The organism is Citrobacter sp. Marseille-Q3906 (assembly GCF_916618775.1).
Classification (GTDB): Bacteria; Pseudomonadota; Gammaproteobacteria; order Enterobacterales; family Enterobacteriaceae; genus Citrobacter; species Citrobacter murliniae.
This window is the reverse complement of record NZ_CAKAKA010000002.1, coordinates 1899122-1955952: the sequence shown is the minus strand read 5'-3', so window position 1 is coordinate 1955952 and position 56831 is coordinate 1899122. Positions and strand designations below refer to the sequence as shown.

Here is a 56831-nt window from a genome sequence, read left to right as displayed (position 1 = left end):
TCCGAGTTGTTCGGCGCCGCGCTGCCCGAACATAGAGATGAATTCCGGATGCATAGAAACCACTTCCGGCGTGCCGGAGCAGCAAATGTGATGGTTCAGACACAGTACTTCATCTGTTTTTGCCATCACCAGATGCAGGTCATGAGAAACCATCAGTACGGCACAGTCCAGTTCACGTCGCAGTTGATCAATAAGGTCGTACAAAGCGACCTGACCATTCACATCGACTCCTTGAGTCGGCTCATCAAGCACCAGTAACTGGGGTTTGTTTAGCAATGCGCGGGCCAGCAGAACACGCTGTGTTTCTCCGCCAGACAGCTTTTGCATTGGCGCATTCATCAGGTGTCCGGCCTGAACGCGTTTGAGAGCAGGAAGAATATCTGCTTTTTGCGTGTCTGGACGTAAGCGTAGAAAACGGCTTACCGTTAGTGGCAGCGTGGTGTCGAGGTATAGTTTTTGTGGCACATAGCCAATTCGCAACTGTCCGTTGCGCGTGATAACTCCTTCATCAGCCGCTACCAGCCCCAGGACAACGCGCACCAGCGTAGACTTCCCGGCGCCATTCGGGCCGAGGAGCGTTAAAATTTTACCGGGTCGAAGCTCAAGCGATACGTCAGAAAGGACGCGGCGTTGACCATAAGAGACCGAGACATTTTCCAGTGAAACCAAAGTCGTCATATCAATTTTAGTCTTGCAGAAGTTATAGAATGTTATAATATCACATTTCTCACATTCATTACGATGATTGGTCGCATTATGTTACATAAAAATACGCTTCTTTTCGCAGCATTATCCGCTGCTCTTTGGGGTAGTGCAACACAGGCTGCAAATGCCGCTGTGGTGGCCTCTCTCAAGCCACTAGGTTTCATCGCTTCAGCGATTGCTGATGGGGTAACAGACACCCAGGTTCTCCTGCCTGATGGCGCATCCGAACATGATTATTCATTACGTCCATCAGACGTAAAACGCTTACAGGGCGCGGACTTAGTTGTCTGGATTGGCCCAGAAATGGAAGCGTTTATGGAAAAATCCGTCAAGAATATTCCTAATGGAAAACAGGTAACGATTGCGCAGCTCTCCGACGTGAAACCGTTGCTCATGAAAGGGGCTGACGATGACGATGACGATCATGGGCACGGTGATGCACATGGTGAAAAAAGTGACGAACATCACCATCATGGTGATTACAACATGCATCTTTGGCTCTCCCCAGAGATAGCGCGGGCTTCAGCGGTTGCAATCCATGAAAAATTAGTGGAACTTATGCCGCAAAGTCGAGCCAAACTTGACGCCAACCTGAAGGATTTTGAGGCACAATTAGCCGCAACCGATAAGCAGGTAGGTAACGAGCTCGCGCCGCTCAAGGGTAAAGGTTATTTCGTTTTTCATGATGCTTACGGCTACTACGAAAAACACTACGGACTAACACCGCTTGGTCACTTTACCGTGAACCCTGAGATTCAGCCTGGTGCGCAGCGTTTACATGAAATAAGAACACAGTTGGTTGAGCAAAAAGCAACCTGCGTTTTTGCTGAGCCACAGTTCAGGCCAGCGGTCGTTGAAGCCGTTGCGAGAGGGACGTCCGTTCGAATGGGAACGTTGGATCCCCTCGGAACAAATATCAAACTGGGTAAAACAAGCTATTCAGCGTTTCTGAACCAATTAGCCAACCAGTATGCGAGCTGCCTGAAAGGAGATTAATGAGGAAGTGAATACGTGCAACAGATAGCCCGCTCTGTCGCTCTGGCATTTAATAATCTGCCCCGACCCCATCGCGTTATGCTGGGGTCGCTTACCGTTCTTACACTGGCCGTCGCCGTCTGGCGGCCTTATGTTTACCACCCCGAATCTGCACCAATTGTTAAAACCATCGAGCTGGAAAAAAGCGAGATCCGTTCTCTGTTGCCCGAGGCCAGCGAACCTATCGATCAGGCCGCTCAGGAAGATGAAGCAATTCCACAGGATGAGCTGGATGATAAAACCTCTGGCGAGGTTGGCGTTCATGAATATGTTGTTTCTACCGGTGATACGCTGAGCAGCATTCTGAATCAGTATGGCATTGATATGGGTGATATCAGCCAGCTTGCCGCTGCGGATAAAGAGTTGCGAAACCTGAAAATTGGTCAGCAGCTTTCCTGGACACTGAGTTCGGAAGGTGATTTACAGCGCTTGACCTGGGAAGTTTCTCGTCGTGAAACCCGCACTTACGATCGCACCGCGACGGGTTTCAAAATGAGCAGCGAAATGCAGCAGGGCGACTGGGTTAACAGCCGTATCAAAGGAACCGTGGGCGGGAGTTTTGTCGCCAGCGCAAGAGATGCCGGATTGACCAGTTCTGAAATCAGTGCGGTGATCAAGGCCATGCAGTGGCAGATGGACTTCCGTAAACTGAAAAAAGGCGATGAGTTCTCGGTTCTGATGTCTCGCGAAATGCTGGACGGGAAGCGTGAACAAAGTCAGTTGCTGGGCGTACGCTTACGCTCTGAAGGCAAAGATTATTACGCGATCCGCGCTGAAGACGGTAAATTCTATGACCGTAATGGTACGGGGCTTGCGAAAGGTTTTATGCGCTTCCCTACGGCGAAGCAATTCCGTATCTCATCGAACTTTAACCCGCGCCGCCTGAATCCTGTAACCGGACGCGTTGCACCGCATAAAGGTGTCGATTTTGCGATGCCGCAGGGGACGCCGGTACTGTCGGTGGGTGATGGTGAAGTGGTTGTCGCGAAACGCAGTGGTGCTGCTGGTTACTATGTAGCTATCCGTCATGGCCGTACCTATACCACCCGCTATATGCACCTGCGTAAGCTGTTGGTTAAGCCGGGGCAGAAAGTGAAACGTGGCGACCGTATTGCGCTTTCAGGCAACACCGGACGTTCAACCGGTCCACATCTGCACTACGAAGTATGGGTTAACCAGCAGGCCGTGAATCCGCTGACGGCAAAACTGCCGCGTACGGAAGGGTTGACCGGCTCGGATCGTACCGATTACCTGGCACAGGTGAAAGAGGTTCTGCCTCAACTGCGCTTCGATTAATAAACATACTGATGGAGCCGGTACGCAATGCGTGCCGGCTTTTTTTATTTTGTACGGGACACACTGCGCCGCTACACTATCAGCAGATTTACTTTTCGCGGCACCAGATACTGGAAGAGCATGGAAACGAAAAAAAAGAATATTGAGTACATTCCGGAGTTTCATAAATCATTTCGTCATCCGCGCTACTGGGGCGCCTGGCTGGGAGTGGCGGCGATAGCCGGGATTGCATTAACACCTGCGTCGTTTCGCGATCCTCTTCTGGCGAAGCTGGGGCGTCTTGTTGGTCGTCTGGGGAAAAGCTCCCGCCGCAGAGCGTTAATCAATTTATCTCTCTGCTTTCCTGAACGTAGTGAAGCCGAGCGCGAAGCCATTGTCGATGAGATGTTTGCGACCGCACCTCAGGCGATGGTCATGATGGCAGAGCTGGCGCTGCGTGGTCCGGAGAAAATTCAACATCGGGTAGACTGGCAAGGTCTGGATATCATTGATGAGATGCGCCAGAACAACGAGAAGGTGATTTTTCTCGTTCCTCACGGTTGGGGCGTGGACATCCCGGCGATGCTGATGGCGTCTCAGGGGCAGAAAATGGCCGCGATGTTCCACAACCAGGGAAACCCGGTATTTGATTATGTCTGGAACACAGTACGCCGTCGTTTCGGCGGTCGTTTACATGCGCGTAATGATGGTATCAAACCCTTTATTCAGTCGGTTCGTCAGGGATACTGGGGATACTATTTGCCGGATCAGGATCATGGTCCCGAGCATAGCGAGTTTGTGGATTTCTTTGCCACCTATAAAGCAACATTGCCGGCGATTGGCCGCCTGATGAAGGTATGTCATGCTCGCGTAGTGCCGCTTTTCCCGGTGTATAACGGCAAAACGCACCGTCTGACGATTCAGGTACGTCCGCCCATGGACGACATTCTGACGGCGGATGACAACACCATTGCCAGACGGATGAATGAAGAGGTGGAGATTTTTGTCGCTCCGCACCTCGAACAGTATACCTGGATTTTAAAGTTGCTTAAGACCCGTAAACCTGGCGAAATTGAGCCGTACAAACGCAAAGATCTCTACCCTAAAAAGTAAAAAAAAGCCTCTCGTCAGAGAGGCTTTTTTACATACAACCGCGTCACTATTCTACGGTCAGAATACGCGTGGTGTTAGTGGAGCCAATGGTGCTCATGACATCGCCTTGCGTCACAATAACCAGGTCACCGGAGACCAGATAGCCTTTGTCGCGCAGCAGGTTAACTGCCTCACTGGCCGCAACTACGCCGTCAGTTTCGCTGTCAAAATGAACCGGCGTGACGCCACGGTACAGAGATGTCAGGTTCAGCGTACGCTCATGACGGGACATGGCGAAAATCGGCAGACCGGAACTGATACGCGAAGTCATCAGCGCAGTACGTCCTGATTCCGTCATGGCGATAATAGCGGTCACCCCTTTCAGGTGGTTAGCGGCATACATTGCGGACATGGCAATCGCTTCTTCAACGTTATCAAACTGTACGTCGAGGCGGTGTTTAGAGACATTAATACTTGGGATTTTTTCAGCACCCAGACATACGCGCGCCATTGCCGCGACGGTTTCAGCCGGGTACTGGCCTGCGGCTGTTTCTGCCGAAAGCATCACGGCGTCGGTGCCATCCAGCACGGCGTTAGCTACGTCCATGACTTCCGCACGGGTTGGCATCGGGTTGGTGATCATCGACTCCATCATCTGCGTAGCGGTAATGACCGCACGGTTCAACTGACGAGCACGACGAATCAACGCTTTCTGAATACCCACCAGTTCCGGGTCGCCAATCTCAACGCCCAGATCACCACGAGCAACCATGACCACGTCAGACGCAAGGATGATGTCATCCATCGCATTCTGGTCACAGACAGCTTCTGCACGTTCTACTTTTGCGACAATCTTCGCATCACAACCTGCATCGCGCGCCAGACGGCGGGCATAGTTAAGATCTTCGCCACAGCGTGGGAAGGAGACCGCCAGATAGTCGACGCTTATCTGTGCGGCAGTAATAATGTCGGCCTTGTCTTTGTCGGTCAGCGCTTCAGCAGAGAGGCCACCACCCAGTTTGTTGATGCCTTTGTTGTTGGAGAGCGGGCCGCCGACGGTGACTTCGGTAAAGACTTTCATGCCCTGAACTTCCAGTACTTTTAGCTGTACGCGACCATCGTCCAGCAGCAGGATATCGCCTGGCACGACGTCGGCTGGCAGTCCTTTATAATCAATACCAACTTTTTCTTTGTCGCCTTCACCTTTACCCAGGTTGGCGTCTAACAGGAACTTGTCGCCAACATTGAGAAATACTTTACCTTCTTTAAAGGTGGATACGCGGATTTTAGGCCCCTGCAGGTCACCCAAAATGGCTACATGGCGTCCCAGTTTTGCGGCTATTTCACGGACCTTATCCGCACGCATTTTGTGATCTTCTGGAGAGCCGTGTGAAAAGTTCATACGTACGACGTTCGCACCCGCAGCGATAATTTTTTCAAGGTTGTTATCGCGGTCAGTTGCCGGGCCTAACGTGGTAACGATTTTGGTTCTGCGAAGCCTTCTGGACATGTAATACTCCGTTGACTGAAACAACTAGGTGTTGCGTGAACATTGATCCGGCCGTTCTCAAAAATTAACGGTAAAAATGAACGACCCGGATGATAAAAGGGTAGAACATTGTTATTGCTTTTAGCGGTCATTACCCTTGATGAGTAATTCTTTATCAAAACGCGATTCCTTGAGCGCTTCCTTGACACGCTTCAAGTTATCTCTAAATTTTGCCCCTCGGCGCAAAGTAAATCCCGTAGCCAGCACATCTATCACGGTCAGTTGAGCAAGTCGAGAGACCATGGGCATATAAATGTCAGTATCTTCCGGTACGTCGAGGGTAATAGCTAACGTAGCTTCTCGCGCCAGAGGCGTTCCGGGAGAAGTCAATGCGATTACCATCGCATCGTTTTCCCGTGCCAGCTGAGCCAGCTCCACCAGGCTCTTTGTTCTTCCGGTATGGGAAATGAGCACAATGACATCATCATCGCTACAATTCATACAACTCATGCGTTGCAGAACTATGTCGTCTGAATAAATAACTGGAACGTTAAAACGGAAGAATTTATTCATGGCGTCGTGCGCCACGGCTGCTGATGAACCCAGCCCAAAAAAGGCAATTTTTTTCGCCTGGGTTAATAGATCGACTGCACGATTTACCGCCGAGTTATCCAGCGACTGACGAACATGATCCAGGCTAGCCATCGCCGATTCGAAGATTTTCCCCGTGTAGGATTCTACGCTGTCATCCTCGTCCACATTGCGATTAACATAAGGGGTACCATTTGCCAGACTTTGCGCCAGATGCAGTTTAAAATCAGGAAAACCACGCGTGTCCATACTGCGACAGAATCGATTGACGGTCGGTTCGCTGACATTGGCTTCCAGGGCCAGCGTGGCAATGCTTGAATGAATTGCCTGGTCGGGTGAAGTAAGAATAACGTCGGCGACTTTACGTTCTGACTTGCTCAGATGTTCCAGTTTTAACTGGATTTTTTCCAGCATATTCATGATGTAGGTGGACTCATGGGTCATGGGCAAAAACGATTTCAACGATACAGGAAATCGAGAGATAATTTTGGTAGATAGTACCCCTGCTAAGGAAGGAACGGGGCAAAATGGACAGAAAAGTTGTTGTTTTTTTTCATTACATGATCGGAGTCGGGTTTTCCTGGTTCTTTATGGCTACGAAAAAAAGCGACTTTTTTATCCATTTTGCTGCGGTAAACGCCAACAAAGCCGTTGTTTACGGTAACAGCACGGCTGGATAAGCGTTTACGGTTCACTGAATCACGTAAAAGCAGTACAGTGCACTGTAATAAAATTACAACCAGTGTCTGGCAAAAGCACCAGGCACTTAACTGAGGAGAATGACATGGCGGTAACGCAAACAGCCCAGGCATGTGACCTGGTCATTTTCGGTGCGAAGGGCGATCTTGCGCGACGGAAATTGCTGCCTTCCCTGTATCAACTGGAAAAGGCCGGTCAGATTAGCCCGGATACCCGCATTATAGGGGTAGGACGTGCCGACTGGGACAAAGCAGCCTATACCAAGGTTGTACGCGAAGCGCTCGAAACCTTCATGAAAGAAAAGATTGATGAAGGTTTGTGGGACACCCTCAGTGGTCGCCTGGAGTTTTGTAATCTGGACGTTAATGATACCGCGGCATTTAACCGTCTGGGCGAGATGCTGGATCAGAAAGCACGTACCACTATTAACTATTTTGCTATGCCGCCAAGCACCTTTGGCGCAATCTGCAAAGGTTTGGGCGAAGCAAAACTGAACGCTAAACCTGCTCGTGTGGTAATGGAAAAACCGTTGGGGACGTCGCTGGCGACCTCCCGCGAAATCAACGACCAGGTGGGCGAGTATTTCGAAGAGTGCCAGGTTTACCGTATCGACCACTATCTCGGCAAAGAGACGGTACTGAACCTGTTGGCCCTGCGTTTTGCCAACTCCCTGTTTGTGAACAACTGGGATAACCGCACTATCGATCACGTAGAAATTACCGTGGCGGAAGAGGTGGGTATTGAAGGTCGTTGGGGTTATTTTGACCAGGCCGGTCAAATGCGCGATATGATCCAGAACCACCTGTTGCAGATCCTGTGCATGATCGCGATGTCGCCGCCGTCCGACCTGAGCGCTGACAGCATCCGTGACGAAAAAGTGAAGGTACTGAAATCACTGCGCCGTATCGATCGCTCGAACGTACGTGAAAAAACGGTTCGTGGCCAGTACACCACCGGATTTGCTCAGGGTAAAAAAGTTCCGGGGTATCTGGAAGAAGAAGGCGCGAACAAGAGCAGCAATACGGAAACCTTTGTTGCTATCCGCGTGGATATCGACAACTGGCGCTGGGCGGGTGTTCCATTCTACCTGCGTACCGGTAAGCGCCTGCCGACGAAATGCTCTGAAGTTGTTGTCTACTTCAAAACGCCTGAGCTGAATCTGTTTAAAGAATCCTGGCAGGATCTGCCGCAGAACAAACTGACAATCCGTTTGCAGCCTGATGAGGGTGTCGATATTCAGGTGCTTAACAAAGTACCGGGCCTGGACCACAAGCATAATCTGCAGATCACCAAGCTGGATCTGAGTTACTCCGAAACCTTCAATCAAACGCATCTGGCCGATGCTTACGAACGTTTGCTGCTGGAAACCATGCGTGGTATTCAGGCGCTGTTTGTACGCCGTGATGAGGTAGAAGAAGCGTGGAAGTGGGTCGACTCCATCACCGAAGCCTGGGCGATGGATAACGACGCGCCGAAGCCATACCAGGCGGGGACCTGGGGACCGGTTGCCTCCGTGGCGATGATCACTCGTGACGGTCGTTCCTGGAATGAATTCGAATAAAATATCACCTAATCATTAGGTGTTATTTTACCGGTAACATGATCTAACACAGATTGTAGAATAATTTTTGCACTTTTAAGCCTCGCGTGGATTCACCCGCGAGGCTTTTTTTATTACACTGCCTGAAACGATTTTGCCCCTGAGCTACGGCTAGTAAGCGATTCAGCATAATTTAACTATCTTGAAACGCATTGTTAATCCGACCGCTCTGACAGATAAATTTTAGGAGCCTCTATGAATCCGAATTTGTTACGCGTAACACAACGTATCATCGAACGTTCTCGTGAGACACGTTCCGCCTACCTCTCGCGCATCGAACAGGCTAAAACGACAACTGTTCACCGTTCACAGTTGGCATGCGGAAATCTGGCGCACGGTTTTGCTGCCTGTCAGCCTGACGACAAAGCATCGCTGAAAAGCATGTTGCGTAACAATATCGCGATCATTACCTCCTATAACGACATGCTTTCCGCGCATCAGCCGTATGAACATTATCCGGCTATCATTCGCAAAGCACTGCATGAAGCCAATGCGGTAGGGCAGGTTGCCGGTGGTGTGCCTGCTATGTGTGATGGCGTGACCCAGGGGCAGGATGGGATGGAGCTTTCACTGCTAAGCCGCGAAGTGATTGCGATGTCTGCGGCGGTGGGTTTATCTCATAATATGTTCGACGGCGCATTGTTCCTCGGCGTGTGCGATAAAATTGTCCCGGGCCTGGCGATGGCGGCGTTGTCCTTTGGTCATCTGCCTTCTGTCTTTATCCCATCAGGTCCGATGGCGAGCGGTCTGGCGAACAAAGAAAAAGTGCGTATTCGTCAGCTGTATGCAGAAGGAAAAGTGGACCGTATGGCTCTGCTTGAATCCGAGGCTGCGTCTTATCACGCACCAGGAACCTGTACGTTCTACGGCACCGCTAATACCAACCAGATGGTCGTTGAGTTTATGGGGATGCAACTGCCAGGCTCCTCTTTCGTACATCCGGATGCTCCGTTACGTGAAGCGCTGACAGCCGCTGCTGCTCGTCAGGTAACGCGCCTGACCGGAAATGGCAACGAATGGATGCCGATCGGCAAAATGATCGATGAAAAAGTGGTGGTCAACGGGATCGTAGCGCTGCTGGCGACAGGGGGGTCTACCAACCATACGATGCATCTGGTAGCGATGGCGCGCGCGGCCGGAATTTTGATCAACTGGGATGACTTCTCCGATCTGTCCGATATCGTGCCGCTGATGGCACGCTTGTACCCGAATGGTCCGGCGGATATCAACCACTTCCAGGCTGCAGGTGGTGTACCGGTATTAATGCGTGAACTGCTTAATGCAGGTCTGCTGCACGAAGATGTTAACACCGTAGCCGGGTTTGGTTTATCTCGCTACACCCTTGAGCCATGGCTTAACAACGGTGAGCTGGACTGGCGTGAAGGTGCCACGAAGTCTCTCGACAGCAATGTGATCGCGACTTTCGATAAGCCGTTCTCGCATCACGGCGGTACTAAAGTGCTGAGTGGTAACCTGGGACGTGCGGTGATGAAGACATCAGCCGTGCCGGTAGAGAACCAGGTCATTGAGGCTCCGGCTATTGTCTTTGAAAGTCAGCATGATGTGTTACCTGCTTTCGATGCTGGCTTGCTGGACCGCGATTGCGTGGTGGTTGTGCGCCATCAGGGACCAAAAGCGAATGGAATGCCAGAATTACATAAACTCATGCCGCCACTTGGTGTATTATTGGACCGTTGTTTCAAAATCGCGTTAGTTACCGATGGACGACTTTCAGGTGCTTCAGGTAAAGTGCCTTCAGCAATCCATGTAACCCCGGAAGCCTATGATGGCGGGCTGCTGGCTAAAGTGCGTGATGGCGACATCATTCGTGTGAATGGACAGACAGGTGAATTGACGCTGCTGGTGGATGAAGAGGAACTTGCCTCTCGTCAGCCCCATATTCCTGACCTCAGCGCTTCGCGTGTGGGAACAGGCCGTGAGATGTTCAGCGCGTTGCGCGAAAAGCTGTCCGGTGCGGAGCAGGGCGCAACCTGTATCACTTTTTAAACGACAAATTTTGTAATCAGGCGAGAGAAAACTCTGATGAAAAACTGGAAGACAAGTGCAGAAGCAATCCTGACCACTGGCCCGGTAGTACCGGTTATCGTGGTAAATAAACTGGAACACGCGGTGCCGATGGCGAAAGCGTTGGTTGCAGGGGGCGTGCGCGTTCTGGAAGTGACCTTACGTACCCCATGTGCGATGGATGCCATTCGCGCGATTGCTAAAGAAGTCCCGGACGCGATTGTCGGCGCAGGTACCGTTCTGAATCCACAGCAACTGGCGGAAGTAACGGAAGCGGGCGCGCAGTTTGCGATTAGCCCAGGTCTGACCGAGCCCCTGTTGAAAGCCGCAACTGAAGGAACTATTCCGTTGATCCCAGGTATCAGCACCGTTTCTGAACTGATGCTGGGTATGGACTATGGTTTGAAAGAGTTTAAATTCTTCCCGGCAGAAGCTAACGGCGGTACTAAAGCGTTGCAGGCGATTGCAGGTCCGTTCTCCCAGGTACGTTTCTGCCCGACCGGTGGTATCTCCCCGGCGAATTACCGTGACTACCTGGCGCTGAAAAGCGTACTGTGCATCGGTGGATCCTGGCTGGTTCCGGCAGACGCGCTGGAGGCGGGTGATTACGATCGCATCACTAAACTGGCTCGCGAAGCCGTAGAAGGCGCGAAGCAGTAAGATCTGTTGTGCCGGGCAGTGCTGCACTGACCCGGCCTGCGAATACTTTAAAATGGGCCATCGGGCCCGTTTTTTTTATCCTGCTACATTCACCTGTGCGGCGGCGTTTTTCGCGCGTTCAACCGCCTCGTCAACGTTGTCTGCCGTCGCCAGTACGACGCCTAAGCGACGGGTTCCGTCGATTTCAGGTTTACCGAACAGACGGAGTTGCAACCCTGCACCAACGGCACTGTCAATGTTATCAAATGTGACATTCTGACTGGTAAGTTGTGGCAGGATAACGGCTGATGCAGATGGCCCATACTGGCGGATTGCGCCAACCGGAAGCCCGAGGAATGCGCGAACGTGCAGGGCAAACTCGGATAGATCCTGTGAAATCAATGTCACCATACCCGTATCATGTGGGCGAGGGGATACCTCGCTGAAAATCACCTCGTCACCGCACACAAACAGCTCTACGCCAAACAATCCGTAACCGCCCAACGCCAGTACCACTTTGCGAGCGATTTCCTGTGCACGTTCCAGCGCCAGTTCGCTCATTTTCTGGGGCTGCCAGGATTCACGATAGTCGCCATCTTCCTGACGATGGCCTACCGGCGCACAAAAGTGCACACCATCGACGGCGCTTACGGTCAACAGGGTGATTTCAAAGTCGAAATTAACCACACCTTCCACGATAACGCGTCCTGCGCCCGCTCGGCCACCCTGCTGGGCATAATCCCAGGCTCTGGCAAGCTGATCGGCTGAACGGATAAAACTCTGTCCTTTTCCGGAGGAACTCATCACCGGCTTCACGATGCAGGGGAATCCAATTTCGGCCACGGCTTCGCGAAAGCGAGTTTCGCTGTCAGCAAAGCGGAATGATGAGGTCGGTAAGGACAGTTCTTCCGCGGCGAGGCGACGGATACCTTCACGATTCATGGTCAGTTGGGTCGCGCGCGCGCAAGGCACGACGTTCAGACCTTCCTGCTCCAGCGCTACCAGCGTACTCGTGGCAATGGCTTCAATCTCAGGAACGATATAGTGTGGTTTTTCGTGCGCGACAACCTGACGCAAAGCGTCACCATCCAGCATATTGATTACGTATGAGCGATGGGCAACGTGCATAGCTGGTGCGTCAGGGTAACGATCCACGGCAATGACTTCTACACCCAGGCGTTGGCATTCAATCGCGACTTCTTTACCCAGTTCACCTGATCCTAATAACATCACTCGCGTTGCTGCCGGACGCAGCGCTGTGCCTAATAACGTCATAAATTAATCCCCTGTTTTATCTGGGCGCAGTATATACGAAAACGTTTGCGTCTGTCTTTATTACCAGGTTGATTTCAAGGGTGAAAAAGAATATACTGTACATAAATACAGGTAATTTATGAGGCTGCAAAAATGGCGGTTGAAGTTAAATACGTAGTCATTCGGGAAGGGGAGGAAAAAATGTCGTTTACCAGCAAAAAGGAAGCCGATGCCTATGACAAAATGCTTGATACAGCAGATCTGCTCGATACGTGGCTGGAGCAGTCACCGGTCGCGCTGGAAGATGAGCAGCGTGAAGCGCTTTCCCTGTGGTTGGCTGAGCAAAAAGATGTGCTGAGCGCGATCCTGAAAAACGGCAAACTGCCATCCCCACAGGTGGTTGATAACGATGCTTCTGCTGAGGATGATACACAGGCTGCCTGATCCGACTTGCGCTCCTGAGGTTTTGTACCATGCTTTTCCCTGAATCATTGTGCTGTACCCAACTGATTTCACGTTGCATTAATAGCGACTGAAAGACGAAGGGGATAAAGGAGAAAAGAATGAATAAAACAAGAGCGTTGTTGAGCCTGCTGCTGTTATCTGCCAGCGTGTCAGTTTTTGCGGCTAATACGGAGAGTAAGTCAGTCAATTTTCCAAACTGTGAAGGTTTGAAAGCTGACGGTATCGCGGCAAGTGTGAAACGCGACTACCTGCAAAACCGTATTGTACGTTGGGCCGACGATCAAAAAAGGCTCGGGCAACTTGATCCTGTTGCCTGGGTGAACCCGCAGGATATTGTTGGTAAAGACGGACAATGGACGGTACCTCTTACCGTTCGTGGGAAAAGCAGCGATATTCAATATCAGGTTAAGCTTGATTGTAAAGCCGGCACGGCGGAGTACCTGCAACGTCAGTAGCTGAATTTGCACATCTTTTGATGACCTGAACACTTCCTGACATCCCCTCGGGTACGCTTTGATGATTATTCGTCTGTACTTGAGGGGCAAAATGGCTAACTGGCTGAATCAACTTCAATCTCTTCTTGGGCAAAAAGGATCATCCGGTTCATCTTCCGGTGAACAAGGACTGAGCAAACTGCTGGTTCCCGGTGCATTAGGCGGTCTGGCAGGATTACTGGTCGCCAACAAATCCTCACGCAAATTACTCACTAAATACGGTACCAGCGCACTGTTGGTTGGTGGCGGTGCGATCGCCGGTAGCGTTTTATGGAATAAATACAAAGATAAAGTCCGCGCAGCGCACCAGGATGAACCTCAGTTTGGCACGCAGAGTACACCGCTGGATGAACGTACTGAACGTCTGATCCTGGCGCTGGTATTTGCGGCTAAAAGCGATGGTCATATTGATGCTAAAGAGCGAGCCGCTATCGAACAACAGCTGCGTGACGCGGGAGTGGAAGAGCAAGGGCGTGTTCTGATTGAGCGGGCCATTGAACAACCGCTTGATCCTCAACGCCTCGCTCAAGGGATCCGCAACGAAGAAGAGGCGCTGGAAATTTACTTCCTGAGCTGTGCAGCTATTGATATCGACCACTTTATGGAGCGCAGTTATCTGAATGCGCTGGGTGATGCACTGAAGATCCCACAGGATGTTCGTGAGGGTATCGAGCAGGATCTCAAACAGCAAAAACAGGCGTTGCCGGGTTAAATAGTTACGCTTGAGGAGCACGTTTCGCTTGCATCATTGCTGACTTTTGCCACCCTTATAGGATGTTTAAGCAGAAGAACAATGACATGCTACCAAAAGCTCCTCGTATTCCACATGCCATGACGCAGCATGGCGATACTCGTGTTGATAATTATTACTGGTTGCGAGATGACACCCGCTCGCAGCCAGAAGTGCTGGACTATCTGCAACAAGAAAATGCATATGGCCGCCAGGTTATGGCTTCCCAGCAGGCATTGCAGGATCGTGTGCTGAAAGAAATTATCGACCGTATTCCCCCTCAGGATGTTTCCGCTCCTTATGTGAAAAATGGTTATCGCTACCGGCATATTTATGAACCGGGATGTGAATATGCCATTTATCAGCGCCAGTCTGCTCTCAATGAAGAGTGGGATGAATGGGATACCTTGCTGGATGGTAACCAGCGTGCAGCCCATAGCGAATTCTATACGCTGGGAGGACTCGCAATATCACCCGATAATACCGTTATGGCTCTGGCGGAGGATTACCTGTCTCGTCGGCAATATGGCATTCGTTTTCGCAATCTACAAACCGGGAACTGGTATCCGGAAGTACTGGATAATGTTGAGCCGGAATTGGTCTGGGCGAACGATTCGCAGACCTTTTATTATGTTCGCAAACATGAAACAACATTATTACCGTATCAGGTATGGCGGCATACCGTTGGATCACCATCCATTCATGATCAACTGGTGTATGAAGAAGCTGACGATATGTTTTATGTCAGTCTGCACAAAACCACCTCGCTGCATTATGTTGTTATCCATGTCGCCAGCGCGACAACCAGCGAAGTATTGTTGCTTGATGCGGAGCTGGCCGATGCCGAGCCGCTGGTTTTTTTGCCACGGCGTAAAGACCATGAGTACAGCCTTGATCACTATCAGCACGCGTTTTATCTGCGATCTAACCGTCAGGGGAAAAACTTTGGTTTGTATCGCACCCGCGTGCGTGATGAACAGGCCTGGGAAGTGCTGATCCCGCCGCGTGATAGCGTCATGCTGGAAGGATTTACGCTGTTTACCGACTGGCTGGTGGTGGAGGAGCGTCAGCGTGGTTTAACCAGTTTACGACAAATCAACCGCAAAACGCGTGAAGTGGTCGGGATTGCTTTCGACGATCCGGCTTACGTAACGTGGCTGGCGTACAATCCCGAGCCGGAGACATCGCGCCTGCGTTATGGCTATTCATCCATGACGACTCCGGACACCCTGTTTGAACTGGATATGGACACCGGAGAGCGACGTGTACTCAAACAGACGAATGTCCCCGGATTCGACGCGGCCGATTACCGCAGTGAGCATGTGTGGATCACCGCGCGCGATGGTACGGAGGTTCCTGTCTCGCTGGTTTACCATCAAAAGCATTTTCGCAAAGGGAAAAATCCCTTACTGGTTTATGGTTATGGCTCTTATGGCGCTAGCATGGATGCAGATTTCAGCAGCAGTCGCCTGAGTCTGCTGGATCGGGGGTTTGTTTATGCCATCGCCCATGTGCGGGGCGGCGGTGAACTGGGACAGCAGTGGTACGAAGATGGTAAGTTTCTGCAAAAGAAAAATACCTTTAATGATTATCTCGATGTTTGCGAGGCACTATTAAAACTGGGTTACGGTGCACCTTCACTGTGTTATGGCATGGGGGGAAGCGCTGGTGGGATGCTAATGGGGGTTGCAATTAACGAACGCCCGCAGCTGTTTCATGGTGTTATTGCACAGGTACCGTTCGTCGATGTCGTGACCACGATGCTGGATGAGTCAATTCCACTGACCACCGGGGAATTTGAAGAGTGGGGTAATCCGCAGGACGCGGAGTACTATGCCTACATGAAAAGCTACAGCCCGTACGATAATGTCACCGCGCAAGCTTATCCACATCTGTTGGTCACCACCGGGCTACATGATTCTCAGGTGCAATACTGGGAACCGGCAAAGTGGGTAGCGAAACTGCGGGAGCTGAAAACGGATGACCACCTGCTGCTACTGTGTACGGATATGGACTCCGGGCACGGGGGCAAATCTGGTCGCTTTAAATCGTATGAAGGCGTGGCCCTCGAGTTCGCTTTTTTGATAGGACTGGCGCAAGGGACACTACCCGGGCAGGCAACAACTCAGGCGTTATCGAGATAGTGCTTAAGCGTTAGTCGTAGTTCCGGGCTCATACTGTCAAGGTTATTAAACAGCCAGCGCAAATAGCCCGGATCGCGTTCAGCCACTTCTGATACCGCTTTGCCGCGGTATTTGCCAAAGGTAAATGTGGTCAACAGTGCCGGGCGACCGGTGATGTCGGCCATTTGCTCTGCCGACCAACCCGACGTGTTTATGATGTCGATCAGCAATGCCGCAGTGATGTAGCAATCGTAAAGGGCACGGTGATGATGCAGACCGGAAGGCGTCTGTACATTCAGTTTGCGGGATTTATAGAGTGCCATATTGCTGTATTTAATTCCCGGCCACAGACGGCGGGAAAGCTTCATGGTGCAAATCCACTCTCCGGGCATGTCTGGCAATACACGACGGTCAAAACTCGCATTGTGCGCTACGTACCACTCGCTGCCGTAATAATGCGGGATGACGTCTTCAATCCAGGGTTTATCCGCCACCATGGATTCGGTAATACGGTGAATTGCCATCGCCTGAGGACTAATGGGACGGTCAGGGCGCACCAGGTGGCTCATTGGATTGACAATCTGTCCGTCTACTACATCGACAGAAGCAATCTCAACAATGCCTCCCTGCAGGCCACAGGTTTCTGTATCTATTATGCGCAACATGCCAAGCTCCTGACCAAAACGACTAGCGTAATGGAATGATATCACCTTGCCAACCCTGAGAGGTGCGTTGACCGGTTAAGAGCAGTGAACCGCGGTCGGCGCGCACAATCAAACGACCGCGCTCATCCCATAAAGCGCTGCTGCCGCGCGCATTGGCCATCAGCACTGCAATGGCGAATTTATGCGAAAAACTTTGCAGTTGCGAGGTGGAGGAGAGAAGCTCAGGTTCGCTGATACACTGGCTGGTGGTGAACAGCGAAAACTCAGGGTCAATATCAATGCCTTCCGGCTGAGTATCGACAACGCTTATGGTGTTTCGCTGTCTGGCAATACAGGCTCCATGGCTCTGATGAAATGTTAACGGTGATGCCAGTCCGGGTGAAAAAAGGGCAATGCCCTTCACAAACTGGTTGTTATGTTCAACCGGTAACCCCGCAATAATGGTCATGCGATAACTCGCAGCGGCATGGGCCAGAGGTTGCAGGAGAGCCTCATCAGGAGGTGCCGGAAGAAAATCATCCCCATCGACGCATCCCAACAGCGAAAGGGAGGGGAAAACCAGCAATTCACACTGACATTTGGCAGCTGCTCTGATGAATTGCAGGTGATGCGCGACATGTTCTGTTAACGTTGTCTGTAGAGGTTCGTACTGTGCTGCGGCAATTTTCCAGTGTGACATAATGACTTCCTTTTCATAGTGTCTACAATCATCCTTAAATTATAGATTAAGAATGTGCTTATACTTTAGCAGCCACCATGTAAGGAATTGTAACGTAATATAAGGTTTATTTAACTTTCGGCTCGTAAGGTAAACGTGAGAGGGAAACCGATGCCAAACGGTGTGCGATCAGCCGCTCGCGAAACCAGTCGCGTAGATGTTCAGGTTGCTCGCGCTCGACGACTTCTGCAACGACAGGCATGTTATAGCGCTCTTTGAATGCGACACCTGCCGCGGCCAGATCAACATTGACCTTATCCATCTCATCTTGTTCAAGTTTAGCCAGGTTGATGTTCATGGGCTTCTCCTTATCTCTATTCATTGGCGCGCAAAAGTTACTAAGAGAGTGCATTAATGGCAAGCCAGAAATGATGATTCTCGACTCGATCATTGTAGAAGGTTATTCTCTACAAATTAGACATAACAAAAAGGAATAGTTGATATGCTTTCTACTGCATCTTTACTTCGCTATGCCCTCATCGCACTGACTTCCGCTCTGGCAACTCCCGCAGCGCTGGCTCATGCGCATTTGATAACGCAAAGTCCTGAGGCGGATGCGCAGATCATAGCCTCTCCCCAGGCGTTGACTCTTAATTTTTCTGAAGGCGTTGAGCCTGCGTTCAGTGGCGCAACGCTTACAGACCCAAAACAGACACAGATCAAAACCGGCAAGCCGACGCGCAATGAACAAGATAAGACGCAACTGATCATTCCGCTCGCTCAGTCACTGGATGCCGGGAAATATACGGTTGACTGGCATGTTGTATCAGTGGATGGTCACAAGACAAAAGGGCAATATACCTTTAGTGTGAAATAAACCATGCTGGCACTTACCTGGGTCGCTCTGCGTTTTATCCATTTCACCACTTTAATGCTGGTATTTGGCTGTGCGCTTTATGGTGCATGGCTGGCTCCTGTCTCAGTCCGTCGCTTGATGATGCGCCGCTTTTTGCGTTTGCAACGGCATGCCGCGACATGGAGTTTTATTAGCGCAACGCTGATGTTGGCGATCCAGGGTGGATTAATGGGATCGGGCTGGCAGGATGTTATCTCTGTAGAAATATGGGGAGCGGTTCTGCAAACGCAGTTTGGTGGCGTGTGGTTATGGCAGATTATTCTCGCGCTGGTCACGCTGGTGGTAACTATCATTGTGCCGCACAGCATGTCACGGTTGTTGCTGATTATGACAATTGCCCAGTTTATCCTATTGGCTGGTGTCGGACATGCAACCCTACATGACGGCGTCGTGCGGGCTATACAGCAGCTTAATCATGCGTTACATCTGATATGCGCTGCAGCCTGGTTTGGCGGCCTGCTGCCAGTTATTTACTGTATGAGGATGGCTAAGGGGCGTTGGCGACAGCAGGCTATTAGCACTATGATGCGATTTTCCCGCTACGGGCATCTTTTTGTTATCGGCGTATTGCTTACCGGCATGGCGAATGTGCTGTTTATTGTCGGTTTGTCAGTCCCCTGGCACGCAGCGTATGGGCAATTGCTTTTGTTAAAATGTGCCCTGGTCGCGCTAATGGTGGCGATTGCACTCGTGAATCGGTATGTTCTCGTACCACGCATGCAGCAAGATAACCGCTGTATGACTCTCTACTTTATCTGGATGACGAAGCTTGAATGGGGAATAGGGGCTGTCGTGCTGGCGATTGTCAGCCTGTTTGCAACTCTTGAACCTTTCTGATGGACTGGCAAACGTATGAAAAAAATAGTTATCTCTTTATTACTCCTGACAAGTTCAGGAGCTGCACTGGCTGCACCACAGGTCATTACCGTCAGCCGTTTTGAGGTTGGTAAAGATAAGTGGGCGTTTAATCGTGAAGAGGTGATGTTGACCTGTCGGCCTGGCAACGCACTGTATGTCATTAATCCCAGCACGTTGGTGCAATACCCACTGAATGATATTGCCAGAGAGCAGGTTGAAAACGGTAAAACGACGGCAAAACCGATCGACATTATTCAGATTGATGATCCGGCAAAACCAGGCGAAAAAATGAGCCTTGCGCCGTTTATCGAACGTGCAGAAAAGCTCTGTTAGTTGTCAGATATACCTCTCTGATTTCCAATAAAAAACCGCAAGGATCTCTCAGGAGAACTTGCGGTTTTTGCGTTGTTGCGGGTGACAATCGTCCTTTTTTTCAGGCCACTTTAGTCACGGACTGGAAAACCTGGCGCTGTCATCTATTCTTAAATGGCAGGGTAACTTAGCCTGCATTAATGCCAACTTTTAGCGCACGGCTCTCTCCCAAGAGCCATTTCCCTGGACCGAATACAGGAATCGTATTCGGTCTCTTTTTATGAGCTTATTTTCGTTGGGTTTTCTCGGTGCTTTCACGAAACCACACGAAAATTACTCGAAATTTCCATATCCTGTCTAAACCATAACATATTCTGCACCGCGTGCGTCCAGGTATTTTTTGGTCATTGTTAAATTTTTATGCCCCAGCAGTCTCTGTGCGAAATCCTCTCCACGCTCCCTTTCACACAGTCTGCTCGCCAAGCTCCTGATCTCATGGAAAGGAGGAGGGTTGGGGCCAAACTTTAACTCTGTAGAATCCCTGATATCGCTGAATCTGAACAACGATACGTCCTCTCTTCTTTGCCCGGTGACAAGTGCCAGACCACATGCATTTGCAGCCCATTCGGAATGGGCGGTTGCGGCATCCCTTATTATCTCGAACTGCTCAAGCAAAAGACGCTCACGCTTCACTTTGGGCGTCGGCGTTCTTGTCGGCTCTGCCGGATTCCTTTCAATGTAGTTATTGGCCACGATGGCCTGAGAAATAGCGTCTTTCCTGTAGAGCTTTTGGGACGAAGATTCGTTTTGCTCGGATCCACATAGATGGCATCAGGCTGAACCTTATATTCTTTACCGTGAAGTTCCGGAGTGTGATGAATGGCCAGCTTGATGTCGCATGCCTGACGCGCTAACGGGGATTGCTGAATGCCTCGGTTAATCAGTCGCATTACATCTCCTCAAGGGGAGGGCGAACCAGTTAGCCCACGTATTACCGGTTTCATATCTGCCAGGAGGATGCTGAACTGATCGTTCAGTTCGCCACCCTGTGACTTTTCGCCGTTACAAGAACTCGCTCAACTTCCCCAAACCGTTCTGCTGCATCCGGTTCGTTCGGAGTAGGCAGGGAGTTGATCTCGGCTTCTACCTTGTTATGTGCATCCACCAGGCAATAGCGCTTAACTGCTTTGTTCTTCAATTCGGTGAACAAGGCTGAACCCAGCGTAACCTTCGCGCTTTCGATATCAGTTCGGAGTGCTTTGGCGCTGCCAACATCCTGCACAGTATCGATACGTACGCGGAAATTATCTGCCAGAGAGTCGATGTTTACTGATTTACAAAGGCGGCATGCCGGAAAAAAGCGCCCGCTCTGATGAATGGAGACGTCGCCGCAAGGACGGTTTTGCGATAGCAATTGTTGAACGAAATCAGATTGCGGCGATCCAGTCAGATAATCAGTATTTCCGCGACAATCCCTATTGATGGCGTTGAATGAATCTTATCAGGGCCTCGTTGAACCTCTCCGGTTCTTCAAGTTGCGGCGTGTGGCCGCTTTTCTCAAAAATTTCGATCTCAATGTCTCTGAAATAGCCTTGATACTCTTTCCACGATTCGATAGGTGGATTGATATAGTCGTGACGACCAAGGGCCAAGAAAACGGGCGCGCTGATCGCTGCTGCAACACATTTCATATCGAAGTCGGGAAACACCTTTCCCCAGAGCAAGTCAAATCCGACATCGTGCGTGATAACATCACGCCAGAGTGGAGCCGCGTCAAAAAATGGGTCTAACCAAGACCGGGGACCGGTTCGGAGGAGAAGATATTTGAATTGCTCCTGCGGGTGCTTTTTTGCATCCGATGAAAGCAGGGATATTGCTTTATCGTATATTTCCTGACGGAGCTTAGACGCTTCTGTCTTGAATCTTTGTTCCGATTTATCATTGAGATCGGCGCTCAAATTGGGTGGAGTGCTAATGAGTATTACATGTGATACCCGGCTAGGATACAGACGCGCGTATTCCAGTGCCATGAATCCGTTTCCAGAGTGCCCGATGATCGCCATTCTATCAACGCCAAGGGCAACACGAGACAATTCAATATCACTAACGACCTTATCTAAGGAGAAATCATCCTCTTGAACGGGTTTGCTTGCCGGAGCATAGGCTCGATGATCGATAAAGTACAGGCAAAAACGCTTTGCCAGGTCAGTCGAGAAAGTGCGGGAATAATACAGGTTGCTACCAACAATGATTGCCGCAGCCCCTGAGCCAATGACCTTATATCCAAGCTGAAATTTATCTGACTGAATTGTTCCGACCGTCACTTCCAACTCCTGGCTTGTTGTTCGTGAAGCTTTATTCGGTCTCTTTTTATCAGACTTTGATTTCAAACACTTAAGGTTCTATGCCCGAAATCTGTCCGAATTCTGATCTTTGCTGTTCATTCGTTATACCACACGTTTTTTAACAATCACAATTCATTTGCGCAGAAAATTAGATCAGCACATAGTGCTCGGATGAGGAATAAGGGGGACAGGGAGAGCTGTGCTATGGCAGGTATGAAGCATAATTTTTAATACCATGCTAACCGTGAAGCTCTCTCCCGGTTTTAGCGCACAGGATCTCGAAAACAGCCGAATTTCCATGTTCTTTCGAAACCGCAACATATGTATACAGAAAGAAGCTGCAGCAAGAAAAGATCATGTAAGGTGAAGATATAGTAGAATCTTTCTTTGTCTTGTTTAAAAAATGAATGGTTATGAATACTTATATCTATCTTGGTGCGGCTATTCTGGCTGAAGTGACCGGGACAACGTTAATGAAGTTTACCGATGGGTTCACTCGGCTATGGCCTTCTGTTGGCACAATTGTGTGTTACTGTGCTTCATTCTGGCTCCTTTCCCAGACGCTGGCGCATATACCTACAGGAATTGCATATGCTATCTGGTCTGGTGTGGGTATTGTGCTGATCAGTCTTCTTGCCTGGGTTATACATGGGCAACGACTGGATTTGCCCGCTATTATCGGAATGGCACTAATTTGTGCAGGTGTTCTCATTATTAATTTGTTATCGCGAAGCGCAGTACATTAAATAAAATAGCCCGATGGGATAGGCTCTAAGATCACCGCATGAACGGGGTGTGGGGTAATTCCTCCTCTCACTTGATACGCTTAGCAGGTTGCCGAAGCCTGAACAACTTCGGTGACGTCTGAGTATTGAGAGAACTGGCTATCAGGATGTATTTTCACAGTCGCAGATGCAAAATGCACCTGCGATTTTTTACATTCTGCCGTTTCCATTAAGGGTCCCAGACCAAGGGCCCAAAGCATTATATGAGGGGTTTATTGTTCTCGATATCTTCAATATATAAAAGTGAATTATCAAAAGAATAATAACAACGTTTATTATCATTGACATCGGTTACCCAGCGAAAAACACCAGCACTGGCAAGTGTGATGCAGTACTCCCGAAATGTTGACTTCCCGGAGATATGAATCCGGGCCGCTTCTTTTATAAGTTCGACGTTCTTAATCGTACTGATTTTTAATAAGCTTCTGTATCCTCTTATTAACAAAACGTCGTCATTATGCGTGACGATCCTGATGTTATCTGTAGCCAGATAGTAGATATAATGCGCAATGTTGTGTCGTTTCAATTCAGAATAAAACCAGGAAAAATTTAACTCCTTTCTCACTTGCTCGAACATCTGTTGGAGAATGGCAACCTGATCCATCAGGAAAGTAACCTCTTGTTAGTTGTGAGGGCGCGTAGTGTGCATGATTAGCTTAGTCTATTCAATCTGATCAGACCAGTGCCCGTTTGTAAGCCCAATCAACCTGCAGACTCCTGCTCGATGAATGTTATCATCATGATGATGACATTGCGTATATATCTCGGTCATTGCGAAACGGAGCTGGGGAGTAAAAAAGTATCTTCTCGAACGTATAGTGTAAGTTGATTGTAAATATGTTTTTTAATCTCTCATTAATTAATGATGTGGAGGTTTTTAAACAAAATAATAACCGTCTCGTTAATTTGTTCAGATTTCTTTTACTATACTCTAACTACGTCGATTATTCTGGGGAATAAATACGATTTTCCCTGGCTGGAGAAGATAATCCAAATACCCGGATGGTGGCGGACATTTAGAGCCAGATAATCTGGACATTGTCAGAGATTTTCTGAACAAATTCGTACAGGCTAACTGCATGAAGGCGTTGAAAGGGAAGGCTCATGTGAGTATCGCGCATGGTTTTCCTGAATGTGTAGATAATTTTCTGTGCAGGAGGTCAAATGGGGCTGCCTGGTAATATCTACCAGAGAGTGGAAGGTACACGCTGGCGTCATGTCTGGGTCGTCGGGGATATCCACGGCTGTTTCTCCATGCTGGTGGATAAATTGCGCCAGTGCCGTTTTGACCCGTGGCAGGATCTGTTGGTGTCTGTCGGGGATGTTATTGACCGTGGGCCAGACAGCCTCCGCTGCCTGAAATTACTGCGTAAAACCTGGGTTGTGGCGGTCAGAGGCAATCACGAGCAGATGGCACTGGATGCGCTGGCGACGGGCGAGCAGCTGCTGTGGTTGCTGAATGGGGGATCCTGGTTTACCCGTGCGCCACAACCGAGCGCGCGAATCGCACTTGAATTCTGTCAACAATTACCCTGGATTGTGGAACTTCACTGTCAGACCGGTATACATGTTATTGCCCATGCTGATTACCCTGACGAGAATTATCAGTGGCAGAAAGATGTTGATTTACAAGGTGTTATTTGGGGTCGCGAAAGGTTGATGAGCAAACGCGGGGGGATACGTGGGGCGGATCATTTTTGGTTTGGCCATACGCCGCTACGCCATCGGCTGGATATCGATAACCTGCACTATATTGATACCGGCGCGGTGTTTGGCGGTGAGCTTACGCTGGTGCAGTTACAATAATCAAAAATCGCTGTATTCCTGCGCCGGGCGCCAGAAACTGTCGATATAGCCATCCGCAGGTAGACATCCTCCGTTGCGAATACGCTGATCGTCCATCGAAATAAGGCACTGCTGTTCCGTATTGTAGACATCGACCACGATATCTTCACAACCGCCATCCAGGTAGCAAACAAAAAGAACCAGCGTGAACATTACATCCTCAAATTGTACTGCCGTACCGATAGTGTAGAAGAGGTTGAAGCGAGGGGGAAATTAAGAAAAGAAATAACCCGCCTGGCGACGGGTTCTTTTTGAATCAGGCAAAACGCATGATCCAGGCATCTGACTTACGATCGTAGTGCTGACGGAATAGAACAGAATGTTCCCCATTAAGGAGTGCCGGGATGCTGGTATCGGCGTCCCAGGCATCCAGTTGCATGCATAAATCCGGATCGGATTTGCACGGAATGGTTAACGTTCGGTCTCCCGGCGATTCGCCATGTAACTCGGCGTCGTCGATTTCAAAAGCGCCAATGCGCACACTGGTTTTCATCATCGTGCTCTCCGTTGATTTGCTGGTTGTGGTACGACCAGTTAGGTCATCCATTTTTCAGCGTAGTCAACGTCAGCAAAAGCGCCAGTAAAAACGTGCGTTATCCGGTAAAGAGTTTGCCATCCCGGACAAGATCGCGCGGATAACTGTTCTTTAATCGCGAACCAATACGCTTCGCCAGACCAATTGGCTGCTGCTGGAATGTGACCAGCACGTCGTCGGTTGCCGGTGAGGTTTGCGGATAGACATCTCTGCCGCGATACCACTCTTCCGCTTCCTCAAGGGTCAGTTCGAACGCATTATTGTGATTCGGATTAGCAAGGGCGATCACTGCCTCATGCTGCCAGCGGTATCCTTTATTATGGGTTTCAGCCAGCTTGATCCCGAGGCGGGAAAAACGGACCCTACCGATCAGCGCTTCAATTTCTACGGGGAATAGCCAGAGCTCTTTATCACGTTGCCAGAGACGCAGATTATTATCCCATTGTATTGCACAGGCATTCGCCGCGGCGGTGATTTGCGCAGTTTCACGTCCTTTCAGCGGACTGAATGGAAAGTTTCCAACCTTGTATTTTGGGGCTGGCAGGGCGTGAATCGCGGCGGTTTTGCGCAAACGCGCGACAAAGAACCCTTCACAGTCGTAAATTTGCGGGAATACATGTAGAAATCCCTCCGGCGTGAGGGCACGTTCGGCTCCAGGAAATAAGTCACCCAATGGAAGAAACTCGACGGCATCTGGATAAGTTTCTATCAGCCACTGCATGATGGATTCGTTTTCTTCACGGTTTAAGGTGCACGTTGAATAAACCAGCGTGCCACCGGGACGTAAGGCGTGAAATGCGCTGTCGAGCAGTTCGCGCTGCGTGGCGGCAATCTCAAGATTACTTTCAACGGACCAGTTTTTCAGCGCATCGGGATCTTTACGCACCACGCCTTCGCCGGAACACGGAGCATCCAGTAAAATCGCATCAAAAGTTTCCGGAAGAGCAGCGCCAAACACGCGCCCGTCAAAGTGGGTTAAGGCGACGTTACTGATCCCGCAGCGGCTGATATTGGCATGCAGCACTTTAACGCGGCTGGCGGAAAACTCATTCGCCAGGATTGCGCCCTTGTTATTCATTTTTGCCGCTATTTGTGTGGTTTTAGAGCCAGGAGCTGCTGCGACATCCATCACACGATCCGGCATATTACCTTCGGCAAACAGCGCGGCAACCGGCAGCATTGAGCTGGCTTCCTGAATATAAAAAAGACCGCTTAAATGCTCAGCGGTGCTGCCCAGCGGCACTGACTCTTCATCACCACGTTCGATCCAGAAACCTTCCTCACACCAGGGAACTGGCGTGAGCGACCAGCCGTAAGGTGCAGTTAGGTCGAGAAAATCGGCAACGGAGATTTTTAGTGTATTCACGCGAATGCTGCGGCGTAACGGACGCTGGCAGGCGGCAAGAAAGTCATCGAAAGAGAGCGTGGAAGGCATTGCTTCACGCATTTGAGTCAGAAAGGCGTCTGGAAAATAAGCCACTTGGTCGCACCGGCAAAAAAACAGGTGCGCAGTTTAGCATATACCCTGAATATTTCGAGTTGCAGGACAACAACGCTTGCGCTGGCCGCTAAGGGTCGAAGCCACAGGCCAGTAACGCGATAAGCGAGTGAAACCAACTCACCTGCAACTTGAAGTATGAAGGGTATAAACGCTCCGGCGCGCGTACGCCGGAGCAGGGGACATTAGCGCGGCAGGGCGGTACCCCATTCGCGCCATTCTTTCGGTTCGCTCTCCAGCAACAGGAAGTGTTTACCCTCTTGTGCTTTTGGAGCCAGTGGAGTACCCGGTGGGGTAGCGAAGGCGATACCGCCGCGAATGAATTGGTTGAAGGTACCGGTTTTCACGACGCCGCCAGTCAGGCCGAAGTCGAGGTTGTAACCGGAGGCCAGCCAGAACACGGAATTATTACGCACCAGATGCTGATAGCGCTTGCTGATACGCATGGCGATCATTACGCGGTCAGAAAGTGAACCCAGCGTCAGTCCGGTGACGGTTCCCACTTCAATCCCTCTGAACAGGACTGGTGTACCGATATTTAGCGATCCAGCTTCTGATGCTTCCACCACGATGCTCAGGCCATCAAGGTAACGCGAATCAGTAATAGTGGCTTCTTGTAGTTCGAAATCGCGGCGTGGATTGCCTCGTCCTGGTTCAACATTAATGTAAGGTTGCAGGATTGTATCCAGGTGCTCCACGCCTGCGGCGGAGATTTGTGGAGTAATGACCGAGAAGCGGGTGCCGGCACGTGCAAAAGTCTGGACATACTCCGGGTATAGTACCGCTTTCGCCTGAACTTCGTTACGAGCAGTGATCAGTTCAAGAGTCTGGATCTGACCGATATCGATACCCAGGTAGCGAATCGGCATGCCTGCGGCGAGCTTGCCGGCATCGAATGCGTGCAAGGTAATTTGCCCCCCCACAGCACGCGCAGCGGTTTCAGAGGCATACAGGATACGTTTGTCGCCTTTGCGCTGACTGGCGCTGGCTCCGCTCAGGTTATCGAAGCTAATCGCACCCTTGAGCGCGCGCGACAGAGGGGATGCCTGCACGGTCAAACCGCTGCCGTTGAGTTGAACTTTTGCGCCACCTTCAGCCCAGAACACGCTGTTGCTGGTCAACAGATTGCGATATTCAGGTTTGATATGCAGATCGATGTCAAACGCCTCGGCACGAGGACGTACACTAATAACTTCGCCCACCTCAAATTTACGGTATAACACCACTGAGCCAGCTTGCACATCCGGCAGCGTTTCGGCACGCAGGCTGAGCGTGGTGGTCGGTAGATCGCTCAGGCTGTTTTCGATGGCTTTTTCCAGATTGGCATACAGCGGATAGCTGCTTTTCATTTCACCTTTCGTACCCGGTAAAATGCGAATGCCTCCGCTAATCCATTCGCTGGCGCTGGCGCCGAGGAACTCCACGCCATCAATACCTACTTTGACATCCACCCGGCTATTGACCACAAATTTACTGTCACCCAGCACCAGGTCGCGATGTTGCGGTTCGATGGCGACGGTAAAAGAGACGCCTTTGCTGGATAGGGTTCGTTCAATAACTTGTCCGACTTGTACACCGTGCAGGATCAACGGTTGCCCGGCATCAATGCCATAGCTTTCCGGTGCCGTCAGGGTGAACGTCATCACGCCCGGGTCATGAAGCAAGGATTTCTCGCCGGGAACAACCACAAACTGGCTTCGAGGCTCGCCCTCACCGGGCACCAGTTCGAAGGTTTTACCCGTGAGCAGTGAACTGAGATTCACATCGCTCAACGACAATTTGGGGCTGTGTAATTCGATACGCGTGTTCTCCCGCAGCAGCGTGACGACGCTGGGGTCGACTGTCATCTCACCGGTGACTTTACCCCCTGGATTCAAATCCAGTTTAGTGAGTTCGCCCACCTCCAGCCCCTGATACATCAATGCCGTTGAACCTGCTTTTAGACCATCGCCACTGGGGAGTTCGAGTTTCACTATCACGCCGCGTTGGCTGTGTGCCAGGTCTTGGTACAAACCGAAAGTATCGTCTGCGACGGCGGGTTGCGAATCCTCCGGTGAATCAAAGGCGATCGCGCCATTAACCAGTGCAGCCAGGCTTTCCAGTTTGACCTTCGCGCCGCTGAGGCTGACATCCGCATTTACACCGGAAACATTCCAGAAACGGCTGCCTTTTTTCACCAGATTGGTAAATCGGCGCTCAATCAGTACGTCGATAGTCACGCCCTGATTGTTGGGATTTATGGTGTAGTCATACACCCGGCCTACCGGTATTTTGCGGAAGTAAACTAATGAACCACTGTTGAGGGAGCCGAGGTCGGGCGCATGCAGATGAAGCATCAAATCGCCGTTGTTCAGGCGGTACTTTGGTTGCGTATCAAGCGCGACAAAATGATCCTCTGCTTCACCGGTTCCGGGCATCATTCCGATATAGTTACCGCCAACCAGTGCATCAAGGCCAGAGACGCCTGCCAGCGATGCTTTCGGCGTCACCAGCCAGAATTGTGTGTCTTTGCGCAGAGCATCTTTCATGCTGGATTTGATGCTAACCCGAACCTCAATCTTACGCAGATCTTTGCTGAGACTGATATCCTGCACTGTACCAACTTCGACACCCTGGTAACGAACGGGAGTACGGCCTGGTACAATGCCATCCGCAGACATAAAGTCGATGGTTACGGTGTTGCCGCGATCTTCATAGCTTCCCCAGATAAGCCATCCAGCGATCATCAATGCAATGATCGGCAGCAGCCAGAACGGAGAAATGCGGCGTTTTGTTTTAATCTGTGCTTCAGTCTGCGAAGCGGGCGTTTCCTGACTCATGTGCATTCCAAAGTAAGCGGCTGTCCAGCCATTCCACAGCAAGAATAGTCAATATTACCGCTGCGCCGAAATAAAACGCAGCCGGTCCCATAGTAAAAGCAAGTATCTGATCGCGGTTAATCAGCGACATAGTTAAGGCGATAACAAAGAGATCCAGCATTGACCAGCGGCCAATCCAGGTCACCATGCGCAGTAATAAGATGCGCGTGCGTAATCCTTGTTCACATTTAAAGTGGATGCTGAACAACAAAGTAAACATCACAATCACTTTGGTGAAAGGCACCAGGATACTGGCGATAAAGACGATTGCCGCGACGCCGACATTACTGTTGGCCAGAGACATGATCCCCGAGAGAATAGTGTCTTCCTGCCGGGATCCGTTAACGTATATGACCGATATAGGCAGCAGATTAGCAGGCAGGAGAAAGACAATCGAGGCTAACAGTGCAGCCCAGCACTTTTGGATGCTCTGATTCCTGCGCCAGCGCAGCGGAATATGGCAACGGGGGCAACGTCCGCGAGCATCGGGATAGCCTGTAAAGTGACAGCCAAGGCAGACGCGAAGCTTTTCATCAGGGCGACGGGCTGGTCTTTGCGGATAAAAACGTTCCCACAGTTGCTCAACATTGAGGTGCGATAGCGTCAGAATACTGAGGATCACCAACGCGATAAATGCAAAAAGCCCCACGCCGGGTTGCAGAAAAGCATAATCTTGCACTTTGATTGAAGCGACGCCAATACCCACCAGATAGATATCCAGCATGACCCACTCTTTAAGTCTTTCCAACATCAGCAATACCGGGCGCAGGTTCATACCGAGAATATTACCAAACCACAGATATGCGATTGAGGAGACGAGTATTATCGGCGCGCCGGCTACGCAAAATAGCACGATGGATGCGGTTAGCGGATCGCCTTGCCGGGTCATTTGCCAGATACCCTGTACCACATTAGCGTCAATACGGATGCCCAATAAATAGATGTGTAACAGTGGTTCTCCCCAGGCAAAGGGCATCAGTAGCAACATTGTGACGGCCATCGCCGCCAGTCGCGTCAATGACCAGTCGCGTCCGTCGCGGATTTTTGCCTGACAGCGAGGGCAGTATGCACTTTGGTGCGAACGCATTTTCGGCAAGCTAAATAGCGTGTCACATTCAGGGCACCGCTGATAATGTGCGCGGGGTAGCGCCTCACCGATGGACCTGATCGCTATTTTTTTCGATGGCTTGGTGCGCGGAGTATTTAAGGCCATGTATCGCAGATCAAAGTGTTAGAGTAATGTTATCTTAACTCATGACGGGAATGATCTTGAGCATTAACGCATTTAATGTTTATTTTAGTAGGCTGCAGTTTTGAGTAAGACAACTAAGTGATTACATAATGAACAAAATAGAGCTATACACGGATCTGAACCGTGATTTTCGCGCATTAATGGCAGGTGAAACCAGTTTTCTGGCAACGCTGGCGAATACCAGCGCTTTGTTGTACGAGCGTCTTGCAGAAGTGAACTGGGCTGGTTTTTACCTGCTCGAAAACGACACGCTGGTGCTTGGCCCTTTCCAGGGCAAGATCGCCTGCGTACGTATTCCGGTTGGTCGGGGGGTATGCGGCACCGCAGTGGCGCAGAACCAGGTTCAGCGCATTGAAGACGTTCATGCTTTTGATGGGCATATCGCTTGCGATGCGGCCAGCAACGCTGAAATTGTACTGCCGATAACGGTCGAAAATCAGATAATAGGCGTGCTGGATATTGATAGCACGGCCTTTGGTCGCTTTACTGAAGAAGATGAACAGGGGCTGCGTACGCTCGTGGCACAGCTTGAAACCGTGCTTGCAACGACGGATTACAAAAAATTCTTTGCTCCCGTCGCAGGATAATCAACGGATAACGTAGCAATTACTGATGGCGTCATTATAATGACGCCTGTTCATGCCTGCGCTTGTTGGCTACGTCCGTTGTAATCAGGAAATTTCATGGAAAATCAACCTAAGTTGAATAGTAGTAAAGAAGTCATCGCGTTTCTGGCCGAACGCTTCCCGCAGTGTTTTAGTGCGGAAGGCGAAGCGCGCCCGCTGAAAATTGGCATTTTTCAGGATCTGGTAGAGCGTGTTGAGGGTGAAATGAACCTCAGCAAGACTCAGCTTCGTTCTGCCTTACGTCTATATACTTCAAGCTGGCGCTATCTGTATGGCGTTAAGCTGGGCGCAACGCGTGTTGATCTCGACGGCAACCCATGTGGTGAGCTGGATGAGCAGCACGTTGAGCATGCGCGTAAACAGCTTGAAGAAGCAAAAGCTCGCGTTCAGGCGCAGCGTGCAGAGCAACAGGCGAAAAAACGCGAAGCGGCCGCTGCTGCGGGTGAAAAAGAGGACGCACCGCGTCGTGAGCGTAAGCCGCGTCCTGCTCCGCGTCGTAAAGATGCCGCTCCGCGTAATCCTCGCGCTGAAAAACCGGCTGCTCAGGCACCGCGTGCTCCTCGTGAAGAACAGCATACCCCAGTCTCTGATATTTCAGTGCTGAAGGTAGGGCAGTCTTTGAAGGTGAAAGCAGGAAATAATGCGATGGATGCCACCGTATTAGAAATCACCAAAGATGGCGTCCGTGTACAGCTGAATTCGGGTATGTCTTTGATTGTACGCGCAGAACACCTGGTGTTCTGAAACGGAGGCCTGGCCTGGCATGAACACTTTTTTTAGGCTTACCGCGTTAGCTGGTCTGCTTGCATTAGCAGGCCAGGCATTCGCTGTGGAAGACATCACGCGTGCCGATCAAATCCCCGTTTTAAAGGAAGAAACGCAGCATGCGACAGTGAGTGAACGTGTAACATCGCGCTTTACGCGTTCACATTATCGCCAGTTCGATCTGGATCCGGCGTTTTCGGCAAAAATTTTTGACCGCTATCTGAATTTGCTCGACTACAGCCATAACGTGCTGTTGGCGAGTGATATAGAGCAGTTTGCCAAAAAGAAAGCCGTCCTGGCTGATGAACTGCGTACGGGCAAGCTGGATGTGTTTTACGACCTCTATAATCTGGCGCAAAAACGTCGATTTGAACGCTATCAGTACGCATTAAGCGTGCTGGCGCGTCCAATGGATTTCACCGGTAACGACACCTTTAATCTTGATCGCAGCAAAGCGCCGTGGCCGAAAAGCGAAGCAGAGCTTAATGCTCTGTGGGACGGCAAAGTTAAATTCGATGAACTTAGCCTGAAACTGACCGGCAAGACCGATGCAGAAATTCGTGAAACGCTGACGCGTCGTTACAAATTTGCGATCCGCCGCCTGGCGCAGACTAACAGTGAAGACGTGTTCTCACTGGCTATGACCGCTTTTGCGCGCGAAATCGATCCGCATACTAACTACTTGTCCCCGCGTAACACTGAACAGTTCAATACCGAAATGAGTTTGTCTCTGGAAGGTATTGGTGCCGTTCTGCAAATGGATGATGACTATACCGTCATTAATTCTATGGTTGCGGGTGGCCCGGCGGCCAAGAGCAAGGCGATTAGCGTAGGCGATCGCATTGTCGGCGTAGGTCAGTCGGGTAAAGGCATGGTTGATGTCATTGGCTGGCGTCTTGATGACGTTGTAGCGCTGATCAAAGGACCAAAAGGCAGCAAGGTTCGTCTTGAGATCCTGCCTGCCGGTAAAGGCACTAAGACGCGTACTGTAACGCTGACGCGTGAACGCATTCGTCTGGAAGATCGTGCTGTTAAAATGTCCGTGAAAACCGTTGGCAAAGAAAAAGTCGGCGTACTGGATATTCCAGGCTTCTATGTTGGTCTGACGGACGATGTCAAAGTTCAGCTGCAGAAGCTGGAAAAACAGAATGTCAGCAGTGTGATTATCGATCTGCGTACTAATGGTGGTGGGGCGCTTACTGAAGCCGTTTCGCTTTCCGGTCTGTTTATTCCTTCTGGTCCGGTTGTTCAGGTTCGTGATAATAACGGTAAGGTGCGCGAAGACAGCGATACCGACGGCGTTGTTTACTACAAAGGTCCGCTGGTGGTGTTGGTTGACCGCTTCAGTGCCTCGGCATCGGAGATTTTTGCTGCGGCAATGCAGGACTACGGTCGTGCGTTGATTGTCGGTGAACCGACCTTCGGGAAAGGCACGGTACAGCAGTACCGTTCTCTGAACCGTATCTACGATCAGATGTTACGTCCGGAATGGCCTGCGCTGGGTTCAGTTCAGTACACTATTCAGAAGTTCTACCGTGTAAACGGTGGCAGTACGCAGCGTAAGGGCGTTACGCCGGATATCATCATGCCGACAGGTAATGAAGAAACAGAAACCGGTGAGAAGTTTGAAGATAACGCTTTGCCTTGGGATAGCATCGATGCGGCGACCTATACGAAGTCGGATAATTTGACGCCGTTCGGTCCTGAATTGCTGAAAGAGCATAATGCACGTATTGCGAACGATCCTGAGTTCCAGTACATCATGAAAGATATTGCCCGTTTCAATGCAATGAAGGATAAGCGCAACATCGCTTCTCTTAATTACGCCCAGCGTGAGAAAGAGAATAACGAAGATGACGCGATGCGTCTGGCGCGCATAAACGATCGTTTTAAACGTGAAGGCAAGCCGCCGCTGAAGAAACTGGACGATCTGCCGAAGGATTACCAGGAGCCGGATCCGTACCTGGATGAAACGGTTAAAATCGCGCTCGATCTGGCGCATCTGGAAAAAGATAAGCCAGCGGAACAGCCCGCAACAAGTCAGTAAAAACAAATAGGCACAAGAAATTGTGCCTGTTTTTTTTAACAAGCGCATGAAGTCGTCAGCCTGATACGATAAAATGTAAAGTTGTGTCTTTCTGGTGACTTAGCACGTATGCATGCTTGAAAATAGCTGTAAGACCCATACGATATGGGTAATCGCATAGTGCGTTTTGTTAAATTGAGGTTAAAAGAAAATTATGATGCGAATCGCGCTCTTCCTGCTGACGAACCTGGCTGTGATGGTCGTTTTCGGGCTGGTATTGAGCCTGACAGGGATCCAGTCAAGCAGCGTTCAAGGCTTGTTGATCATGGCACTGCTGTTTGGTTTTGGTGGTTCCTTCATTTCGCTGCTGATGTCCAAATGGATGGCGTTAAAGTCCGTTGGCGGGGAAGTGATTGAACAGCCCCGTAATGAAAGAGAACGCTGGCTGATGAATACTGTAGCCACACAGGCTCGTCAGGCTGGTATCGCTATGCCGCAGGTTGCTATCTACCATGCGCCAGATATTAACGCGTTTGCAACTGGTGCGCGCCGTGATGCGTCACTGGTGGCGGTCAGTACGGGCTTGCTGCAAAACATGAGCCCGGATGAAGCTGAAGCCGTTATTGCACATGAGATAAGCCACATTGCCAATGGCGATATGGTCACCATGACGCTGATTCAGGGCGTGGTGAACACCTTCGTAATCTTTATCTCGCGTATTCTCGCGCAGATTGCCGCTGGTTTTATGGGCGGAAACCGTGAAGAAGGTGAGGGCAGCAACGGCAACCCGTTAATTTATTTTGCGGTAGCGACGGTGCTGGAACTGGTGTTTGGTATTCTGGCGAGCATTATTACCATGTGGTTCTCGCGTCATCGTGAATTCCATGCGGATGCGGGTTCAGCAAAACTGGTTGGTCGTGAGAAAATGATTGCTGCACTGCAGCGTCTGAAAACCAGCTATGAGCCACAGGAAGCAACCAGCATGATGGCGTTCTGCATCAATGGTAAATCTAAATCGTTGAGTGAGTTGTTTATGACCCACCCTCCGTTGGATAAACGTATTGAAGCGTTGCGCAGTGGGGAATACCTGAAATAACCTGCGGAAGCATGAGAGAAAAGCGCGTCCCTGGACGCGCTTTTTTTTACCCCTGAACCCGAGGTTGCGTAATACGTAAACCACTCACAATCGCGGCTACCGTGGCCAGAACACCTGCCGTCATTAACGACATGTGAGTCCCACTGTCACCAAACTGATTCAGCATCAACGCGACTAACGCCGCACCGCTGCTTTGTCCCAGCAAACGTGCCGTCCCTAACATACCGCTTGCGCCTCCGCTACGATCCCGGGGGGCCGACATGATGATAGTATGGTTATTTGGTGACTGGAAAAGGCCAAATCCGGCGCCACAAAGTATCATCGGCCAGATGATATTAAAATCAGACGGTGAAGCGGGTAGTAGCATCAGCGAGAAAAGGCCAACAGCCATTGTCGCCAGCCCCATCGCACCCAATAGTCCGGCATGTACCCGTTCAATTAAATAGCCAGCAAGTGGGGCCATGACCATGGTGGCTAGCGGCCAGGGAGTCAATAGCAAACCTGTTTCCACTTCACTGCGACCCAACACGGTTTGCAGGTAAAAGGGGAGTGACACCATAGCTAACATCTGAGCGCAAAAAGAACAGATAGACGTGCCGATAGACAATGAGAAAAGTGGGATACGCAGCAAGTCGACCGGCAGCAGAGGGACTGGCAGTGACAGTTGACGGCGAATAAAGAAAAAACCGACCACGATCATCATCGCCAGTTCTATACCAATGAGCGTCAAAGACTGTCCCTGCGCAAATCCACTGAGTGCGGTAATCAGCAATCCGAAGGTCAGGGCATTCATCACCGCGCTCGGTAAGTCAAAACGTGGTGTTGACTGCCGGGCAGCATTGGCCGGTAAAAAACGCATTGCCAGTAGTAACGCAATAATCCCCAACGGCACGTTAATCAAAAATAACCATTTCCATGACGCAACGGACAGTATTGCCGCGGCAATTGTAGGACCAGCTGCTGAAGAGACCGCCACAATAAAGGAGTTAATGCCCATCCCCCGGCCAAGCTGGCGTTGGGGATAAATAAGTCTTATCAGCGCCGTATTAACGCTCATTAGCGCTGCCCCGCCAAAACCTTGAGCCACTCGCGCCAGCGTTAGCATTTGTAAGGAATCTGATAAGGCACAAAATAATGAAGCGAACAGAAAAATGACCAACCCACATTTATAAATACGTCGGTAGCCAAACATATCGCCCAAAAATGAGAGTGACAGGAGTGAGACGACAATCGCAATTTGATAGGCGTTAACGACCCAAATTGAACTGGCTGCGGAGGCCTGAAGATCTGCGGCAATCGTCGGAAGAGCAACGTTAGCAATTGCACCATCCAGCACTGCCATAGAGATACCAATAATAATGGTTAAAATTGCGCCATATCGCTGGGGCAATGGCAGGCCATCGGCCTGGATTCTTTCCATAGGAAGTCAATGTTGTCGGGTATGATGATGAGAATAATGATATTAGCATTGATATTCAGGCGTTATGTCGCAGATTTGTAACTAAGTAAGCAAAGATGGATTGCGAGGGGCATTGCGTGAAATTATAATAAAAACCGGTTCTGATTTTTATAAAACACTCGTAATGAGGTGATAAATGGCAATCGCAGATCTGGATAAACAACCCGATTCTGTATCTTCCGTGCTGAAGGTTTTTGGCATCCTGCAGGCGCTGGGTGAAGAGCGCGAAATTGGTATTACCGAACTGTCGCAACGCGTCATGATGTCGAAAAGCACCGTTTATCGCTTTTTGCAGACCATGAAAACGCTGGGGTATGTGGCACAAGAAGGGGAGTCTGAGAAATATTCGCTGACCCTGAAATTGTTTGAGTTGGGCGCTCGCGCGTTGCAAAACGTTGATTTGATTAGAAGCGCTGACATTCAGATGCGCGAACTTTCGCGTCTGACAAAAGAGACTGTGCATCTGGGGGCTCTGGACGAAGACAGCATTGTCTACATTCATAAAATCGACTCGATGTACAATTTACGCATGTATTCTCGCGTAGGTCGCCGTAACCCATTGTACAGTACAGCTATTGGTAAAGTACTGCTGGCCTGGCGTGACCGTGAGGAAGTGAAGCAGATCCTCGATGGTATTGAGTACAAACGCAGCACTGAGCGCACAATAACCAATACTGATGAGCTGCTGCTGTTGTTAGATAAAGTGCGTGAGCAGGGCTACGGCGAAGATAATGAAGAGCAGGAAGAAGGTCTGCGTTGCATCGGCGTACCAGTGTTTGACCGTTTCGGTGTCGTGATTGCGGGACTGAGTATTTCATTCCCGACCTTGCGTTTCTCCGAAGAGCGCTTACATGAGTATGTCGCGATGTTGCACACAGCAGCGCGTAAAATTTCAGAACAAATGGGTTATAACGACTACCCATTCTGATCTGGCTAGTTTTCGACATGTTAAAAAGCCCCAGATATTTTTCCGGGGCTTTTTTAATAGTCAATATAAGTTGAAGATGTAATAAATAACTTACCGGCTATATTGCTCTTATATTAACCGTTATCGACAACCACTGTGCTTTTGCGTAACACGGGGCAATCAGACAGACCGATGATACCGCTGTTGCTGTGAACGTACTGTGCGGTACTGGTGCCACGTGCGGTCAGATACTGGCATTGCAGACCGAGACCTGCCGCGTTCTCCTTGCTTCCTATCAAAACTCCGTAGCCACTGAGTAATAAACCAATCCAAACCAGAGCCAACAATACAATAGCGCGAATAATCAGACGCATTACAACCTCTTATCTTTTCTCGTTATTATAAGATTAGCTTGTACACTGGATGAAACAAGTGAATCATTCCTAAAAATATTTAATGCCGCTACAGTTAACGCTGGGTTTAGGTAACGCGTGATAATTTAGCAGCATAAAATCTGGATTCGGAGAGTGGAGTTGGAGTGAAAAAAATTCGATGGGTGGTTCTGATAGTTGTCGTGCTGGTGGGCATACTGATGTGGGCGCAGGTGTTCAACATCATGTGCGATCAGGACGTACAATTTTTCAGCGGCATTTGCGCCATCAATAAATTTATTCCCTGGTAAGCGCATTTTTGCAACAGTTGATTACCTTCTTGTGCGGCAGTGGTAAACTACGCTGTCTACATTGAGGTGGTGAAATGAACGAAGTTTTGAACTCTGGCGTGTTGAATTTTGCGTCTTTAGTTGTATCGGTGGTGGTTCTGGTAATCGGGCTTGTGCTGTGGTTTTTCATCAATCGTGCAAGTTCACGTACTAATGAGCAGATTGAGTTGCTCGAAGCATTGTTGGAGCAGCAAAAACGACAGAACGCTTTGCTTCGTCGTCTTTGTGAAGCTAACGAGCCCGAGAAGGCAGCAGAGCCTGCGGTGCAAAAACAGGATGAAGATGACGACATCATCCGCCTGGTAGCAGAACGGTAGTAACCAGAAAGACAGGGTGAGAGTCTGCTGACATTGTTCTCAGATGCTTCATCCTGTCGACAACAATATCAAGATCATTTTCCGCTGTCTCGGTTGTGCAATACACGTGTGATCATGCACACAACGTCACTTCTCCAGACCCCTGACCAATTAATTCCTTATTCCTGAAATGGCTTAAATATAATTATCCATACGTTAATAATATGATTATTGCATTTTTGTGATAGCGATCGTTTTTATTATCAGCGAAACGTTTCTCTAACTTTTTTGTGCATTGTCATCATTCTTTCATTATTTTTCTGCAAAATCAGAATGCGGATCCCATTTTTACCGTTGTGATAATTTATGCATTACTAAGCATAAAAAATGATATTCAGCACACGACGCATCAGAGAATCTGGAACAACCGAACCTATTGAGCTATGGTAGAAATGTCCCGGCAATGGCGCAAGCCAGTTGGGGCAGGGCGAGGGCGGTATGGATATATCCTTACTCGATTTGGCGCATAACTGTGCAGTCGCTGTTTGATGAACTTCTGGATTTGTGCGACCGATCGAGACACGTTTAAAAATGGCTTGCCATTATTATCGTTGTATGTGATAACACGTTTTGGGTTAAACGAGGTACAGTTCTGTTTATGTGTGGCATTTTCAGTAAAGAAGTCCTGAGTAAACACGTTGACGTTGAATACCGCTTCTCTGCCGAACCTTATATTAGTGCCTCAAGCAGTAATGTCTCAGTTTTATCTATGTTATGCCTGCGGGCGAAGAAAATACTCTAAGGAATTTTGCAAATGGCAAAGATTAAAGGTCAAGTTAAGTGGTTCAACGAGTCTAAAGGTTTTGGTTTCATTACTCCTGCTGACGGCAGCAAAGACGTGTTCGTACACTTCTCTGCAATCCAGGGTAACGGCTTCAAAACTCTGGCTGAAGGCCAGAACGTTGAGTTCGAAATTCAGGACGGCCAGAAAGGTCCGGCTGCTGTTAACGTAACAGCTATCTGATCGATACCACTGATTTGAAGCGCCCAGGCGCATCAACCTCAGATATAAAGCCTCGCATATGCGGGGCTTTTTAATTCAAATTACGTCAAAACATTTCTGAATGCCTTCCCATTAGCGCTTTGTTGCAAAGGCGCGATGTTCGTAGCATTGTTTTTCCCGCTTTCTCTCGTCAATTCCCGTTAAATCAGTCACCTGAAAAACTATCTTGCTGGAGGTCGGGTGAAAAAGAGAAACGACGGCGATACACGCAATTTTACTCCCGTACGTTTTGCCCTGCTCTGCGTGGCAATATTGTTGAGTCTGGGGTTGTTACTTGGTCGGGTGGCATGGCTGCAAATTGTTACGCCAACGAGTCTGGTAAAACAGGAAGATATGCGTTCTTTACGTGAGGTGACAACGGCCTCGCCACGCGGAATGATTACTGACAGAGAAGGGCGTCCGCTGGCAGTAAGCGTACCGGTTAATGCTGTCTGGGCCGATCCTAAGATCATTATTAGCAAGGGGGGCGTTGGATATAGCGAACGCTGGCAAGCGCTGGCAAAGACGCTGCATCTGTCGCTTAGTACACTGGCTGCACGGGTTAACAGCAATCCTGCCGGACGTTTTATCTACCTGGCTCGACAGATTTCACCTCAGCAAGCTGAATGGATCGATAAGCTCAATCTTCCGGGTATCAATCTGCGCGAAGAGACCCGTCGCTTCTATCCCGCAGGGCATGTCGCTGCCAACCTGATTGGCTTTACTAACATTGATGGTCAGGGTATCGAAGGGATTGAGAAAAGCTTCAATGCCCAGTTGATGGGTAAACCGGGTTCCCGGCTGGTACGTAAAGACAAATTTGGGCATGTAATAGAAAATATCACCGAAGTAATGCCGGTACCTGCACATGAATTGCAGCTTAGTATTGATGAACGTTTGCAGACAGTAACCGAGGACGCGCTGGACAATGCCGTTACGTGGAACAGGGCAGAGTCCGGTGCTGCAGTGCTGGTCAGTATTGCCACGGGTGAAATTCTCTCTATGGCAAGTTTCCCTGACTTCAACCCCAACAACCGCGACGGTGCGGTGCTGGATGATTTTCGCAATCGTGCGATTAGCGATACTTTTGAGCCTGGCTCTACCGTCAAGCCGCTGGTAATTATGACGGCTCTTCAACAGGGAATTGTGCAGCCAGACAGCGTGATAGATACTCATCCTTTTTATGTCGATGGGCATCGCATTCGTGACGTAGGATTTTATCCTGAACTATCTTTGACCGGTATTTTGCAAAAGTCGAGCGATACTGGTGTCTCCCATCTCTCACTTGCAATGCCCGTACAGCGCTTGCTTGATACTTACAAAAGCTTTGGTTTTGGCGATCCTACCGGGTTGGGATTAACCGGTGAAAGCAACGGTCTAATGCCTCAGAGGCGTTACTGGAGCGATCTGGACCGTGCAACTTTCGCGTTTGGTTACGGTTTGATGGTGACGCCGCTACAGCTGGCGCATGTTTATGCCACGATTGGCAGCTTTGGCATTTACCGACCGCTTTCCATCACCCGTATCGACCCGCCGGTCATTGGCAGACGCGTCATGCCGGAAGCGTTAGTTCATCAAGTTGAACATATGATGGAAAGTGTCGCTTTACCTGGTGGCGGGGGAACAAAGGCTGCGGTGAGAGATTATCGGGTTGCGGTTAAAACCGGTACGGCGAAAAAAATTGGCGATGACGGTAAATATGTCGATAAATACGTGGCCTATACCGCAGGTGTCGCTCCGGCAAGCGACCCTAAATTTGCACTGGTGGTCGTTATCAACAACCCACAAAATGGGGCTTACTATGGTGGCGCAGTATCGGCTCCTGTATTTAGCCAGATAATGGGGGACGTTCTGCGTCTGGAGAACGTTAAACCGGATGGAATGCCCGCCGACTCGAGCCATTTGCTGGTTATGCACGACGATAAGCTCTCTGCACCATCGTTGTAAGTTATTTTCCCGGGGCGTAATTCGCGTTACACTTGCGCCCCGAAGTCATCAGCCGGAGTTGTCATGTCGTTTTCCTGTCCCCTTTGCCATCAATCTCTTACTCAAGATAAAAACAGCTTTATATGCCCTCAACGGCATCAGTTTGACGTGGCTAAAGAAGGGTATGTCAACTTACTTCCTGTTCAGCATAAGCGGTCGCGCGATCCCGGTGACAGCGCAGAAATGATGCAAGCACGCCGGGCATTTCTCGATGCCGGACATTATCAGCCGCTGCGCGATGCGATTGTGAATGTACTGAAAGAAAGACTCGTGTCAGAGCAGGCGGCGATTCTTGATATCGGCTGTGGGGAAGGGTATTACACGCATGCTTTTGCCGACGCGATAACGGGCAACTCAACATTCGGTCTGGATGTTTCAAAAGTGGCGATTAAGGCCGCAGCCAGGCGGTATCCGCAGGTGACATTTTGCGTAGCATCAAGTCATCGTTTGCCATTTGCTGATGCATCAATGGACGCCATTGTCAGGATTTATGCCCCCTGCAAGGCGCAAGAGCTTGCCAGGGTTGTTAAACCTGGCGGATGGGTGATTACGGCCACGCCGGGACCGCGTCATTTAATGGAGCTGAAAGGGCTGATCTATGACGACGTGCGTCTGCATGCGCCCCATACCGAGCAACTGGAAGGCTTTGACCTGCAACAGAGCATTGCGCTGGGATATCAGATGCAACTGAGCGGCAGTGAGGCAGTGGCATTACTGCAAATGACACCGTTCGCCTGGCGGGCAAAACCGGAGGTCTGGGAGACGCTGGCGGGGAAAACGACATTTGACTGCCAGACAGACTTTAGCATTCATATCTGGCAGCGTGAAAATTAACCGTGGAAATGTGCCCAGAGGATCTGGGCACCGATGCCAATCAGTACCAGCCCACCCAGAATTTCAGCCCGTTTGCCCAACATCGGGCCGATAAAGCGACCAATCATCATTCCCAGTGTAGACATTATTAGCGTGGCACAGCCTATGGCCAGGGCAGTTGCGATGATGTTTACCTGCAGGAAAGCCAAACCCACACCGACAGCCATCGCATCCAGACTGGTGGCAATCGCGGTAGTGACCAGCAGCCAGAAACCATGTCGACGCTGCGGCTCTTCATCTTCATCATCGTTGTCGCGGAAGCCTTCAATGATCATTCGTCCGCCCAGAAAAATCAGCAGGATGAACGCAATCCAGTGGTTCCATTCGAGTACAAATTTACTTGCCAGCATGCCCATACCCCAGCCGATCAGCGGCGTGAGTGTTTCAACTGCGCCAAAAATAAGGCCAGTACGCAGGGCTTCGGAGAATTTGGGTTTATGTAGGGTGGCACCTTTGCCAATCGATGCTGCGAAGGCATCCATCGACATGCCGAAAGCGAGAAGAACAGTAGCGGTGATATTCATAACAGCGTCCTGACCGGGGTATCCATATAACACATCACTGCCCCCAGTAACCATACATGTCAGAACACGCGGTTCATAAAGCATGCATTGCAGTTGATGTGTCTATGGTCTCGCCTGACTAATTATGATTAGTCCGTACGTGCCACGTCTTGCGACGAGTATGTTGACACGTACATTTCCGGATTCTGGAAATCGGCTACTCCCCAACGACGGGCGCAACCTTAACATATTTTGAGAATATAAAACAAGAAAGGGGGAAATATTATTTGACTTCTAATTGAAAACGATTTTCATTTAGATTTAAGTGTGGATAAAACGTTAAAATAAATAACATTCATAGCGCCAGAATATAGCCTTAGCTATGTTGTGTTTTCGGTGAAATACAAAAAAACATAGTTTAGGCTATCTTTTTAACTTATTGATTTGAAATTAAAAGTTTATATATTTTTTCGAGATCGTCTATATTTCGTACGCGAATGAGCAATCGTCTCTGTTCTAATTGCATTACCAGTACGCCATCTTCAGATAAATTCATTTCTTTTATCCGGTTATATTCAATCCAGACATTGGCGAAGAAGAATCCTTTTTGTTTAAAGATGATTTTTGGGGTGCGGATCCAGAACAGATATATCCCCATTAGTACCAGTGCACATAATAACCATGTGGTGAATTGCGCCCCGTGGCTGGTGATGTTGTTGTAGATAAGAATAACGATCAGCCCAATGAAGATGACGCTATCAACACGGCTACGAGGAAGCAGGGGAACTGCGAGCAGAGTAGGGCCATTACGGCGGGGCATGATGAACTGATCGTAAATAGCAAACGCCAGTAGCGATAAGATAAAAAGAACCAGCACCAGGTCCGTGATAGTCATGAATCCTCAACCCTCTAAATAGAAAAACCGGGGGCATGCCCCCGGTGATGTACAGCACCCTTACAGGCCGAGCAGGCCGACAGAGTAACCCGCGATACCGATGACGAAGAAGCCAACGATGATCCACAGGGCGTTAACTTTCTTACGTAGCAGCCACATACAGGCGAAGGTCAGCAGCAGAGGCACCAGGCCCGGCATCAGCTGGTCAAGGATAGTCTGCACGGTGGTAACGCGAGTCTGACCATCCTGACCGGTGATAGTGGAAACCACCAGCGGAATGTTTACATGCGTCCACTTGTTAACCAATGCTCCCATGACAAACAGGCCGAGGATTGACGCCCCCTCAGTCAGTTTCTGCAGGAAGCCGCCGCCCATATCTTTAACGATATCGACACCTTTGCGGTAACCGTAAGCCACGCCGTAGTAACGCGTAGCCAGACGAACCAGGTTAAACAGGATAAAGAACAGCAACGGACCCAGCAAGCTGCCACTCATTGCGATACCGGCGCCAAGTGCGGCAAATACCGGACGAACGGTTCCCCAGAAAATAGGGTCGCCCACGCCTGCCAGCGGTCCCATCAGACCAACTTTGATACCGTTAATAGCACCATCGTCGATATCTGCGCCGTTAGCACGCTGCTCTTCCATCGCCAGCGTTACGCCGAGTACTGGTGCCGCTACGTACGGGTGGGTGTTGAAGAATTCCAGGTGACGCTTAATAGCCTGTTTACGTGCGTCGTTGTTCTCCGGATACAGACGGCGGATAGCCGGTACCATGGAGAAGCAAAAACCCAGCGCCTGCATACGTTCGAAGTTCCATGACCCCTGAAACAGGTTAGAACGAATGAACACGCCACGAATGTCACTCGGAGTGAGTTTTTTCTCGGTGGTAGTTTTAGTCATATCAACCATTTCGCTCACCTGCTAGTCCAGTTCGTTATCAAGATCGTTATTACCAGCAGCCTGCGCTGGCGCACCGGCTACGCGGTTATATTTCGGGCTCAGCTGAATGTAGAGGATGGCCATAACTGCGCCAATCACACCCAGAGCAACCAGGTTGAAGTTAGTAAACGCCGCAGTGACGAAGCCGAGGTAGAAGAATGGCATCAGATAGCCTGCACGCATCATGTTGATGACCATTGCATAACCGACTACGACGATCATACCACCAGCAATGTTCAGGCCACCGGTAACCACTTCAGGAATGGCATTCAGCATGCTCTGGACTTCACTGGTCCCAACAGAAATCGCCACGATAACCGCCGGGATAGCGATACGCATTGCCTGCAGGAACAGAGAGGACACATGCAGCCAGGATAGCGCCGTCAGGTTGCCACTTTCGGCTGCCTTATCCGCGGCGTGCTGGAATGCAACGGTGATGGTACGAACAATGATGGTCAGAACCTGGCCTGCTGCTGCCAGTGGGATAGCCAGCGCGATACCGGCACCAATGCTTTGATGGCCCGCGATAACCAGAACAGTAGAAATAATTGAGGCCAGTGCGGCATCCGGCGCAACAGCTGCACCGATGTTCATCCAGCCGAGGGCGATCATTTCCAGGGTACCACCGATGATAATACCGGTTTTCATATCCCCGAGAACGGCGCCAATCAGCGTACAGGCCACCAGCGGACGGTGGAACTGAAATTCATCGAGCACCGACTCCATACCCGCGATACATGCGACGATGAACACCAGCACAATCTGAAGAGTGGTAATCTCCATTGTACTTCTCCTATTGCTATACAGACTTAAGTGTGAAAACTAAGTAAATGCCAGGTGGTTATTTCGCCGCTTTGGCAATCAAATCCATCATTTTCAATTTCTGATCGGTAGAAACTTTACGGGCTTCGAGCTCAATACCGCGCGCGTTGAGTTTCTTGAAGGCTTCGATGTCTTTTTCATCAACGGAAATTGCGTTATTTACCTGAGTTTTACCCTGACGGAAAGCCATGCCGCCAATGTTCACGGAGGTAATTTTCACGCCACCTTCGACGATACGTTCTACGTCGGTCGGATTAGTGAACAGCAGCATCACACGTTCGCCAGCGTATTTTGGGTTGTTGTAGACGCGAATCATTTTTGCGACATCAACCACGTGCGCCGTAACACCTGGGGGAGCAACCTGAGTTAGCAGCGTTTTACGTACGGTATCTGCTGCGACTTCATCACTGACGACGATAATACGGGTTACGTTAGTTTCTTTGGTCCAGCGAGTTGCCACCTGACCGTGGATTAAACGGTCATCAATACGCGCCAGGCCGATGTGCATATAATCGTTCGGTCCCATTGGTTTTGCGGGCGTTGCAGATTTTGGTGCTACAACCGGGGCTGGCGTGGCTTTTTCAACCGGTTTTGCTTTCAGCGCTTTCACTCCTTCGCTACCGGTTTCAACCGCCAGAGCGACTAATTCGTCGAAGCTTGGGTTGTCATCGCGCGCCATGAACGTTTCTACCAACATCGGAATGTTCACGCCGGCGATCACTTCGTAATGCTCTTTATCGACGACAATGCGGCTCGCAGCGTTGAACGGACTGCCTCCCCATGTGTCAACGAGAAACAGCACGCCTTTACTGGTGTCGAGTTTTGCCAACTGAGCGTTGTACTTTTCAATCAGCGTTTCGGCATTTTCGCCTGGAACGAAATCGATCCAGCCGACATTTTCCTGCTCGCCTAACAGCATTTCTGCTGTTTTAAGTAACTGCTCTGCAGCCCAACCATGTGTGCCTATTACAATAGCAATGGTCACTTGCTACCTCCTTTATTATCGTTAACACATCAACATGAAGATGTATTTTGAATCGTCGTCCGCAATCGAATCGATTCAGATAAGGGTTACAAAGAAAAACATATGATTTCGTGAATTATTTTAGATATCGAAAAAATTATTTTGTGTGATGAAGATCCGTAAATTAACTTCCGATGAAAAGAAATTTCGAAGAGTAAAATATCTCCGAAACAACTTATTGCAAAGGAAGGTAAATCTTTGCTAAAAAACGGTTGTCTCTGTTATGTTTAGCATATGTTTAATAACTCAGGAGTATAGGGTAGTAGCCCACCGTATGGATCGTCACCGACGTCATTTCACCTTTAGGCCGTATCACGCCTGTCAGTTTGGCACTTTTTGCCACAAAATTTTTCTGCATATTGCTTTAACGCCTGAGATGTTCAGGGCGCAGTTTGGTCATTCTTTAAGCAGGAGCTTGTCATGGAATTCTTAATGGACCCCTCGATTTGGGTGGGTTTGCTCACGCTTGTTGTTCTCGAAATTGTTCTGGGTATTGATAACCTGGTCTTTATTGCGATTCTGGCTGATAAACTGCCGCCTAAACAGCGGGATAAAGCACGTCTGATCGGGTTGTCACTGGCACTGGTTATGCGTTTAGGCTTGCTGTCCGTTATTTCCTGGATGGTGACGCTGACAAAACCGCTTTTCACGGTGATGGAGTACGCGTTCTCCGGGCGAGACCTGATTATGCTGCTGGGGGGTATCTTCCTCTTGTTCAAGGCCACTACCGAGCTACATGAACGGCTGGAAAACCGAGAACACGATACCGGCCAGTCAAAAGGCTATGCGAGCTTCTGGGTCGTAGTGACGCAGATTGTCATCCTGGATGCGGTCTTCTCCCTGGACGCAGTAATTACCGCGGTGGGTATGGTGAACCATCTGCCGGTCATGATGGCTGCTGTCGTGATAGCGATGGCGGTAATGCTGCTGGCATCAAAGCCGCTGACACGATTTGTGAATCAACATCCAACGGTCGTGGTGCTGTGTCTGAGCTTCCTGCTGATGATCGGTTTGAGTCTGGTCGCCGAAGGGTTTGGCTTCCACATTCCGAAAGGTTATCTGTACGCGGCCATTGGCTTCTCGATCATAATCGAACTGTTTAACCAGATTGCCCGCCGTAACTTTATTCGCCACCAGTCGACATTGCCGCTGCGTGCACGTACGGCCGATGCCATTCTGCGTCTGATGGGCGGTAAGCGTCAGACCGGTGCGCAGCTTGAATCTGACAATCCGGTGCCGGTACCTGTACCAGAAGGGGAGTTCGTTGAAGAAGAGCGTTACATGATCAACGGCGTTCTTTCCCTGGCATCGCGTTCATTACGTGGCATTATGACGCCGCGTGGTGAAATCAGTTGGGTTGATGCTGACCTGAGCGTGGCGGAAATCCGAGAACAGCTGCTCTCTTCTCCGCACAGCCTGTTCCCGGTGTGTCGTGGTGAGCTTGACGAAATTATCGGTATCGTTCGGGCAAAAGAGCTGTTGGTGGCGCTTGAGGATGGCGTAGACGTGGCTGCAATTGCTTCAGCCTCTCCGGCTATCGTTGTACCGGAAACGCTGGATCCGATTAATTTGTTAGGTGTATTGCGTCGCGCCCGCGGTAGCTTTGTTATCGTCACTAACGAGTTCGGCGTCGTCCAGGGGCTGGTGACACCGCTGGATGTATTAGAAGCTATCGCCGGTGAGTTCCCGGATGCCGATGAAACGCCCGAGATAGTTGCCGAAGCGGGTAGCTGGCTGGTGAAAGGTGGAACCGATCTGCATGCTCTGCAGCAGGCGCTGGACGTTGATACGCTGGTGGATGAAGACCAGGATATCGCCACGGTGGCTGGATTGGTGATTGCGGTTAACGGCCACATTCCGCGTGTTGGGGATGTTATTGAGGTCGCACCGCTGAGCATTACGATTGTCGAAGCCAACGATTACCGTGTGGATTTAGTTCGCATTGTTAAAGAACAATCGGCTCACGACGAAGACGTATAATTCGGTTCAGCGAAACGGCATAAGGGGCATGATATGGCCCTTATGCCGGGCGGGTGGTGGTGCACTGCCCGCCAACCATTTAGGAAAATCACGCAGCGGCATCGGCTGGGCATAGAGAAATCCCTGCAATACATGCACGCCATGACGCCGCAAATGTTGTGCCTGCGCCTGCGTTTCTACCCCTTCAGCCACCAGTTCAATATTCAGTTTTTTCCCCAGCGCGATGATGATGTCGGTAACCGTCGAGTTCACGGCGTCAGTGCCAATCGCGGAGGTGAATGATTTATCAATCTTCAGAATATCCGGACGTAACTTTTCCAGCCAGGAGAGCGAGCTGTTTCCGGTACCAAAATCGTCAATGGCCAGTTTAATCCCCATACGATGTAATTCGCGCACTACCCGATAATCCACATCAAGCAAGGCATCACGCTCAGTCAACTCAATGACTAACTGCTGAATAGGGTGCTGGCTGAACCAGTATTGGTTGAGATCTTTTAACAGCGTTCCATGGCGAAAATGGCTGGCGGCAACGTTGATACCGATATGAAACTGGCTGCTCATCGGGAAAACGTGTCGTTGCTGAATGGTTTCTGCAATGACATGGCGGGTCAGCGGTACGATCAGGTTGTGCTCTTCAGCAATAGGAATGAAAACTTCAGGCGAAATCCAGCCCTGGCGGGGGTTATTCCAGCGCAAGAGGATTTCAACACCGGTGCACTGTTGGGTGCTGGCATTTAGCAGAGGCTGGCAAAATAACTCAAACTCGCGTGCAGCGAGGGCCAGATTGATTTCCCAGGAAAAACTCATTCTGTTGGCCGTAGCCAGCCATGCAAGGTAGCCCACTAACAGGCTGAGCATCACCGCTAAGGGTAATTGAGTAGGCAGATTTTTTAACGCCAGCTCGCTGGCCCCAGGGCCTGTAACGCTGATTGCGAAAGGAAAATGTTGTGACGACAACTGGTAACTTTTTTCATCATCAAGTGCAGGCAGCGTATCTACAACACCTTGACCGTAAAGCAGGTGACGGTTGCCGACAGTTAGACTTGCTTTGGTTATCTGCGGCGGCTGAGGCTCAAGCAGCATCGTTGATAACAAATCAATATTGACGATCTCCAGAACGCCATCTTCACCATCAACAGACGACGGATACCATTGCGTAAGAATAGGGCTGCCTTTGATAAGCGAATGGTCGGTAGACAACAGAAGCTGCGGCTCCCGGCTGGGCAACTCAGGTTGTAGCTGGCGAATTGGGGTATTGCGATAACCAAAAATGCTTGAGCAATAGAGAATGCCGCGCTGGATCAGGCTTATAGAGCGCACTGTCTGTAGTCTGGCGGCATGTTTGCTCAGGGGTAAACGCGCCACGGAACAGGGCAAACCTATCAACGGCAGTAGCACATCGCGTCCGGCCTGTAGGGGAAGGAGCACGTTATCCAGCGCTTCTACGGCATGATTGGCAAAAGTGACAGTGTAATGGTGATTTAAATTACGCTCCGAAATAAATCGGGCAGACAATGTGAGTATGAGCGTCAGAAGTGCACAAATTGTGCAGACGATTAAGCGGTTACGACGATAAGTTTTGATGATCCGTTGTGCTGTTTGCATGCGGGCCGCCCGATAAGCCGTTGGTCACATTAGCCAACAGCAACAGAGCAAGTGTAGTGGGGAAAATTACGCTAGACGAGGATGAGGAAGTAAATTCGCCCATCCGTCGCAGATGGGCGAAAAATAAGTATTAGTCACACTGGACTTTAATCGCCAGGCCACCGCGTGATGTTTCACGGTATTTGGCGTTCATGTCCTTGCCGGTTTCGTACATTGTTTCAATGACTTTATCCAGCGAGACGCGCGGGGCGCTGGTACGACGCATTGCCATTCGTGCAGCGTTGATAGCCTTAACGGAGGCAATCGCGTTACGTTCAATACAAGGCACCTGAACCTGTCCGGCAACCGGATCACAGGTCAGCCCCAGGTTGTGCTCCATACCGATTTCGGCAGCAACACAAACCTGCTCAGGACTTGCACCCAGCAGTTCCGCCAGACCTGCCGCAGCCATCGAGCATGCCACGCCAACCTCGCCCTGACAGCCCACTTCCGCGCCAGAGATAGAGGCGTTCATTTTGTATAATGCGCCAATTGCACCGGCCGCCAGGAAATAGCGGGTATAAATATCCGGGCTGACGGACTCAATGAAATGGTCATAATAAGCCAGTACCGCAGGCACGATGCCGCAGGCACCGTTGGTTGGTGCAGTCACCACGCGGCCACCGGCGGCGTTCTCTTCGTTAACGGCCAGCGCAAACATGTTCACCCAGTCGATCACATTCATCGGATCGCTGGAGAGTTTATCGCTGGAGACCAGCATACGGCGCAGGGCAGAAGCTCGGCGAGGAACGCGCAACGGACCCGGCAGAATCCCTTCGGTATTCATCCCACGGTCAATACAGGCCTGCATGGTTTGCCAGACGTTGCCAAAGTACTCTTCAATCTCTTTCTTGCTGTGCAGCGCAAGTTCGTTCTGCATCACCATGCCAGAGAGCGACAAGCCAGTGCTGTTACAGTACTCCAGCATTTCGGTTGCGGACTTGAACGGATAAGGCACGCTGACCTCATTCGCTGCATCCTGGCCAAAATGTTCTTCATCAACGATGAATCCACCGCCGATCGAATAGTATGTTTTGCTGTAAACGACGGTTTCGCCGTTGTACGCATGGATCTGCATACCGTTTTCATGCAACGGCAGGTTACCGTTGTGAAAACGCATTCCGTCATTCTGCGGGAAATCAACTTCGTGCTGGCCTTGCGCAAGCAGCAGGCGACCACGCGCTTCTACGTCGCGGATAAATCCGGGAATGCTGTCAATGTCTACGGTCGCAGGTTCATTACCTGCCAGACCCATAATAATGGCGATATCGGTGTGGTGACCTTTACCCGTGAGCGACAGTGAACCATACACGTCGACGGCAACACGAGTAATGCTGTCCAGTAATCCTTTTTCGACCAGGTCATCGACGAACTGTTTACCTGCCTTCATAGGCCCTACGGTATGGGAAGATGAGGGACCAATCCCCACCTTAAACATGTCGAATAGACTAATCACGATAATACTCCTACAGGGCGACTGGGCTTTCCAGTAACGATGTTATAACTGCGCATAGTGTAAGAGGGAACGCGGCGATCGGCTTAACTATTCACATGAATTAAACTAATAGATAACCGCGATTTTACTAATGTTGTGACGGGAGTTTCAGGTTGTGTCTTCTGCGCGTAAAGATAAGTATAGTCAGGGTTTCACGCCAATTTGCAGCGCCAGCTCACGAATTATCCCAGCGGTCATTCCCCAGACGAAATAATGCTCATACCAGGAGAGCCAGACCCGATGAGAATCGCCACGACGATAAACATCCAGTGGATAGTAGCGTCCCAAATGCAGGGCCTGTGCCAACGGCATTTCAAAAACGGCGGAAACTTCATCTTCGCTGGCCCGATAGGGCAAATTAGGTGGAATTATCCCCACTATAGGAGTGACCTGGAAGCCCGTTACGCTGTCGACCGGAGGCAAAACGCCGATCACTTCCACTGATTCGGGCGGAATCGCGACTTCTTCCTGTGCTTCGCGCAACGCGGCGGCAATCAGTGAAGCGTCGCTGCTGTCCACGGCACCGCCGGGAAAAGCGACCTGTCCGGCGTGCTTGCGTAGATGAACGGAACGTTGGGTCAACAGGAGTCCTGGTTGCGCGCGCCGGACTACAGGAATAAGTACAGCTGCCTGGCGCTGGTTTAACGCTTCCCGGTTTATTTGCGGACGCAAAAGCTGGAAGCGCGATAAAAAATCATCAAGCGTCAGGTTGCTGTATTCCACTGTTTAGTTCTCCAGTTGGTGCAAAATACGATTCACTTTATCAAACGTTTCCTGATATTCCGCGTCTTCCTGACTGTCTGCAACAATGCCGCCGCCCGCAGAGCAGTAGATCTGTCCGTCTACAGCTGTCAGAGTACGGATGGTGATACTGGTATCCATATTGCCGCAAAAACTCAGATAACCAATACTGCCGCACCAGGCGTTACGTCTTTGTGGCTCCAGTTCATCAATAATTTCCATTGCCCGAACTTTCGGCGCGCCGGTAATTGACCCTCCTGGGAAGGCTGCGCGTAGCAAATCTGCTGCATGCAACGTCTCTGGCAAATGCGCGGTGATGGTACTGACCAGATGATGCACGGCTGGGAACGGCTCAACCACAAAGAGTTCTGGTACGTTTACCGACCCTGGCACGGCAACGCGGCCTATATCGTTGCGCATCAAGTCGACGATCATCAGGTTTTCCGCCCGATCCTTTGGAGAGTTCGCCAGTGTTTGAGCCTGCAGACGATCGGCATCAGGGGAGTCCAGTCTGGGTAATGTGCCTTTAATGGGACGCGTCTGGATGTGCTGGTTTTCTAACTGAATAAAACGTTCAGGCGAAAGGCTGAGAATCGCCCCTTCCTCAAAACGTAAAAATGCACTGAACGGGGCGCGGTTCGCATGGTTTAGACGTACAAACGCCAGCCACTCATCGCCCTGATAATGCGCCTGAAAGCGCTGGGCAAGATTGACCTGATAGCAATCGCCGCTGTGCAGATAACGCTGCACCTGACGGAATTTTTCACCGTACTGCGCACGGGTCATGTTGGACCGCCACGAGGATGTTAACGAAAACGGTTCGCGCACGGATATCTGTTGATTTTCCAGCCAACGGCGTCGTGCCTGCACATCGGAGTGGCTAAGTAGTGACACCTTTTGCAACTGATGATCGACAATCAGCGCCCAATCGTAAATGCCAACCGCCATGTCCGGTAGCGTGATATCCTGTTCGGCTTCCGTTGGCAGAGATTCAAAACGGCGGCCTAAATCATAGCCAAACAGACCCAGCGCGCCTCCCTGGAACGGAAGATCGGGATTATAATCGGGCTGAATAGCCAGCGATGTCAGCGCCGAGTGTAAGACCGTCATCGGATCATCAACCGTTTGCATAGTACCGTGCCGGTCATGCACAACGGTCTCTTCAGCACGTGTGACCAGCGTTGTGATGGGGTCGGCGACCAGAATATCAAAGCGACTATGCGGATGGTCGGCATGGCCTGAATGCAAAAGCATTGCCCAGGGCTGGTGGCTTAATGTGGCAAAATAGTGCTCAGCGGCGTCCAGACGCCAGGGTAGTGTGATTACAGCGGGAGATAACGTCTTCATCAGTCCTGACTCGTTGCTACTTCACTGGCTATGTGCCGGGTAGCATGAAATAATTAGCGCTAATAATTTAGCAGGAGTTCACCATGATTGCAGGTTTACCTTCACTCACGCACGATCAGCAGCAACAGGCGGTTGAACGCATTCATGAACTGATATCCCAGGGGATGAGCAGTGGCGAGGCGATTACGAAAGTGGCTGCTGAATTACGCGCCAGCCATACCGGCGAACGGATCGTGGCGCGTTTTGAAGATGAAGACGAAGACGAGTAACGTCGGTTACACCGCAGCGATAATCTTTATCTCAACTTTGTATTTTGGGTTCATTAACCCGGCTTGTACGGTGCAGCGTACCGGGGCGTGACCGGCAACAACCCAGGCATCCCAGGCCTTATTCATAGCGGCAAAATCGTTCTTGTCAGCCAGAAACAGGGTAGCATCAAGAATACGTGACTTGTTGCTGCCCTGTTTTTCCAGCACAGCATCAATTTGCGCCAGCGTGTTTGCCGTTTGTTCGAATGCGTCTGCATCCAGATTTTCCGGCACACCGGTGTAATACAACGTGTTGTTGTGAATCACCACGTCAGACCAACGATCCTCGGCATCAATACGCACGATAGTCATACATTTTTCCTCGTTAAATTTCCATTTTTACGCCGCAAGACTGCCATAATGTCAGTCTCACGTCACCTCTTCAACTGGCGAAAGACCCGATGGCCTGACATAATCCCTGTTCAAATGAACAGGGGGTAGTGTGACGGACGATTTTGCAGCAGACGGTCAGTTGGCTAAAGCGATACCGGGTTTTAAACCACGTGAACCACAACGACAGATGGCCCTGGCCGTCGCGCATGCCATTGAAAAATCACAGCCGCTTGTCGTAGAGGCCGGGACCGGAACAGGGAAAACCTACGCCTATCTTGCCCCCGCGCTGCGCGCTGGAAAGAAAGTCATCATCTCTACCGGATCGAAAGCACTGCAGGATCAGCTTTACAGCCGCGATCTGCCTACTGTGGCAAAAGCGTTGAAATTCACCGGCAAACTGGCGCTATTGAAAGGGCGCTCCAACTACCTTTGCCTGGAGCGACTTGAACAACAGGCACTGGCGGGCGGTGACCTGCCGGTCCAGATATTAAGCGACGTTATTCTGTTGCGATCGTGGTCAAATCAAACCCTCGATGGAGACATCAGCACCTGTGTCAGTGTGGCCGAAGATTCACAGGCCTGGCCGCTGGTGACCAGCACCAACGACAACTGTTTGGGCAGCGACTGCCCGCTGTATAAAGAGTGTTTTGTTGTCAAAGCGCGTAAAAAAGCGATGGACGCAGACGTTATAGTGGTAAACCACCATCTGTTTCTTGCCGATATGGTAGTGAAAGAGAGTGGGTTCGGTGAACTGATCCCTGAGGCCGACGTGATGATCTTCGATGAAGCCCATCAGCTACCGGATATCGCCAGCCAGTATTTTGGTCAGTCACTCTCCAGCCGCCAACTTCTCGACCTGGCAAAGGACATTACCATCGCGTATCGCACCGAGCTGAAAGATACTCAACAGCTACAAAAGTGTGCTGACCGTCTTGCTCAAAGCGCACAGGATTTCCGCCTGCAACTGGGTGAGCCGGGCTATCGCGGCAACCTGCGGGAGCTGCTGGCGGATCAGCGCGTGCAGCGAGCATTTTTACTGCTCGATGATACCCTGGAGCTGTGTTACGACGTGGCAAAACTCTCTCTGGGACGTTCGGCACTGCTGGATGCGGCGTTTGAGCGAGCCACGTTGTATCGCACCCGTTTGAAACGGCTAAAAGAGATTAACCAGCCAGGGTTCAGCTACTGGTATGAATGCACCTCGCGCCATTTCACCCTGGCGCTGACGCCACTCACGGTGGCGGATAAATTCAAAGAAGTGATGGAACAAAAACCGGGCTGCTGGATTTTCACCTCAGCGACGTTGTCGGTAAACGATGATCTCCACCACTTTACGGCGCGGCTGGGTATTGAACAGGCGGAGTCGATGCTGCTGCCTAGCCCCTTTGATTACACGCGTCAGGCGCTGCTGTGCGTACCACGTAATCTACCGCAAACTAATCAGCCAGGGGCGGCGCGCCAGTTGGCATCTATGTTGCGGCCAATCATCGAGGCGAACAACGGTCGTTGTTTTATGCTGTGTACCTCGCACGCGATGATGCGCGACCTGGCGGAACAGTTTCGCGCCACCATGACGCTTCCCGTGTTGTTGCAGGGAGAGACCAGCAAAGGGCAACTGCTGCAACAGTTTGTTAGCGCGGGGAATGCTTTACTGGTGGCTACCAGTAGTTTCTGGGAAGGGGTGGACGTGCGTGGTGATACGCTTTCGCTGGTTATTATCGACAAGCTGCCGTTTACCTCACCGGACGATCCATTGTTGAAAGCGCGAATGGAAGATTGCCGCCTGCGCGGCGGCGATCCTTTTGACGAAGTCCAGCTCCCGGATGCGGTTATCACCCTGAAACAGGGGGTGGGGCGTTTGATACGTGATGCTGACGATCGCGGTGTGCTGGTGATTTGTGACAACCGGCTGGTGATGCGACCCTATGGCGCCACCTTCCTGGCGAGTCTGCCGCCGGCACCGCGTACGCGTGACATTGCCCGCGCTGTTCGATTTCTTGCTATACCAACGGCTGAGTAATTTGTTACGGAGTATGGTAAGATGCGCGCCAAATTTATTGATCTGATCACGAAGACCCATGCGAATTCTGGCTATCGATACCGCCACAGAAGCGTGCTCTGTTGCCCTGTGGAATGACGGTAATATCAAGGCTCATTTCGAGCTTTGCCCACGAGAACATACCCAACGAATCCTGCCGATGGTTCAGGACATCCTGGCTGATGACGGTACTACCTTAACGGAGATCGACGCGCTGGC

The 56831-nt window shown here is 50.4% G+C and carries 58 protein-coding genes, 1 pseudogene and 1 riboswitch (2 of these 60 running past the window's edge); of the genes and pseudogenes, 30 read left to right on the top strand and 29 right to left on the bottom strand.

Annotated features, from left to right (window positions below; translation table 11 throughout):
* Positions 1 to 678 carry the 5' portion of a zinc ABC transporter ATP-binding protein ZnuC gene (znuC, locus tag LG384_RS13585; RefSeq protein ID WP_045444112.1) on the bottom strand. Its footprint begins 78 nt before the window's first position, so only the first 678 of its 756 coding nucleotides appear in the window; the start codon lies at positions 676 to 678; its stop codon lies off the left edge, out of view.
* A gap of 78 nt (positions 679 to 756) precedes the next feature.
* Between znuC and znuA the strand changes: the two genes are divergently transcribed.
* The 3 genes from znuA (at position 757) to lpxM (ending at position 4128) form a co-directional block, all read left to right on the top strand.
* On the top strand, positions 757 to 1701 hold the full coding sequence (znuA, locus tag LG384_RS13580) for a zinc ABC transporter substrate-binding protein ZnuA (RefSeq protein WP_045449673.1): 945 nt from the start codon (positions 757 to 759) through the stop codon (positions 1699 to 1701).
* 15 nt (positions 1702 to 1716) lie between these two features.
* On the top strand, positions 1717 to 3036 hold the full coding sequence (gene mepM, locus LG384_RS13575) for a murein DD-endopeptidase MepM (RefSeq protein WP_071828974.1): 1320 nt from the start codon (positions 1717 to 1719) through the stop codon (positions 3034 to 3036).
* A gap of 120 nt (positions 3037 to 3156) precedes the next feature.
* Positions 3157 to 4128, top strand: coding sequence for a lauroyl-Kdo(2)-lipid IV(A) myristoyltransferase (lpxM, locus tag LG384_RS13570; protein WP_225761079.1), 972 nt, complete (start codon positions 3157 to 3159; stop codon positions 4126 to 4128).
* Between the two features lie 46 nt (positions 4129 to 4174).
* On the opposite strand, the gene pyk is transcribed toward lpxM, so the two are convergent.
* Positions 4175 to 5617 carry a pyruvate kinase gene (gene pyk / locus LG384_RS13565; protein ID WP_045444106.1) on the bottom strand — a complete coding sequence of 481 codons (1443 nt, stop codon included), beginning with the start codon at positions 5615 to 5617 and terminating at the stop codon, positions 4175 to 4177.
* Positions 5618 to 5737: 120 nt separating this feature from the next.
* Positions 5738 to 6607: a MurR/RpiR family transcriptional regulator gene (locus LG384_RS13560; protein WP_045444103.1), complete on the bottom strand. Its 870-nt coding sequence runs from the start codon at positions 6605 to 6607 to the stop codon at positions 5738 to 5740.
* Positions 6608 to 6971: 364 nt separating this feature from the next.
* On the opposite strand from LG384_RS13560, the gene zwf reads away from it, so the two are divergent.
* From zwf to kdgA, 3 genes are all read left to right on the top strand, one after another.
* The gene (gene zwf, locus LG384_RS13555) at positions 6972 to 8447 is read left to right on the top strand and encodes a glucose-6-phosphate dehydrogenase (protein ID WP_045444100.1); all 1476 of its coding nucleotides are present in this window, start codon (positions 6972 to 6974) and stop codon (positions 8445 to 8447) included.
* A gap of 234 nt (positions 8448 to 8681) precedes the next feature.
* On the top strand, positions 8682 to 10493 hold the full coding sequence (edd, locus tag LG384_RS13550; RefSeq protein ID WP_045444097.1) for a phosphogluconate dehydratase: 1812 nt from the start codon (positions 8682 to 8684) through the stop codon (positions 10491 to 10493).
* A gap of 36 nt (positions 10494 to 10529) precedes the next feature.
* Positions 10530 to 11171 carry a bifunctional 4-hydroxy-2-oxoglutarate aldolase/2-dehydro-3-deoxy-phosphogluconate aldolase gene (gene kdgA / locus LG384_RS13545; RefSeq protein ID WP_225761078.1) on the top strand — a complete coding sequence of 214 codons (642 nt, stop codon included), beginning with the start codon at positions 10530 to 10532 and terminating at the stop codon, positions 11169 to 11171.
* Between the two features lie 75 nt (positions 11172 to 11246).
* Here the strand turns inward: kdgA and purT are convergent, their stop codons facing one another.
* The gene (gene purT / locus LG384_RS13540; RefSeq protein WP_045444093.1) at positions 11247 to 12425 is read right to left on the bottom strand and encodes a formate-dependent phosphoribosylglycinamide formyltransferase; all 1179 of its coding nucleotides are present in this window, start codon (positions 12423 to 12425) and stop codon (positions 11247 to 11249) included.
* A gap of 132 nt (positions 12426 to 12557) precedes the next feature.
* Here purT and yebG point away from each other — a divergent pair, with 132 nt between their 5' ends.
* The 4 genes from yebG (at position 12558) to ptrB (ending at position 16237) form a co-directional block, all read left to right on the top strand.
* Positions 12558 to 12848, top strand: a complete 291-nt coding sequence (yebG, locus tag LG384_RS13535) for a DNA damage-inducible protein YebG (protein WP_045444082.1) — start codon at positions 12558 to 12560, stop codon at positions 12846 to 12848.
* Between the two features lie 119 nt (positions 12849 to 12967).
* Positions 12968 to 13324, top strand: coding sequence for a protein YebF (gene yebF / locus LG384_RS13530; protein WP_045444079.1), 357 nt, complete (start codon positions 12968 to 12970; stop codon positions 13322 to 13324).
* 91 nt (positions 13325 to 13415) lie between these two features.
* Positions 13416 to 14075 carry a tellurite resistance TerB family protein gene (locus LG384_RS13525; RefSeq protein ID WP_045444076.1) on the top strand — a complete coding sequence of 220 codons (660 nt, stop codon included), beginning with the start codon at positions 13416 to 13418 and terminating at the stop codon, positions 14073 to 14075.
* Positions 14076 to 14161: 86 nt separating this feature from the next.
* The gene (gene ptrB / locus LG384_RS13520; protein WP_225761077.1) at positions 14162 to 16237 is read left to right on the top strand and encodes an oligopeptidase B; all 2076 of its coding nucleotides are present in this window, start codon (positions 14162 to 14164) and stop codon (positions 16235 to 16237) included.
* Here the strand turns inward: ptrB and exoX are convergent.
* From exoX to LG384_RS13505, 3 genes are all read right to left on the bottom strand, one after another.
* On the bottom strand, positions 16219 to 16881 hold the full coding sequence (gene exoX, locus LG384_RS13515) for an exodeoxyribonuclease X (protein ID WP_045444066.1): 663 nt from the start codon (positions 16879 to 16881) through the stop codon (positions 16219 to 16221). The genes ptrB and exoX overlap by 19 nt on opposite strands.
* A gap of 22 nt (positions 16882 to 16903) precedes the next feature.
* On the bottom strand, positions 16904 to 17560 hold the full coding sequence (locus LG384_RS13510) for a carbon-nitrogen hydrolase family protein (protein ID WP_225761076.1): 657 nt from the start codon (positions 17558 to 17560) through the stop codon (positions 16904 to 16906).
* A 106-nt stretch (positions 17561 to 17666) separates the two neighbouring features.
* The gene (locus tag LG384_RS13505) at positions 17667 to 17897 is read right to left on the bottom strand and encodes a DNA polymerase III subunit theta (RefSeq protein WP_045444060.1); all 231 of its coding nucleotides are present in this window, start codon (positions 17895 to 17897) and stop codon (positions 17667 to 17669) included.
* 144 nt (positions 17898 to 18041) lie between these two features.
* On the opposite strand from LG384_RS13505, the gene yobA reads away from it, so the two are divergent.
* From yobA to LG384_RS13490, 3 genes are read left to right on the top strand one after another with little or no spacing between them, the layout of a single operon-like run.
* Positions 18042 to 18416 (top strand): CopC domain-containing protein YobA, encoded by a 375-nt coding sequence (gene yobA / locus LG384_RS13500; RefSeq protein WP_225761075.1) that lies wholly within the window; start codon positions 18042 to 18044, stop codon positions 18414 to 18416.
* Positions 18417 to 18419: 3 nt separating this feature from the next.
* Positions 18420 to 19292, top strand: a complete 873-nt coding sequence (gene copD, locus LG384_RS13495; protein ID WP_225761074.1) for a copper homeostasis membrane protein CopD — start codon at positions 18420 to 18422, stop codon at positions 19290 to 19292.
* A gap of 15 nt (positions 19293 to 19307) precedes the next feature.
* Positions 19308 to 19646, top strand: coding sequence for a YebY family protein (locus LG384_RS13490; protein ID WP_045444052.1), 339 nt, complete (start codon positions 19308 to 19310; stop codon positions 19644 to 19646).
* Between the two features lie 336 nt (positions 19647 to 19982).
* Here the strand turns inward: LG384_RS13490 and LG384_RS13485 are convergent, their stop codons facing one another.
* From LG384_RS13485 to LG384_RS13470, 4 genes and pseudogenes are all read right to left on the bottom strand, one after another.
* The gene (locus LG384_RS13485) at positions 19983 to 20318 is read right to left on the bottom strand and encodes a tyrosine-type recombinase/integrase (RefSeq protein WP_223306999.1); all 336 of its coding nucleotides are present in this window, start codon (positions 20316 to 20318) and stop codon (positions 19983 to 19985) included.
* The gene (locus LG384_RS13480; protein ID WP_225761073.1) at positions 20315 to 20575 is read right to left on the bottom strand and encodes a hypothetical protein; all 261 of its coding nucleotides are present in this window, start codon (positions 20573 to 20575) and stop codon (positions 20315 to 20317) included. The genes LG384_RS13485 and LG384_RS13480 overlap by 4 nt, the downstream gene beginning before the upstream one ends.
* A gap of 9 nt (positions 20576 to 20584) precedes the next feature.
* A pseudogene (locus LG384_RS13475) lies at positions 20585 to 20958 on the bottom strand (enterohemolysin); the annotation flags it as partial.
* Positions 20959 to 21100: 142 nt separating this feature from the next.
* A complete protein-coding gene (locus LG384_RS13470; RefSeq protein ID WP_225761072.1) occupies positions 21101 to 21949 on the bottom strand; it encodes an alpha/beta fold hydrolase in 849 nt (282 codons plus the stop codon).
* A 434-nt stretch (positions 21950 to 22383) separates the two neighbouring features.
* On the opposite strand from LG384_RS13470, the gene LG384_RS13465 reads away from it, so the two are divergent.
* Positions 22384 to 22716 (top strand): EmrE family multidrug efflux SMR transporter, encoded by a 333-nt coding sequence (locus LG384_RS13465; protein WP_045444043.1) that lies wholly within the window; start codon positions 22384 to 22386, stop codon positions 22714 to 22716.
* Positions 22717 to 22954: 238 nt separating this feature from the next.
* Here the strand turns inward: LG384_RS13465 and LG384_RS13460 are convergent, their stop codons facing one another.
* Positions 22955 to 23359 (bottom strand): DUF1398 domain-containing protein, encoded by a 405-nt coding sequence (locus LG384_RS13460; RefSeq protein ID WP_048221305.1) that lies wholly within the window; start codon positions 23357 to 23359, stop codon positions 22955 to 22957.
* A gap of 560 nt (positions 23360 to 23919) precedes the next feature.
* Between LG384_RS13460 and pphA the strand changes: the two genes are divergently transcribed.
* On the top strand, positions 23920 to 24561 hold the full coding sequence (pphA, locus tag LG384_RS13455) for a protein-serine/threonine phosphatase (RefSeq protein ID WP_225761071.1): 642 nt from the start codon (positions 23920 to 23922) through the stop codon (positions 24559 to 24561).
* Here pphA and LG384_RS13450 read toward each other — a convergent pair whose 3' ends face one another.
* From LG384_RS13450 to yebS, 5 genes are all read right to left on the bottom strand, one after another.
* Positions 24562 to 24753: a YebW family protein gene (locus tag LG384_RS13450; protein WP_045444034.1), complete on the bottom strand. Its 192-nt coding sequence runs from the start codon at positions 24751 to 24753 to the stop codon at positions 24562 to 24564.
* Positions 24754 to 24856: 103 nt separating this feature from the next.
* Entirely contained in the window at positions 24857 to 25093 is a 237-nt protein-coding gene (locus LG384_RS13445) for a YebV family protein (RefSeq protein WP_167493956.1), read from the bottom strand.
* 100 nt (positions 25094 to 25193) lie between these two features.
* On the bottom strand, positions 25194 to 26615 hold the full coding sequence (gene rsmF / locus LG384_RS13440) for a 16S rRNA (cytosine(1407)-C(5))-methyltransferase RsmF (RefSeq protein WP_225761070.1): 1422 nt from the start codon (positions 26613 to 26615) through the stop codon (positions 25194 to 25196).
* A gap of 203 nt (positions 26616 to 26818) precedes the next feature.
* A complete protein-coding gene (locus LG384_RS13435) occupies positions 26819 to 29452 on the bottom strand; it encodes a PqiB family protein (RefSeq protein WP_045444028.1) in 2634 nt (877 codons plus the stop codon).
* Positions 29421 to 30704, bottom strand: a complete 1284-nt coding sequence (gene yebS, locus LG384_RS13430) for a membrane integrity lipid transport subunit YebS (RefSeq protein WP_225761069.1) — start codon at positions 30702 to 30704, stop codon at positions 29421 to 29423. Before yebS ends, LG384_RS13435 begins: the two co-directional genes overlap by 32 nt.
* 128 nt (positions 30705 to 30832) lie before the next feature.
* Between yebS and LG384_RS13425 the strand changes: the two genes are divergently transcribed.
* The 4 genes from LG384_RS13425 (at position 30833) to htpX (ending at position 35256) form a co-directional block, all read left to right on the top strand.
* Positions 30833 to 31330 (top strand): GAF domain-containing protein, encoded by a 498-nt coding sequence (locus LG384_RS13425; protein ID WP_045444023.1) that lies wholly within the window; start codon positions 30833 to 30835, stop codon positions 31328 to 31330.
* Positions 31331 to 31426: 96 nt separating this feature from the next.
* Positions 31427 to 32113: an RNA chaperone ProQ gene (gene proQ / locus LG384_RS13420; protein ID WP_045444020.1), complete on the top strand. Its 687-nt coding sequence runs from the start codon at positions 31427 to 31429 to the stop codon at positions 32111 to 32113.
* A gap of 19 nt (positions 32114 to 32132) precedes the next feature.
* Positions 32133 to 34181, top strand: coding sequence for a carboxy terminal-processing peptidase (gene prc, locus LG384_RS13415; protein WP_225761068.1), 2049 nt, complete (start codon positions 32133 to 32135; stop codon positions 34179 to 34181).
* 193 nt (positions 34182 to 34374) lie between these two features.
* On the top strand, positions 34375 to 35256 hold the full coding sequence (gene htpX, locus LG384_RS13410) for a protease HtpX (protein ID WP_045444014.1): 882 nt from the start codon (positions 34375 to 34377) through the stop codon (positions 35254 to 35256).
* Positions 35257 to 35302: 46 nt separating this feature from the next.
* Here the strand turns inward: htpX and LG384_RS13405 are convergent, their stop codons facing one another.
* Complete coding sequence (locus LG384_RS13405) at positions 35303 to 36676, bottom strand: MFS transporter (RefSeq protein WP_225761067.1); 1374 nt, start codon at positions 36674 to 36676, stop codon at positions 35303 to 35305.
* Positions 36677 to 36851: 175 nt separating this feature from the next.
* On the opposite strand from LG384_RS13405, the gene kdgR reads away from it, so the two are divergent.
* Complete coding sequence (gene kdgR / locus LG384_RS13400) at positions 36852 to 37643, top strand: DNA-binding transcriptional regulator KdgR (RefSeq protein WP_045444008.1); 792 nt, start codon at positions 36852 to 36854, stop codon at positions 37641 to 37643.
* A 113-nt stretch (positions 37644 to 37756) separates the two neighbouring features.
* Here the strand turns inward: kdgR and LG384_RS13395 are convergent, their stop codons facing one another.
* A complete protein-coding gene (locus LG384_RS13395; protein ID WP_045444005.1) occupies positions 37757 to 37996 on the bottom strand; it encodes a YobH family protein in 240 nt (79 codons plus the stop codon).
* Positions 37997 to 38160: 164 nt separating this feature from the next.
* Here LG384_RS13395 and mgrB point away from each other — a divergent pair, with 164 nt between their 5' ends.
* The 6 genes from mgrB (at position 38161) to rlmA (ending at position 42501) form a co-directional block, all read left to right on the top strand.
* The gene (gene mgrB, locus LG384_RS13390) at positions 38161 to 38304 is read left to right on the top strand and encodes a PhoP/PhoQ regulator MgrB (RefSeq protein ID WP_045443992.1); all 144 of its coding nucleotides are present in this window, start codon (positions 38161 to 38163) and stop codon (positions 38302 to 38304) included.
* 74 nt (positions 38305 to 38378) lie between these two features.
* Entirely contained in the window at positions 38379 to 38660 is a 282-nt protein-coding gene (locus tag LG384_RS13385) for a YebO family protein (RefSeq protein WP_045443989.1), read from the top strand.
* A gap of 637 nt (positions 38661 to 39297) precedes the next feature.
* The gene (locus LG384_RS13380; RefSeq protein ID WP_003034983.1) at positions 39298 to 39441 is read left to right on the top strand and encodes a DUF2627 domain-containing protein; all 144 of its coding nucleotides are present in this window, start codon (positions 39298 to 39300) and stop codon (positions 39439 to 39441) included.
* A gap of 12 nt (positions 39442 to 39453) precedes the next feature.
* A complete protein-coding gene (gene cspE, locus LG384_RS13375; protein WP_001062678.1) occupies positions 39454 to 39663 on the top strand; it encodes a transcription antiterminator/RNA stability regulator CspE in 210 nt (69 codons plus the stop codon).
* 219 nt (positions 39664 to 39882) lie between these two features.
* Entirely contained in the window at positions 39883 to 41628 is a 1746-nt protein-coding gene (gene ftsI / locus LG384_RS13370; RefSeq protein WP_048221309.1) for a peptidoglycan glycosyltransferase FtsI, read from the top strand.
* A gap of 63 nt (positions 41629 to 41691) precedes the next feature.
* Positions 41692 to 42501 carry a 23S rRNA (guanine(745)-N(1))-methyltransferase gene (gene rlmA / locus LG384_RS13365; protein WP_045443980.1) on the top strand — a complete coding sequence of 270 codons (810 nt, stop codon included), beginning with the start codon at positions 41692 to 41694 and terminating at the stop codon, positions 42499 to 42501.
* Here rlmA and mntP read toward each other — a convergent pair.
* From mntP to manX, 5 genes are all read right to left on the bottom strand, one after another.
* Entirely contained in the window at positions 42498 to 43064 is a 567-nt protein-coding gene (gene mntP, locus LG384_RS13360) for a manganese efflux pump MntP (RefSeq protein ID WP_045449666.1), read from the bottom strand. The two genes, rlmA and mntP, sit on opposite strands and share 4 nt — an antisense overlap.
* A 116-nt stretch (positions 43065 to 43180) precedes the next feature.
* A riboswitch (yybP-ykoY riboswitch) is annotated at positions 43181 to 43281 on the bottom strand.
* A 198-nt stretch (positions 43282 to 43479) separates the two neighbouring features.
* A complete protein-coding gene (locus LG384_RS13355; protein WP_045443977.1) occupies positions 43480 to 43938 on the bottom strand; it encodes a DUF986 family protein in 459 nt (152 codons plus the stop codon).
* A gap of 60 nt (positions 43939 to 43998) precedes the next feature.
* A complete protein-coding gene (locus tag LG384_RS13350; RefSeq protein ID WP_045443974.1) occupies positions 43999 to 44850 on the bottom strand; it encodes a PTS mannose transporter subunit IID in 852 nt (283 codons plus the stop codon).
* 12 nt (positions 44851 to 44862) lie between these two features.
* Positions 44863 to 45663, bottom strand: a complete 801-nt coding sequence (locus tag LG384_RS13345) for a PTS mannose/fructose/sorbose transporter subunit IIC (RefSeq protein WP_045443971.1) — start codon at positions 45661 to 45663, stop codon at positions 44863 to 44865.
* Between the two features lie 58 nt (positions 45664 to 45721).
* Positions 45722 to 46687 carry a PTS mannose transporter subunit IIAB gene (manX, locus tag LG384_RS13340; protein WP_225761066.1) on the bottom strand — a complete coding sequence of 322 codons (966 nt, stop codon included), beginning with the start codon at positions 46685 to 46687 and terminating at the stop codon, positions 45722 to 45724.
* A 459-nt stretch (positions 46688 to 47146) separates the two neighbouring features.
* Between manX and yoaE the strand changes: the two genes are divergently transcribed.
* Complete coding sequence (gene yoaE, locus LG384_RS13335) at positions 47147 to 48706, top strand: CNNM family cation transport protein YoaE (protein WP_045443964.1); 1560 nt, start codon at positions 47147 to 47149, stop codon at positions 48704 to 48706.
* A gap of 6 nt (positions 48707 to 48712) precedes the next feature.
* Here the strand turns inward: yoaE and LG384_RS13330 are convergent, their stop codons facing one another.
* The 4 genes from LG384_RS13330 to pabB form a co-directional block, all read right to left on the bottom strand.
* On the bottom strand, positions 48713 to 50311 hold the full coding sequence (locus LG384_RS13330; RefSeq protein WP_225761065.1) for an EAL domain-containing protein: 1599 nt from the start codon (positions 50309 to 50311) through the stop codon (positions 48713 to 48715).
* Positions 50312 to 50441: 130 nt separating this feature from the next.
* The gene (sdaA, locus tag LG384_RS13325) at positions 50442 to 51806 is read right to left on the bottom strand and encodes an L-serine ammonia-lyase (RefSeq protein WP_045443949.1); all 1365 of its coding nucleotides are present in this window, start codon (positions 51804 to 51806) and stop codon (positions 50442 to 50444) included.
* Positions 51807 to 51989: 183 nt separating this feature from the next.
* The gene (locus tag LG384_RS13320) at positions 51990 to 52568 is read right to left on the bottom strand and encodes a CoA pyrophosphatase (RefSeq protein WP_225761064.1); all 579 of its coding nucleotides are present in this window, start codon (positions 52566 to 52568) and stop codon (positions 51990 to 51992) included.
* A gap of 3 nt (positions 52569 to 52571) precedes the next feature.
* On the bottom strand, positions 52572 to 53933 hold the full coding sequence (pabB, locus tag LG384_RS13315; protein WP_225761063.1) for an aminodeoxychorismate synthase component 1: 1362 nt from the start codon (positions 53931 to 53933) through the stop codon (positions 52572 to 52574).
* Between the two features lie 83 nt (positions 53934 to 54016).
* Here pabB and LG384_RS13310 point away from each other — a divergent pair, with 83 nt between their 5' ends.
* Positions 54017 to 54202, top strand: a complete 186-nt coding sequence (locus tag LG384_RS13310) for a YoaH family protein (RefSeq protein ID WP_045443940.1) — start codon at positions 54017 to 54019, stop codon at positions 54200 to 54202.
* A 6-nt stretch (positions 54203 to 54208) separates the two neighbouring features.
* On the opposite strand, the gene LG384_RS13305 is transcribed toward LG384_RS13310, so the two are convergent.
* Positions 54209 to 54553 carry a RidA family protein gene (locus tag LG384_RS13305; protein WP_045443929.1) on the bottom strand — a complete coding sequence of 115 codons (345 nt, stop codon included), beginning with the start codon at positions 54551 to 54553 and terminating at the stop codon, positions 54209 to 54211.
* A 130-nt stretch (positions 54554 to 54683) separates the two neighbouring features.
* On the opposite strand from LG384_RS13305, the gene LG384_RS13300 reads away from it, so the two are divergent.
* Both LG384_RS13300 and tsaB read left to right on the top strand, forming a co-directional pair.
* Positions 54684 to 56594 (top strand): ATP-dependent DNA helicase, encoded by a 1911-nt coding sequence (locus LG384_RS13300; protein WP_045443927.1) that lies wholly within the window; start codon positions 54684 to 54686, stop codon positions 56592 to 56594.
* Positions 56595 to 56652: 58 nt separating this feature from the next.
* On the top strand, positions 56653 to 56831 hold the start of the coding sequence (gene tsaB, locus LG384_RS13295; protein WP_225761062.1) for a tRNA (adenosine(37)-N6)-threonylcarbamoyltransferase complex dimerization subunit type 1 TsaB. The gene runs 517 nt beyond the window's last position; the window shows 179 of its 696 coding nt (coding positions 1-179); the start codon lies at positions 56653 to 56655; the stop codon falls past the right edge of the window.

Bases quoted from the DNA above. Each gene is read 5' to 3' on its own strand.
- znuA (WP_045449673.1), top strand. From the start codon at position 757: ATGTTACATAAAAATACGCTTCTTTTCGCAGCATTATCCGCTGCTCTT.
- lpxM (WP_225761079.1), top strand. From the start codon at position 3,157: ATGGAAACGAAAAAAAAGAATATTGAGTACATTCCGGAGTTTCATAAA.
- pyk (WP_045444106.1), bottom strand. From the start codon at position 5,617: ATGTCCAGAAGGCTTCGCAGAACCAAAATCGTTACCACGTTAGGCCCG.
- LG384_RS13560 (WP_045444103.1), bottom strand. From the start codon at position 6,607: ATGAATATGCTGGAAAAAATCCAGTTAAAACTGGAACATCTGAGCAAG.
- zwf (WP_045444100.1), top strand. From the start codon at position 6,972: ATGGCGGTAACGCAAACAGCCCAGGCATGTGACCTGGTCATTTTCGGT.
- edd (WP_045444097.1), top strand. From the start codon at position 8,682: ATGAATCCGAATTTGTTACGCGTAACACAACGTATCATCGAACGTTCT.
- kdgA (WP_225761078.1), top strand. From the start codon at position 10,530: ATGAAAAACTGGAAGACAAGTGCAGAAGCAATCCTGACCACTGGCCCG.
- purT (WP_045444093.1), bottom strand. From the start codon at position 12,425: ATGACGTTATTAGGCACAGCGCTGCGTCCGGCAGCAACGCGAGTGATG.
- yebG (WP_045444082.1), top strand. From the start codon at position 12,558: ATGGCGGTTGAAGTTAAATACGTAGTCATTCGGGAAGGGGAGGAAAAA.
- yebF (WP_045444079.1), top strand. From the start codon at position 12,968: ATGAATAAAACAAGAGCGTTGTTGAGCCTGCTGCTGTTATCTGCCAGC.
- LG384_RS13525 (WP_045444076.1), top strand. From the start codon at position 13,416: ATGGCTAACTGGCTGAATCAACTTCAATCTCTTCTTGGGCAAAAAGGA.
- ptrB (WP_225761077.1), top strand. From the start codon at position 14,162: ATGCTACCAAAAGCTCCTCGTATTCCACATGCCATGACGCAGCATGGC.
- exoX (WP_045444066.1), bottom strand. From the start codon at position 16,881: ATGTTGCGCATAATAGATACAGAAACCTGTGGCCTGCAGGGAGGCATT.
- LG384_RS13510 (WP_225761076.1), bottom strand. From the start codon at position 17,560: ATGTCACACTGGAAAATTGCCGCAGCACAGTACGAACCTCTACAGACA.
- LG384_RS13505 (WP_045444060.1), bottom strand. From the start codon at position 17,897: ATGAACATCAACCTGGCTAAACTTGAACAAGATGAGATGGATAAGGTC.
- yobA (WP_225761075.1), top strand. From the start codon at position 18,042: ATGCTTTCTACTGCATCTTTACTTCGCTATGCCCTCATCGCACTGACT.
- copD (WP_225761074.1), top strand. From the start codon at position 18,420: ATGCTGGCACTTACCTGGGTCGCTCTGCGTTTTATCCATTTCACCACT.
- LG384_RS13490 (WP_045444052.1), top strand. From the start codon at position 19,308: ATGAAAAAAATAGTTATCTCTTTATTACTCCTGACAAGTTCAGGAGCT.
- LG384_RS13480 (WP_225761073.1), bottom strand. From the start codon at position 20,575: ATGCGACTGATTAACCGAGGCATTCAGCAATCCCCGTTAGCGCGTCAG.
- LG384_RS13465 (WP_045444043.1), top strand. From the start codon at position 22,384: ATGAATACTTATATCTATCTTGGTGCGGCTATTCTGGCTGAAGTGACC.
- LG384_RS13460 (WP_048221305.1), bottom strand. From the start codon at position 23,359: ATGGATCAGGTTGCCATTCTCCAACAGATGTTCGAGCAAGTGAGAAAG.
- pphA (WP_225761071.1), top strand. From the start codon at position 23,920: ATGGGGCTGCCTGGTAATATCTACCAGAGAGTGGAAGGTACACGCTGG.
- LG384_RS13450 (WP_045444034.1), bottom strand. From the start codon at position 24,753: ATGTTCACGCTGGTTCTTTTTGTTTGCTACCTGGATGGCGGTTGTGAA.
- LG384_RS13445 (WP_167493956.1), bottom strand. From the start codon at position 25,093: ATGAAAACCAGTGTGCGCATTGGCGCTTTTGAAATCGACGACGCCGAG.
- LG384_RS13435 (WP_045444028.1), bottom strand. From the start codon at position 29,452: ATGAGTCAGGAAACGCCCGCTTCGCAGACTGAAGCACAGATTAAAACA.
- yebS (WP_225761069.1), bottom strand. From the start codon at position 30,704: ATGGCCTTAAATACTCCGCGCACCAAGCCATCGAAAAAAATAGCGATC.
- LG384_RS13425 (WP_045444023.1), top strand. From the start codon at position 30,833: ATGAACAAAATAGAGCTATACACGGATCTGAACCGTGATTTTCGCGCA.
- proQ (WP_045444020.1), top strand. From the start codon at position 31,427: ATGGAAAATCAACCTAAGTTGAATAGTAGTAAAGAAGTCATCGCGTTT.
- prc (WP_225761068.1), top strand. From the start codon at position 32,133: ATGAACACTTTTTTTAGGCTTACCGCGTTAGCTGGTCTGCTTGCATTA.
- htpX (WP_045444014.1), top strand. From the start codon at position 34,375: ATGATGCGAATCGCGCTCTTCCTGCTGACGAACCTGGCTGTGATGGTC.
- LG384_RS13405 (WP_225761067.1), bottom strand. From the start codon at position 36,676: ATGGAAAGAATCCAGGCCGATGGCCTGCCATTGCCCCAGCGATATGGC.
- kdgR (WP_045444008.1), top strand. From the start codon at position 36,852: ATGGCAATCGCAGATCTGGATAAACAACCCGATTCTGTATCTTCCGTG.
- LG384_RS13395 (WP_045444005.1), bottom strand. From the start codon at position 37,996: ATGCGTCTGATTATTCGCGCTATTGTATTGTTGGCTCTGGTTTGGATT.
- LG384_RS13385 (WP_045443989.1), top strand. From the start codon at position 38,379: ATGAACGAAGTTTTGAACTCTGGCGTGTTGAATTTTGCGTCTTTAGTT.
- LG384_RS13380 (WP_003034983.1), top strand. From the start codon at position 39,298: ATGTGTGGCATTTTCAGTAAAGAAGTCCTGAGTAAACACGTTGACGTT.
- cspE (WP_001062678.1), top strand. From the start codon at position 39,454: ATGGCAAAGATTAAAGGTCAAGTTAAGTGGTTCAACGAGTCTAAAGGT.
- rlmA (WP_045443980.1), top strand. From the start codon at position 41,692: ATGTCGTTTTCCTGTCCCCTTTGCCATCAATCTCTTACTCAAGATAAA.
- mntP (WP_045449666.1), bottom strand. From the start codon at position 43,064: ATGAATATCACCGCTACTGTTCTTCTCGCTTTCGGCATGTCGATGGAT.
- LG384_RS13355 (WP_045443977.1), bottom strand. From the start codon at position 43,938: ATGACTATCACGGACCTGGTGCTGGTTCTTTTTATCTTATCGCTACTG.
- LG384_RS13350 (WP_045443974.1), bottom strand. From the start codon at position 44,850: ATGGTTGATATGACTAAAACTACCACCGAGAAAAAACTCACTCCGAGT.
- LG384_RS13345 (WP_045443971.1), bottom strand. From the start codon at position 45,663: ATGGAGATTACCACTCTTCAGATTGTGCTGGTGTTCATCGTCGCATGT.
- yoaE (WP_045443964.1), top strand. From the start codon at position 47,147: ATGGAATTCTTAATGGACCCCTCGATTTGGGTGGGTTTGCTCACGCTT.
- LG384_RS13330 (WP_225761065.1), bottom strand. From the start codon at position 50,311: ATGCAAACAGCACAACGGATCATCAAAACTTATCGTCGTAACCGCTTA.
- pabB (WP_225761063.1), bottom strand. From the start codon at position 53,933: ATGAAGACGTTATCTCCCGCTGTAATCACACTACCCTGGCGTCTGGAC.
- LG384_RS13310 (WP_045443940.1), top strand. From the start codon at position 54,017: ATGATTGCAGGTTTACCTTCACTCACGCACGATCAGCAGCAACAGGCG.
- LG384_RS13305 (WP_045443929.1), bottom strand. From the start codon at position 54,553: ATGACTATCGTGCGTATTGATGCCGAGGATCGTTGGTCTGACGTGGTG.